The sequence below is a fragment of the Mesobacillus zeae genome (genome assembly GCF_003570705.1).
Taxonomy (GTDB): Bacteria; Bacillota; Bacilli; order Bacillales; family Cytobacillaceae; genus Mesobacillus_C; species Mesobacillus_C zeae.
In genome coordinates this window covers 229,826-287,496 of the sequence record NZ_QWVT01000008.1, presented here as the reverse complement: position 1 = coordinate 287,496, position 57,671 = coordinate 229,826, and the positions used below count along the sequence as shown (strand labels likewise).

Sequence of the window (57,671 nt, the reverse complement as noted above, 5' to 3'; positions counted from 1 at the left end):
GGGACTCTTAAATGACTCCTTTATTGCATCCTTTGTTATCTCGTTGAAAACAACACGGCAATCCGAGTTGATATCGACGCCCAGGCTATGTGCGAGATGCCAGGCAATGGCTTCCCCTTCGCGATCCGGGTCAGCTGCGAGGTAGACTTTCTTCGCTTTTTTCGCTGCTGTCTTTAGTTCCTTCAATACTGGGCCTTTACCACGGATAGTAATATATTTAGGTTCAAAGTGGTGTTCAACATCGACACCCATTTGGCTTTTCGGCAAGTCGCGGACATGCCCCATCGATGCCTTCACTTTATATTTTTTTCCAAGATAGCGTTCAATCGTCTTCGCCTTAGCTGGCGATTCGACGATGACTAAAAAATCTGACATCCAGTTTATCCTCCTTAGAGGGATTCAAATTATCATTATTATTCAGTAAGCACATCCCCATTGTCAATCGTTCAGGCAAAGTAAACGTTTTCACATACGGATTTTTATGCTTAAAAAATGGCAAGTGATTGGATTTCCCGGCTAATGGTGCGTTATCGGCCAAGAACAAAACCGATATTCCTTTTTTTTATTCCTGTTGCAAAATGTATAACAGTTTTAGAATAATTTCAACCATTTTGTAGGAATTTCTCAGAAATGGCTGTAAAAGTTCGGTAAAATGCCTTGGGATGAACAGGGTTTATTCATTATTATTTTCTCAATACCTTAACTCTTCAAGAATATCATTAGCTTCTATTACAAGCTTGGCTCCCTGCTTGATCAGCCAATGAGTTCCGTCACAGCCGGGATGCTCAAAACTTCCCGGGACGGCAAAAACCTCTCGCCCTTGCTCAAGGGCAAAATCAGCAGTGATCAGTGAGCCGCTTTTTTTCCCCGCCTCAACCACAATAACACCTTTCGATAATCCGCTAATAATCCTGTTTCGCTGTGGAAAATGCCATTTCTCCGGCTTAGCATCAGGTGGATATTCGGAAAGCAGTAAATGACGGTCCATCATGAATTCTGCCAGGCTGATATTTTCCTTTGGATAAATATGGCTGAATCCACCTGCTATTACACCTATCGTTTTTCCTCCATGGCTGATGGCAGAGGTGTGAGCACATGTGTCAATCCCTCTCGCAAGGCCGCTGACAATCACTGCACCCTCTGTAATGAGACTTGGAAGGAGGTGATTGATGGCTTTTTTGCCGTATGGAGATGCATTCCTGCTTCCGACCACACCGAAGAGGAAAGGGCTATCCATCAGGCTTGTATCTCCTTTGGCAAAAAGGACCCAGGGAGGCTGATAAATTGTTTTAAGCTGCTTGGGATATTGTTTATCGAAAATAGTGATGACGCTGATACGTTTTTCCCTGTATTGGGAGAGGAGTTCGTTTAGCGGGATATTGCTGAGGGTATTTGAGGTTACAGTATCTGCAGGTTTGAGGCTGCGATGCCCGGGTGTGCTGTTATGGCCGGTTTCTTCTTTCATTATCCGTAAAATGGTTTTCCAGCCAACTCCTTTGACATGGACAAGACTTATTAACTTTTTTTTCAATTCTTCCACTATGGAGCCTCCATTTAAGCTATTTTCTTGAATGAATCCACTTATCTATACCTTCAATGCCTTTTTATCCAAGCCAAACAGTCCCTCCATTAGAGGGACTGTTTGAATTGTAAAATTAATGTGTTTTGCATTTATCGTAAATTCCTTTTTCCATCAGGACTTTAATCAGTGTTTCTCCCATCACCGCTGGAGTATCAGCAACCTGGATTCCACACTCATTCATGACACGAATCTTTTCGTCAGCAGTCCCTTTACCGCCAGAAATGATGGCGCCAGCATGGCCCATACGCTTTCCTGGAGGTGCTGTACGGCCTCCGATGAATCCAACAACAGGCTTGGTCATATTTGCTTTAACCCACTCTGCCGCTTCTTCTTCGGCCGTTCCGCCGATTTCACCGATCATGATGACTGCATATGTCTCTGGGTCCTCATTAAAAGCTTTCAGTGTGTCGATGAAGTTTGTGCCATTCACTGGGTCTCCTCCAATGCCGACAGCCGTAGTCTGACCAATTCCAGCTTGTGTAAGCTGGTGAACAGCTTCATATGTTAGAGTTCCAGAGCGTGAAACTACGCCAACATGGCCTTTTGTATGAATATATCCGGGCATGATACCGATCTTGCACTCTTCCGGCGTGATGACACCAGGACAGTTAGGGCCGACAAGGCGTGTCTTTTTGCCTTCCATGTAGCGCTTAACCTTCACCATATCAAGAACAGGAATATGTTCTGTAATACAAATTGTCAAATCGAGCTCTGCATCAACCGCTTCGATGATTGCATCTGCAGCAAATGGAGCAGGTACGTAGATAACAGAAGCATTCGCGCCTGTCGCTTTAACTGCTTCCTGCACAGTATTAAAAACCGGCACACCTTCTACTTCCTGGCCGCCTTTTCCCGGGGTAGTCCCGCCGACAATCTTTGTTCCATACTCGAGCATTTGTTTTGTATGGAAAAGGGCAGTAGAGCCGGTAATTCCCTGGACAATAACTTTTGTATCTTTATTGATAAATACACTCACGTTCCATTCTCCTTCCTTGGCTGGGCGCGGCTCGAAATAAGCCTACGCTATAGTGTGACCTACTTCACCAGCGAGACGATTTTTTGGGCGCCGTCCGCCATGGACTCCGCTGCAATAATATTAAGACCTGATTCGTTCAGGATTTTCTTACCAATTTCAACATTTGTTCCTTCAAGACGGACAACAAGCGGTACCTCAAGGCCGATCTGTTTCGCTGCTTCAACAACGCCTGTTGCAATTACATCACACTTCATGATGCCGCCGAAAATGTTGACAAAAATGCCCTTTACATTCAGATCAGAAAGAATGATCTTGAATGCTTCGGTCACTTTTTCAGCAGTAGCGCCGCCCCCAACATCAAGGAAGTTTGCGGGATCTCCGCCGTAATGCTTGACAATGTCCATTGTCGCCATTGCAAGTCCTGCACCATTCACCATGCAGCCGATATTTCCGTCAAGCGAAATATAGCTAAGGTCATATTTAGATGCTTCGATTTCCTTAGGATCTTCCTCTTCCAGATCCCTGAATTCAAGAACATCCTTTTGGCGGTATAATGCATTGCTGTCGAAATTCATTTTCGCATCAAGCGCCATAACTTTACCATCGCCTGTGACGACAAGCGGATTGATTTCAGCGATAGAACAGTCTTTTTCCATATAGGCACGGTAAAGGCCCATCATGAATTTGACTGCCTGGTTGACAAGTTCTTTAGGAATATTGATATTAAAAGCAATCCTGCGGGCTTGGAAAGGAGAAAGCCCGATTACTGGGTCAATTTCTTCTTTGAAAATTTTCTCTGGCGTTTTTTCTGCCACTTCTTCAATTTCCGTTCCGCCTTCCTCAGATGCCATCAGCACAACACGGGAAGTAGCACGGTCAAGAACAAGGCCGACATAGTATTCTTTCTTGATGTCGCAGCCTTCCTCAATCAACAGGCGTTTGACTTCCTTGCCTTCTGGTCCTGTTTGGTGAGTAACCAGTGTTTTTCCAAGGATTTCGCTTGCATATGTACGTACTTCGTCAAGGTTTTTCGCAACCTTCACACCGCCAGCTTTTCCTCTTCCTCCGGCGTGGATTTGCGCTTTTACGACACAAACTTGGGTTCCAAGCTCTTTTGCCGCTTCAACCGCTTCTTCAACAGAAAAAGCGACTTTTCCATTTGGTACGGTTACCCCATATCTTCTGAGGATCTCTTTTCCCTGATACTCATGGATATTCATTTCCCATCCTCCTGTCCAGAAAAGCGCTGGCTCACAGCGGGGCTGCTATATGCAAAAATAAAGCTTTTCCACTTTTTTCAACAGCAGTATTTCCCGTCCGCAGCTGCAGACACTAATCTCGATTCAATAATAAAAAATAGACTGCGCTTTCATTGTATATAATGATATAATCATTGTCTACCAATAAGGTTTAAATATTATGTCATTTGCAATATTCTGACGGAAATCACCTTACTATAAATACTATCTTGATATATTTATTCCATCTTCCCTTTACCACGATCAAGCCTGTATATAAAAGCAAAAACCTCTGCTACTGCACCGTAAAGCTCGTCTGGAATACTCTCGTTTACCTCAAGCTGACTCAACAAGCCGACAAGAGACGGGTCCTCCTGTATGGGAATTCCGCTTTCCATGGCTTTTTCAATAATATTGCCGGCTACTAAGCCTTTGCCCGATGCCAAAACCTGCGGGGCGGTCTGGGTCTTCACCTTGTAGCCAAGTGCAACCGCAGCCTTCTGTGCCGGTGGCCGTTCACGCTTTTTCATATCTTTATATCCACCCCGCTGTAGCCAGCAGGTCCCATGCTAGCATGACCTGACGGCTCTTTATCTTTTTGTGCTGACGGCTTTGTGAACGTGACAGAGGAAAGATGATATTCTATTGCTGAAAGTTTTTTTTTCAGCTGACCTAAAAGCGGACTAGCCATTTCTTTGACAGCTTCATTTTCATTGATGATAACAAGGCCCATGATGCGGTTCTGCACTTGCATATCAACCATCATGTAGCCCAGATGCTCAAGATCAAGATAAAACAACACCCTGCAATAATCTGGGTCGATCTTTCCCTCATTTGTTTTCCGACCACTCCACTGCATAGTGACATCAGTGCTTTTTCCCGGAAACGGGAAGGGAATTTGGACAGCAAGCTGCTGCAGGGGGCCGGTTTCCTGCGAAAGAAGCTGGAAGCCTGTTATTTTGCCGAGCAGGGATTCAGCCGTCTCTCGGACAGCCTGAGGCAGGTTTCCCGAAAGCAGTTGGATCAGTTGGGGCTTCAGAGTCTCACGGAGCTCGTCCCCCACATTTCCATTCTGTTTAAGCCCGGCAGTCGTGTCATGCTCGTAGGAAAGACCCAGCCTTGTAATCGATTCCCTGATTGCCTTGGCAGCAGCCTGGGCTTCAGGGATGCCTTCCGATGCAGCCACTAGCCCAAAGAGGCTGTCAAAATCCTTATTATCTGAAAGGACTAGGTTCATTAATTTCTTCACTGCATGCATAGTCACCGGCTTATCAAACTGGGGAACATCACCAGCACCTGCGTTCTTTAATAGCGGTAAGAGGTCCCCCACTGTTATCTGTGCTGATGTTTGGGCAGCCTTTCCCATTCTGTCTGTCAATGCTAGGGCTCCAGGCAGATCTCCTGCCTGAAGAAGCCTCACAACTTCTTCGAATCTTCTGAACCCATCAAGCAGTGGCTGTGGTCCTACGGTGGAAAGTTCATTCCCAAAGCCTTTGAGCCAAATTCTTTCAAGAAATTTCGCTTCACTTTCTCCCTGCTTGATATTCCCTCTCTGCTGCATCACTTCGAATGCTTCATCAGAATCAAGATTCGTTCCGCTCAGCCATTTCGTTGTAAGTGCCTCATTCGATTCTCTGCCGGGTTCTGGAGCCGTCCACTGAATGAAACTCTTTGCTCCCTTAAGCGCAGGTTCGGCCTGCAGAGCTGTCTGTAGGCGCTCTGCCAGTATTGAAAAGGGCTCTCCCTTCAATGCTGCATACAAGGACGAATAAACCTGCCTTGTAAAAGGCAAGTTATTGCTGAAGATCAGTTTTAGAACATCATACATATCATTACCGGCTGCACTCTTTCCTTCTTTTGCAACTGTGAGGGCAAGCTGCATGGTTTCACTTGTCATCGGGAGTTTATTCCGTATGAAACCGCGAACCAATTCCTCGCTCTCTTTCCCCGGGGGCATGAGCAGCTCCATTAGTACTTTCGAAAGATTCCCGCTCATTTGCCCGCCCCCTTCATCAGGGAACATGATCCGCAGATGGATCTTCCCTTCACCGGGCTGCACCTGGAACCAGTAGCGCTGGCCAGCAGATAGGGGGGCTTCCAGTTGGGCTATCAATTTCTGTCCGCCAATTTGGATTTCGGCGGTATTGTCCGGAAACAGCCTTATTACTTTTGCGTTGATCACTTGCCCGGGCCGGAAAGAGTATTGATTTGCCGATTCAGGTATTAACTGCTTTAGGATAGTGCCAATTGCTCCATTAGTATCCATAGTCTCCCTCCTGCAGTTCTAGCTTTCCAAGCATGCTTTTACTGGCGCAAAGCTTTTCCGGTGGTATGGCGTTATGCCGTATATCCTAAGCGCCTCCAAATGCTCGGCCGTACCGTATCCCATATTGGCAGAAAAGCCATATTCAGGGTATTGCAGGCTGATTTCCTTCATCATCCTGTCTCTAGTCACTTTAGCTACAACAGAGGCCGCTGCAATGGATATGCTGCGTGCATCCCCCTTAATCAACGCTTCGGCGGGGTAGGGCGTCTCCAAGCTTACTGCATCGACGAGCAGAAAGTCAGGAGCCGACTTCATGTTGACAACGGCGGCAAGCATCGCTTTTTTTGCTGCCTGGAGAATATTGATTCTGTCTATTTCCTTCGCATCTATGATGCCAGTGCCCCACGCAATAGCATCCCGGGTAATGACTTCATAATATTCTTCCCTTTTTGCCGGGCTCAATTTTTTTGAATCATCCAGCCCGGGAAGATTAAAATCAGCAGGTAATATAACTGATCCAGCAACAACAGGGCCTGCCAGCGGACCCCTCCCTGCTTCATCAATTCCGGCAATATATTTATAGCCCTTGCTTCTTAAATCGCGCTCAAATGCGGACATCTCGAAGAATCTTTCCTCCTGGAACTTCCGCTGTTCCTGGAGTTTCAGCCATTTCTTTAATACACGCTGGACACCAGCGCGTTCATCACTGCTAATTTTCCTTACAAAATCGGATTCCGGATTTGAGATTCCGGCTAGACGGTTTCCTATTTCTTCAATGGTTAGCTTCATAATTATACAGTCTCCTAATTTTACGACTAATGTATGTATCGGCTTATTAGAAAAATAATAAAGACCCAGCGCGGGCCTTTATTATTAGAAAGACTTTAAGATCATCCCTCAGCAGGAACTGATGGCCGTTCAAACGAAAGCGGTCCGAGCTTTTCACCCCTGATATCCCTGATTACCAATTCAGCTACCTTATCATAGTCAGTTTCCCTGCCTGAAATTCTGGCACCTCTCGCGCTGCCGATCTTATCAAACAATTCCACAATATCTTCAGGTACTGGTGATAAATTATACCTTTCCTCGAGACGTACTGGATAATTTTCCTCCAGGAACCTCAGGGCATAGACAGCAACATCCTCGAGGTTCAGGATAGCATCTTTTATAGCGCCTGTAAGAGCAAGCTTTAAACCCACCTCTTGATCTTCAAATTTCGGCCACAGTATTCCCGGGGTATCTAGCAGTTCAAGTTCTTTTCCTACCTTGATCCACTGCTGGGCCTTGGTAACACCAGGCATGTTGCCAGTCTTAGCAAGATTTTTGCCGGCAAGGCGATTGATCAGAGTGGATTTCCCTGCGTTTGGAATGCCAACAATCATTGCCCTGATTGCCCTTGGCTTTACTCCTTTTGAACGAAGCCTGTCAAACTTTTCTGCAAGCAGCACTTTCGCTTCAGCCACAATTTGCTTTAATCCCGTGCCTGCCTGGGAGTTAATCGCGAGGGCGGTAATGCCCTTCTTTTTAAAATGCCGTATCCATTCAGCAGTCACTTCTTTATCAGCCATGTCTGCTTTATTCAGGAGAACAACCCGCGGCTTATGCTGGATGATCTCATCAATCATCGGGTTTCGGGAAGACTGCGGAATTCTTGCATCAACCAATTCAAAAATAATATCAACAAGCTTCAGCTTCTCCGTAACTTCCCTGCGCGCTTTGGCCATATGGCCTGGAAACCATTGAATCGTCATGTCTCCACCATCCTTTCCGAAAAATATCAAGCGCCCGCTGCAGCCCTTTCAGAGAAAAAGGCTTTAGCATGGCGCCTGGTGGGTTATTGGGCTACAGACCTTATATCGTTGACCGGCCAGTAAATGATACTCGTTTTTCCAAGAACTTTCTCAAGCGGTACGGTTCCGATATGACGGCTGTCTTTGCTGAAACGCCGGTTGTCACCCATAACAAAAAGATGCCCTTCCGGCACGGTTTTCCTGCCAATCTTTTCTTCAAGTGTAAAAGGGTCTGTCAACGGGCCGTCAATGACCTGTTTTTTATAGTTTTCCAAATACGGTTCTTCATATGCTTTGCCATTGACATAAAGAGTATCGTCCTTGTACTCCACTGTATCACCTGGCAAACCAATCACTCTTTTTATGTAATCCTTATTTTCTGGGGCGTGAAAGACAATGATATCGAACCTTTCTGGTTCACCGACCTTATAGCTGAGTTTATTCACAATCATTCTATCCTGGTCATGAAGCGTCGGCATCATGGATAGGCCGTCTACCACAATGGGTGCGAACAGGAAGTACCTGATAAAAGCTGCAAGCAAGACTGCAATAACAAGCGCTTTTGTCCATTCCCATAGTTCATTTTTATTTTTCGCCATTCTCTCCCCACCATTCTAGGAATTAAGTTCAGTACATAAATTACTTTTACATAACTTCCTTGCTGTAAACATGATGTCCTCTTTTTTTAAAATATCTCCTGCCTAAAATAGATGGTTTCCGTCTTTTTCCCTATGAAAAAGGAGCTTGCTTGACAAGCAGCTCCTTTTTTTGAACTTTAGATTAGCGAATTTCTTTGATACGCGCTTTTTTACCACGCAGGCTGCGTAGGTAGTAAAGCTTAGCACGGCGGACTTTACCGCGGCGAAGTACTTCAAGTTTCGCGATCTTTGGTGTGTGTACAGGGAATGCACGCTCAACACCCACGCCGTAAGAAATCTTACGGACAGTGAAAGTTTCGCTGATTCCACCACCACGACGCTTAATAACAACACCTTCAAAAAGCTGAATACGTTCGCGAGTACCCTCGATAACTTTTACGTGTACACGTACAGTATCACCAGGACGGAACGATGGCAGATCAGTGCGAAGCTGTTCTTTTGTGATTTCTTCAATCAATTGTTGCATCGTTTTCAACTCCTCCCACAGATGCTCATACATCTCTTCGTGCAGCGGAACATCGTTATAAAGGCTTCGGGCGAGGCCCAAGCCACAAAAAATATCTTACCATAAAGGACGCCCGGCTGCAACAGCTATTCTGATTGTTTTTTGATTTCTGCAAGCCATTTCCCATAGCCTTCAGGCAAATCAGTCGCTTCCAGTAAATCAGGGCGGCGGGTATGGGTTCTCCGGAGAGATTCTTTCATTCGCCATTCATCAATGAGACGATGATTTCCAGACAAGAGCACTTCCGGAACCTTCAGCCCTCGGAAATCAGCCGGCCTAGTATAGTGCGGATGCTCAAGAAGCCCTGTACTGAAAGAATCCTGAATATGAGACTCCTCACTGCCAAGGACTCCCGGCAGGAGCCGGACTACACTGTCAATAACCACCATGGCGCCAAGTTCCCCGCCTGTAAGCACATAGTCGCCGATCGATATTTCATCCGTAACAAGGTGTTCGCGGATACGTTCGTCATAGCCCTCATAATGACCGCAAATAAAAATCAAGTGATCTTCACCTGCCAGTTCTTCTGCCTTCCGCTGCGTATAGCGTTCGCCCTGAGGACACATGAGAATGACACGTGGCTTTCTGCATTCCGCTTTCTTGACTAGGTCTTCAACCGCATCAAAAATCGGCTGCGGCTTCAGCACCATTCCGGCTCCACCGCCATATGGGTAGTCATCAACTGTTTGGTGGCGGTTGTCGGCATAGCTGCGGAAATTGACAATATTATATTCGACAGCGCCTTTTTCAGCTGCCTTGTTCAATATTGAATGTCCCAGGACCCCTGCGAACATTTCCGGAAATATGGACAAGACATCGACTTTCATCACGGAAGGAGTCCCTCCATTGGATCAATGAGGATTACTTTTTCTTGAAGGTCGACTTTCTTCACCACATCTTCAATATAAGGGATGAGGATATCTTTCCCTCCCTTTCCTTTCACAACCCAGACATCATTTGCCCCAGGTGACAATATCTCCGTTATTTTCCCAACTTCCTCTCCCTCAATTGTAGAGACAAGGCAGCCGATAATATCCTGTAAATAATACTCTCCCTCTTCAAGAGTGCCGCGTTCACTTTCCGGTACCTTAAGGATGCCATCCCTGAACTTTTCGACTTCATTAACATTTCCAAAGCCTTCAAAGGTCAATAGGTCAAAGTTTTTATGGGTTCTGTGACTTGCCACCGTCAGTTCAATTGGTCCTTTTGCATTTGGCATAAATAAGTATAGCTTGTTTCCAATCCTATACCTCTCAGTTGGAAAGTCGGTCCTGGAAATAACCCGTACTTCCCCTCTAATTCCGTGTGTATTGACAATTTTTCCGACATTAAACCATTTTTCCATTCTGTTCACCTCACGCGTATTTCGGCCACGACGCCGTCCTTCACAACGATTGTCTTCCCGGTCAGAAATTCTTCCCAGTCGTCGCCCTCGCTGACTTCAACAACTGCCTGCAGCTCTGTTTCCCTTAGCTCGCTGCCAAGCGGGAGGATATGTAGCTGCTCAATTTGAAAGTCAAGCAGTTTTATCTTTTCCATATGGATGCGTATTTCATTATCAAAATGCCTTTTCAGGCTTTCAGGGGGAAATTTCTTTGATTTTTCAAGCCGTTTCATCTCAAACTTTAGCTGATCGCATTCTTTTTGCAGCTGCAGCTTGCGTTCCTGGTATTGATCGAGAAGCTTCTGCTTGCTGAAATCGGTCAGAACCTGTTTTACAACGATGGTTTGAAGCACTTTCATGTTCATCCCTCCGGAGCCCTGTTATATTGCACTAAATCTGTATCGTCAAATGCATTGCGAAAGCGCCTTGCGCAGGGACGACAAGCATAAGACAAGCCAACGAAAAGGTTGTTCTTTGATCTTCTTGAAGATTGGCTTATGACTCGGTCCCTTAAACACTGTAGCTAGGCACGTCCAACATCCATTATATATGAATCTTCCCCTAAATAGAAAAAAAGGAGGGTTTCCCCTCCATTTTTAGCATGTCCCAAGGGGCAAGAGGCCCGTGAAACGTTATTCAACTATCTCAAGGAATATTTTCTTTTGCATTGAAGATCCTGCTGCGTATACAACGGTTCTAATTGCCTTTGCCACGCGCCCCTGCTTCCCGATTACCTTGCCCATGTCACTCTTGCTGACAGAAAGACGGTAGATGATCCGATGATCCTCCTCGGAGGCATCCACTCGAACATCTTCAGGAAAATCGACAAGGGGTTTCACGATCGTCTCGATTAATTCCTTCATGTCATTCACAATTACTTGCTGTTTTTAGCAATATGGAATTTTTCCATGATGCCTTGGTTAGAGAGCAGATTACGCACTGTATCAGACGGCTTCGCACCGTTCTTAAGCCATTGAAGAACCAAATCTTCGTTGATGTCAACCACTGCAGGGTTGGCAACTGGATTGTAAGTTCCCACTATTTCAATGTAACGGCCGTCACGTGGTGAACGGGAATCAGCTACAACAATACGATAGAAAGGAGATTTTTTTGCTCCCATACGTTTTAAACGAATTTTTACTGCCATTTTAAATAAGCACCTCCGAATAGTTTCACACAAGATAGAATAATATCAAATGTCATTTAGCTTGTAAAGGTTTTTTTCTTTACAGGGTCAAAAAATATGTTTCCAGAGAAGTAAATCACACATTAAAAAGGATTGAACGGCAGCTTGAATCCGCCCTTTTTCTTCCCTTTTTGCTGGAGACCAGTCATTTGCTTCATCATTTTCTTCATGTCCTCGAACTGCTTCAGAAGGCGGTTAACTTCCTGGATGCTCGTTCCGCTTCCCTTGGCAATCCGTTTCTTCCTGTTCGCGCTGATGATTTCAGGATGGGTTTTTTCTTGGCTTGTCATCGACTGGATGATCGCTTCAACATGGGAAATCTGCTTCTCATCGATCTGAAGATTGTTCATTCCCTTAATCTTGTTTGCCCCAGGCATCATTTTCAGAAGCTCGTCAAGCGGGCCCATCTTCCTTACCTGGCCAAGCTGGTCTAGAAAATCGTCAAGCGTGAATGTTGCTGTCCGCATCTTCTTTTCAAGCTCTTTCGCTTTATCCTCATCTACATTGGCCTGCGCCTTTTCGATAAGCGTCATGACATCGCCCATACCCAGAATCCTTGACGCCATCCGTTCGGGATGGAAGGCTTCGAGGGCATCAAGTTTTTCTCCAAGGCCGACAAACTTGATTGGCGTATCCGTCACTGAACGGATTGAAAGCGCAGCTCCACCGCGTGTATCACCGTCAAGCTTGGTCAGGACAACACCAGTCAAGCCCAACTGCTCATTGAAACTCTGAGCCACATTAACGGCATCCTGCCCCGTCATCGCATCGACAACAAGGAAAATTTCATCCGGCTTGGCGAGTTCCTTGATGTCTTTCAGTTCATCCATCAGCTTCTCATCTACATGAAGACGACCGGCCGTATCGATCAGGACATAATCATGGTGATCTTCCTTCGCCTTGGCAATCGCCTGCTTGGTAATTTCCACAGGACTTACCTGGTCACCAAGGGAAAAGACAGGCATGCCCAGTTGTTTGCCGAGCGTTTCAAGCTGCTTGATCGCCGCAGGCCTGTAAATATCGCCAGCAACAAGCAATGGCTTCCTGTTGTGCTTTTTCCGAAGAAGGTTTGCAAGCTTCCCGGTAGTCGTCGTCTTCCCTGCCCCTTGCAGACCTACCATCATGATGACAGTCGGCGGCCTGTTAGCTACAGCAATCCGGCTTTGTTCGCCGCCCATCAGGTCTGTCAGCTCTTCCTTAACAACCTTGATGACCTGCTGTCCCGGTGTCAGGCTTTTCAGCACTTCCTGCCCGACAGCACGCTCGCTGACTTTCTTGACAAAGTCTTTCACCACTTTAAAATTAACGTCTGCTTCCAATAGGGCAAGACGGACCTCACGCATCATTTCTTTTACGTCCGCTTCAGTAACTTTTCCTTTGCCGCGGATCTTTTGCATTGTACTTTGCAGTCGGTCGGCTAATCCTTCAAATGCCATCTGTTTGCCGCCTCCTAATCTAGTTTCTCCAGCGCTTCCAGCATCCCCGGAAGGTCTGAAAGGCTGCTGCCAGCCTCAAGTATGTCCTTCATCCTTGCAACAAGCCTGCTCCGGTCCTGGAATTTTTGGAACAGACGCAGCTTTTCTTCATATTCCTCAAGCATTGCTTCTGTTCGTTTTATATTGTCGTAGACCGCTTGCCGGCTCACATCGTACTCATCGGCGATTTCTCCGAGTGAATAGTCGTCAAGATAATAAAGGGACATATAGCTTTGCTGTTTGGGAGTCAGCAGTGCCTGATAAAAATCGTACAGATAATTTATCCGGGTTGTTTTTTCAAGCATCTTGATCCCCCCGTGTTAAGTGGAATTCCTTTACAGTAATAGTGTACACACGAATACTCCGCGTGTCAAGACAGCTCCTTGCCTTTCAGGCAGACGCTGCTATTCCGCAGATTCTTCCTCAACAAGGTCTGCAAACAAGCCATATACATATTTATCAGGATCAAATTCCTGAAGGTCATCCATTCTTTCTCCAAGACCGACAAACTTAACCGGAATGTTCAATTCGTTCCGGATCGCAAGGACAATTCCTCCTTTTGCGGTTCCGTCTAGTTTGGTCAGGACAATCCCGGTGACATCGGTCGCTTCCTTGAACGTTTTTGCCTGAATCAGCGCATTTTGGCCAGTCGTTGCATCAAGAACAAGCAGGACTTCATGGGGAGCCCCTGGAATTTCCCTCTCAATCACGCGTTTGACTTTCTCCAGCTCTTTCATCAGGTTTACCTTGTTCTGCAGTCTGCCGGCAGTATCGCATAAAAGAATGTCTGCGCCTCTCGATTTGGCTGCCTGGATGGCGTCATACATTACAGCGGCAGGATCGGATCCTTCGGCCTGTTTGATGACGGAAACACCAACCCTGTCTCCCCACACTTCAAGCTGGTCAATTGCACCTGCGCGGAATGTATCCCCTGCTGCCATCATTACGCTTTTCCCTTCACTTTTCAGCTTGTAGGCCAGCTTGCCGATGGTGGTTGTTTTTCCGACCCCATTCACTCCGACAAAAAGAATGACAGTCAATCCATTTTCCTGGACGTTCAGACTCGATTTTTCTTCTCCCGAGCCTTCATATATCTCAACAAGCTTTTCAGATATCACAGACTGCATTTGTGAAGAATCCTTGATATTTTGGCGCTTCACCTCCATTTTAAGCTCATCAATCAACTCCATAACGGTCCCGAATCCGACATCTGCCTGGATGAGGATTTCCTCAAGTTCCTCGAAAAAATCTTCATCTACTTTGCGGTATCTGGCAACAAGATCATTTACACGACCTGAGAAGCTGTCCCGTGTTTTTGTCAAGCCATCTCTAAATTTATCTGTCACACTCTCTGTCTGGTTTGATATTTTCTCTTTTAACTTTTTAAAAAAGCTCACCGTCTCACAGCCCTTCTATCAAGATTTAACCAATTCCTTCGTTTCCTCAAGCCTCACGGAAACTACTTTAGAAACTCCGCTCTCCTGCATTGTAACTCCGTACAGGACGTCTGCTTCTTCCATCGTCCCTTTGCGGTGTGTAATCACGATAAATTGCGTTTCCCTGCTGTAGCCTTTTAAATACTGGCTGAAGCGAGAAACATTCGCCTCATCAAGCGCCGCTTCCACTTCATCAAGAATACAGAACGGAACAGGACGAACTTTCAGGATGGAAAAAAGCAGCGCGATAGCAGTCAGCGCACGCTCACCTCCAGAGAGAAGTCCAAGATTTTGCAGTTTCTTTCCGGGAGGCTGAGCCACTAGCTCAACTCCGGTGTTCAACAGATCATCCGGCTGAGTGAGCTTCAAATCAGCCCTTCCTCCACCGAAAAGGGACCTGAAAACAGGGTCAAAGTGAGTGCGGATTGCCTGGAATGTCTGTCCGAAGCGATTTTTCATCTCCTCGTCCATCTCTCCGATTACCTGAAACAGAGTATCCTTAGCTTCCTGCAAATCTGTCTTTTGCTCAAGCAGAAATTCATATCGTTCGGACACCCGTTCATATTCTTCGATTGCACCGATATTGACTGAGCCGAGCTCCTCGATTGCCAGCTTGATCAGTTTCACCCTCCTGCGTGCTTCTTCGGCGGGTACTTCAAGCGGATATTGTTCCCTTGCGGCTTCATAAGAAAGAAGGTACTCCTCCCTCAAGTGAGCAATCCGGTTATCCAGATCTACATCTAGCCTGTTCAGTTTAACCTCTTCATCTTTTAAAATTTCTGACATCCCTCTGTACTGACGCTTCAGTTCTTTAGCATCTTTTTCACAGTCTTCAAGCTCAAGCTGCAAGGCCACACGCTCTTTCCGCCTTGAAGCAATCAGCTCGAGGGTATTATTTTTGTCGCGCAGCTTCGCCTTTGCGGCTTCTTCAAGCTGGTTCTCCCCAGATGAACTGTTATCCATCTCCAGTGAGAGTAGACTTAAATCCTCGAGCGCCAATGCAAGCCTTTCCCTATGTTCACCAAGGTCACTGGAGGCTGTTCCCAGCTTCTCGCGTACATGGTTCACCTGTTCTTTCTTGGATGCTAAGCTTATTTTCAGCTCGCTGATTTCAGCTGCAAGCGTTTCTTTCGAAGCAACATTCGTGTTCTTTTTCTCAGTCAGGCTTGAAATCTCCCGATCAAGTCTTGCTAGTTCCGACTGAAATTCTTCAAGGTCCTCCGCAAGCTGATGCTTCCTGCCTGACAACCTTTCATTTTCTTCGCCTGTCTGCCTCTTTTCAGCATCATAAACGGAAAGCCTGTCATTGATGTTCCGTTCCTCTATTTCGACCTCACGAAGCCCGCTCTTCAGCTCCTGCTCTTTCATCCTAAGCTCTTCCCCGGTTTTCCTTAGGGTTTCCAGGGATTCCTCGGAATCATGGACATCTCTTTTCATTTCTTTGAGCCGGCTTTCAAGCAGTTTTGTTTTCTCTTCCATATCGGAAAGCTTCGCTGCCAAATCCTCAAGCTCACTTTTGCGGCTAAGGAGAGAAGACGACTTCTGTTTTACTGCTCCGCCTGACATTGAGCCCCCCGGATTCACGACATCGCCCTCAAGCGTCACAATCCTGCTGCGGTATTGAAGGATCCTAGCCATCTCGTTTGCACCCTTCAAATCCCTTGCAAGAATCACACTGCCAAGCAGGTTTTGTATGACCTCTTTATACTCTGGGGCAAAATCAATCAACTCCGCTGCACAGCCGATAAAAGCAGGGTGGGAAGCTGCTGCATGAAGAAGAGCCGGTGCAATCGATTTGCCGCGGATAACAGAAAGTGGAAGGAATGTAGCCCTTCCGAACGAACCCTGCTTCAAATACCTGATTGCAGCCCTGGCATTTTCTTCGCTTTTCACCACAATATGCTGCATCGCTCCACCAAGAGCGGTTTCAACAGCGAGTTCATATTGTTTTGGCACCTTTACAAGTTCAGCGATAGCGCCTTCGATACCTTCGAGCTTCTTGTTCCGGGCTTTCAGCACTTCTTTTACTCCCTGGAAAAATCCCGAGTAATCCTCCTGCATGTCCTCGAGCATTTCTTTTTTGGACTTCGTCTGCTGAAGGTATTGATAGGCCTGATATAATGTTTTCTCCTGATTTTCGCAGCTTTTTTTCAGCTTTTCAAGCTTGTCTTGTTCTTTAAAAAAGCGGCTGGCCTGCTGTTCAAGCTGATTTCCAATCTCTTCAAGTTTTCGGGCTGCAGCGTCCTTTTTTTGGCTGATTTCATCACGGCTTGCGATAAACCTTGCGTTCTCCCCGTCAAGCCTTGAATTTCTAGCGGCATGCTGGCTGAGCTGCTGTCCAATATAGCTCAATTCATTTTTGGCGCTGGCCTGGCGGTTGAGAAGGTCGATATAATCGCCCTTAAGCAAATCAATTTTTGCTTCAATATCTTCGCTGTAAAGTTTATTCTGTTCCAGCTTATACTCCAGCTCTGATTGAATTTTCGCTGCTTCGGCTGTAAGCTCTTCAAGCAATCGTTCCTGGTTTTGCTCTTCCTTCTCCAGCACCTTAACTTTGCCTGTTGTTTCCTCAATGCTTTTTTCAAGCTGTTCCCTGTTTTGGAAGGCATTCTTCTTTCGCTCTTTAAGAACCTCTTTTTTCCCTTCAAGCTTTTCGAGTTCTTCACTTGCTGCAAGCAGAACATTCTGAAGGTCGCTGACCGATTCGTCAAGCGCTGTAAGTTGATCGCGATACTTCTCTATAGCTGCTTCTTTTTTCTGCAGAACAGCAGACATGTCCATTTCCCGCTGTTTGTTGTGTTCCAGTTCGCCGGACAGGCGTTCCCAGCGGGCGTGGAGCTCTTCAATTTCATAGGCTGTTAGGGCGACTTCAATATGTTCAAGTTCTTCCTTTTGGGCCAGGTAATCCCGGGCAATCGACGCCTGTATTTTTAAAGGCTCCACCTGGGATTCAAGCTCATGGAGAATATCCGAGACCCTGTTCAGGTTCTCCTGCGTCTCGAACAGCTTTGCCTCAGCTTTTTTCTTCCGTGTCTTATATTTCAGGACACCCGCAGCTTCCTCAAAGATCGTCCGCCTGTCTTCCGGCTTGCTGTTCAGGATTTCTTCAACCTTGCCTTGGCTGATGATTGAAAAAGCTTCCCTGCCGAGCCCTGAATCCATGAAAAGGTCGATAATATCCTTCAGCCTGCATGTACGCTGGTTGATTAAATATTCACTGTCGCCTGAACGATAAACACGCCTTGTCACACTTACTTCATTATATTCCAGGGGCAAGCCCTGGTCTTCGTTATCAAGTGTCAATGTCACTTCCGCAAAATTCACTGGCTTGCGTGTCTCGCTTCCGGCAAAGATAATATCTTCCATTTTCGCTCCACGCAGGGACTTTGCCGACTGTTCACCGAGTACCCAGCGAATCGCGTCGGTAATATTGCTTTTTCCGCTACCGTTCGGACCCACAACTGCTGTTACCCCGGGAACAAACTCCACGGCAATCCTTTCAGCAAACGATTTAAAGCCAATTACATCTAATCGTTTTAAAAACACGGTGCGCTCTCCCCTTTGTCATTCTGCATCTAGTTGTTTTTTGGGCGACGCAATTGCTTCAATGTGTGCTTTTAGTTTTTCAAGCCCTAACTGGGCAGCGTGCTGTTCAGCTTCTTTTTTTGATCGGCCCTTCCCTGTTCCCAGTTCTTCACCGTCAAGCGAAACCCTTGATTCAAACACACGGTTGTGGGCAGGCCCTGTCTCTTCCATAATCCGGTACTCTAGTATTCCTGCACCGTCCCGCTGGACTAGCTCCTGCAGCTGGCTTTTGAAATCCATCACATGAGAAAAAGCACCTGCATCAATTTTCGGAAATACGACTTTTTCTAAAAATGCCGTTACCGTTTCTATTCCCTGGTCGAGATATAAGGCTCCAATGAATGCCTCGAATACATCTGCCAACAGAGCGGGCCTTGTACGCCCTCCTGTCATTTCCTCTCCTTTTCCCAACAGTACAAGCTTCCCAAAGGATAGCTCATGTGCAAACGAGACCAGCGACGGCTCGCATACAACCGCAGCACGGAGCTTTGTCAGCTCCCCTTCGCTCATCATTGGATACTTCTCGAATAAAAACCGGGATACTGTCAGTTCCAGTACAGCGTCCCCCAGGAATTCAAGCCTTTCATTATCTTCATACGGCTTGCGGCGATGCTCATTCACATAGGATGAATGGGTAAAGGCATGCTTCAGCAGCCTTTCATTTTTAAATTGGATTCCAATTGTTTCTTGAAACTCTCTAAATTTCTGCTCCACTGCGCGAACTGATTTTCGCTCTCTTTCTTTTCCTGTATTGCGCATCCTGACTCCACCTTGCTCAAAATTTACACACTACTGTAAGTTTACAAAAAAAAGCCTGCAAAACGCAAAAAAACCTTAACATTTTTACAACAAAAGCGTTTTTTCTCCCCTAAACAGAAGAAAGCTCCGTTTTAGGAACGGAGCTTCACATAAAGGTCAATTACATTTTGCTATTTATGTAATTTACAGCGTCGCCGACTGTACCGATTTTTTCTGCATCATCATCAGAGATTTCCATGCTGAATTCATCTTCCAGTTCCATTACCAATTCTACTACATCAAGGGAATCAGCGCCAAGGTCATCTTTGAAGGATGCCTCAAGATTAATCTGGGATTCTTCCACTCCCAGGCGGTCAACGATAATTTTTGTTACGCGTTCTAGAACATCTGCCATGTTTGTTCACCTCCCCTCAAGCCATTATAGTAGATTCGGCACAAATAATAAATGCCAAACCTGCTTGATGGCAAAAATGTTTTTACATGACCATCCCGCCATCCACATGGAGCGTCTGCCCTGTAATGTAACGACTGTCTTCTCCTGCGAGAAAAATAACGGTCCTGGCGATGTCTGCTGGTTCCCCAAGCTTTGCCAGCGGTATGCTCTTCAACATTTCCGCTTTGACTTCTTCTGGCAGTTTATCCGTCATATCTGTCGTGATGAATCCCGGTGCTACCGCATTGACGGTAATTCCCCGTGATGCAAGCTCCTTAGCAGAAGTCTTTGTGAGCCCGATTACTCCCGCTTTAGCAGCAACATAGTTTGCCTGGCCTGCATTGCCCATCACGCCTACTATCGAGGAAATGTTGATAATCCGGCCGCTGCGTTGTTTCATCATTTGCCTTGTGACTGCTTTTGTGCAAAGGAAAACGCCTTTCAGGTTGATATTAATAACGTCGTCCCAATCGCTTTCTTTCATTCTCATAATAAGATTATCTTTTGTAATTCCGGCATTATTGATTAGGATATCCAACTTCCCAAATGCGCCAATCGTTTCTTTCACCATTCTTTCAACAGATTCAGAACTTGATACATCCGCCTGGATAACGATAGCATTCCTGCCCAGTTTTTTTATTTCTTCTGCAGTTTCCAATGCCCTCGCTTCACTACCCGAGTAGTTCACCGCAACGTCCGCGCCTTCCCTCGCAAGCTCAAGCGCTATTTCACGGCCAATCCCTCTGGATGCTCCAGTCACAAGAGCGACTTTTCCTTCAAGCCTCATTCTATTCACCCCTTATTGCCGCAACGGCAGCCGCGCAGCTTTCTTCATCGAAGACTGGCAGCGTCTTTGCCGAGCGGTCCAATTTCTTTACAAGGCCGCATAAAACTTTTCCTGGCCCAAATTCTATAAAAGTATCTACTCCAAGCTCCAGCATCCTTGCAACAGAATCCTCCCACAGGACAGGGGAGTAAAGCTGCTTAACGAGCAAATCCCTGACTTCGGATGCTTGTCCCATTGTCATTGCTGTCACATTTGCCACAACAGGAATACCAGCATCATGGATAGCCATCCCTTCAAGCACTTCACTAAACCTCTCTGCCGCGGGCTTCATAAGAGAAGAGTGGAAAGGACCGCTGACGTCTAGCGGAATCACACGCTTGGCTCCAGCTTCTTTCGCTTTTGCTCCCGCTTCCTCGACACCCCGCCTTGATCCCGAAATAACGATTTGACCAGGGCAGTTCATATTAGCCAACTGAACCGGATGTCCGGACGCCTCGATGGTGCCAGTAACATCCGCCAGTTTCTCCCTGTCAAGGCCAAGAACAGCAGCCATAGTTCCTTCTCCCTGCGGAACGGCCTCCTCCATCAGTTCTCCCCTCTTGCGAACAGCAAGGATACCGTCTTCGAAGGAAAACGCCCCCGCAGCAACAAGTGCCGTATACTCACCAAGGCTGTGACCTGCCACATAATCAGGCTTAATTCCTGAACGGCTGAAATAATCATGGAGAGCGACTCCTGTAGCAAGGAGTGCCGGCTGGGCGTTGATTGTTCTTGTCAGCGCCTCCTGAGGTCCTTCAAAAATCAGTTTGCTCAGGTCTATATTCAGCACTTCATCTGCTGTGCTGAAAAAATTCATTACATGCTGGTCAGCTTGTGCCAGCGACTTCCCCATTCCAACGGTCTGTGACCCCTGGCCCGGAAAAAGAAATGCAATTTTACCCATTTTTATCCCCCTGTTCCTTACTGATTGGTCCGGTTTTCCTCGATTGCGCGTTTAATCGTTCCCGAAACGTCGTGCTCTACCATTTCCCGCGCCTGGCGAAGCGCATTGAAAATCGCATTGGCATCAGAGGAACCGTGCGCTTTGATAACAGGCGCTTTGAGACCGAATAAACCTGCGCCTCCATACTCTGTATAATCCATCTTGTTCTTCAGTACGACAAGATCAGGCTTCAGGACTGCAGCTGCAAGCTTGCTTTTCATACTTCCCGTAAGAGCAGACTTCAGCATACCGAAAACGGACAATGCCGTCCCCTCGATCGTCTTCAGAACCATATTGCCAGTGAATCCATCTGTAACAACAACATCCGCGACACCCTGCAGGAGATCACGCGCTTCGACGTTCCCGATAAAATTGATGTCCGCATCCTTCAAAAGTGTAAAGGCATGCTTTGTCAATTCATTTCCTTTTTTTTCTTCTGAACCGATATTGAGCAGTCCCACTCTTGGGCTGTCAATGCCTCTCGCTTTTTGGCTGTAGATTGAACCCATAAGCGCATATTGAAGAATGTGTTCAGGGCGGGCATCCGCATTCGCGCCAACATCCAGAAGGACGAAGCCTTCCCCACCGACCGTTGGCAGCGTAGGAGCAAGAGCCGGCCGTTCTATGCCGTCAATGCGGCCGACAATGAATAATCCAGCGGCCATCAATGCTCCAGTATTTCCTGCTGACAGGCAGGCATCTGCTCTCCCTTCGGCCACTTCCCTTGCAGCGAGAACCATCGAAGCATCCTTTTTCCTTCGTACTGCCCTTACCGGCTCATCTGTTCCAAGAATGGCTTCTTCAGTATGGAGAATCTCAATTCTTTCTTCATTCGTCAGGTATTCCCTTATTTTTTCTTCATCCCCGACAAGAACGATATGTATATCCTTATATTCCCTGACCGCTCTCATAGCGCCGAGGACAATTTCCTTCGGTGCATTGTCGCCGCCCATGCTGTCGATCGCTAGTCTCATAATGATGACATCCTCATTTTTATTTTTTTGACCGGTACATTTCAAAGCTGCCTTTGAAAACCAGTTCTTTATTTACGAAGCTGTTGACTTCGACAAAGGTTCTGCCGGTTTCAGTGTCAATTTTTGTTACCTTTGCTTTTGCAACAACCCGCTCGTCTTCCATAACTGATCTTGTAAACTGGATGCTAGCCTTCGCGGTGAGCGCGAGTTCGTCATTAATGACGGCCACTGCCAGCGAATTGGCCTGGGCAAAAAGATGATGTCCCCTTGCAATGCGGTTCCGCATGAAAACATGTTCTTTCTTGATATCCAGGATAGAAATCGCACTTTGGTCAAGCTCTATATCAATGATTTCCCCAATCACTTCCTCAATCGGAAGGGAACGGACTTCATCTTCAAAACGCTTCTCCGCAACATTCTTAATCCGTTCTCTCAGCTCTGGTATTGACAGTTCCAGCCTATCAAGCCTGATCGTCTGGATGCTGACAGAAAAAGTTTCTGCAAGTTCTTCATCTGTTACAAACGGGTTATCTTTAATTGTTTCGGCAAGCATCTGCTGCCGTACTTTTTTATTTCTCCTCATCGATCATCACACCGTTCGCAGTATTATGACTAGGTACTAATAGTAATATATATAAAATAAAAAGAGATTGCAAGAAGAAACCGAATCAAGATAGAAAGCAGTGCCTGTAAAGGCACTGCAGATTCAGAGTTTCACGATAAAAATATTTTTATGTTAATCAAGCTTTTCTGTTGCCAGCGCCCCTGATTCTTCAAGAAGACGCCTTAGCAGCAGGTACTTGTCAGATTCCCAAAATGCTTTTGATTGAACAAGAGCGGAAGCATCGCTCCGGGCAGTTTCAAGAGCACGGTAATCATGTACCATGTCAGCTACCTTAAATTCCGGGAGTCCGCTCTGCTTTCGGCCAAAGAAATCTCCTGGCCCCCGGAGTTCAAGATCCTTTTCGCTTACGACGAAGCCATCATTTGTCTCAGTCATGATTGTCATCCGTTCCTTGCCTACTTCACTTTTTGGGTCGGCAAGCAAAATACAGAAGGACTGTTCGCTGCCTCTGCCGACACGCCCCCTTAGCTGGTGCAACTGGGAAAGTCCGAACCGTTCAGCATCATATATGAGCATGAAGGTGGCGTTCGGAACATTCACCCCGACTTCCACCACCGTAGTAGATACAAGAACCTGCACTTCATTGGAGCTAAATTCCTTCATCACCGCATCTTTTTCTTCGGATCCCAGGCGGCCGTGCATCAGCCCTATTTTGTATCGATTTTGGAAATAGACAGTAAGGCTGTTATATACATCAATAGCATTCTGGACATCAAGCTTGTCAGATTCCTCGATGAGCGGACAAATAACATATGCCTGGCGTCCTTTTCTGAGTTCTTTCTCCATAAAGCTGAGAACCCTGTCAAGCATTTCCTGCTTGGCCCAATAGGTCTCGATGCTTTTCCTGCCTGCAGGCATCTCGTCAATCACAGATACATCCATTTCCCCGAATACTGTGATGGCGAGTGTTCTCGGGATAGGGGTGGCAGTCATGAACAAAACATCCGGATTCTCGCCTTTTTCCCGGAGGATGCGCCTTTGTTCAACACCAAAGCGATGCTGCTCATCCGTTATCACAAGCCCTAGATGATTAAAAATGACTTCATCCTGGATGAGTGCATGCGTGCCAATCAGGACATGAATTTCACCGTTTTGGAGCAGTTCAAGAATCTCCCGGCGTCTCTTCCCTTTTACGGAGCTTGTCAACAGAGCCGTTTTGACCCCAAATGGTTCAAGGAGCTGGTGTAAGGAATCTGCGTGCTGTTCTGCCAATATTTCTGTTGGAACCATTAACGCCCCTTGAAACCCTGCAGTAATGCCGGCATAAAGGGCAATCGCAGCCACAACGGTTTTTCCGGATCCTACATCGCCTTGGAGAAGCCTGTTCATCCGGTACGGCGATTTCATATCGGAAAGAATCTCGTTTACAACTCTTTTTTGGGCTCCTGTCAGCGGAAATGGGAGAGCATCAGTGAATCGTTTGATTTCCTTGACGTCATACTGCTGGGCAATCCCAGGGGACTGTTCCCGTTCAAGCTTTCGTAGAGATTGCATTTTAAGCTGAAAAAGGAGGAACTCTTCGTAAACAATCCGCCTCCGTGCCTGCTTTACCTCAGCGGGATCCCCCGGGAAATGCATCGCCATAAAAGCTGCCCTGCGGTTCATCAGTTTGTACCGGGAAAGGAGCTCTACAGGCAGTATTTCAGAAATGCTGTCACCGTACTGGTCAAAAGCTGCTTTAATATGCCTTCTGATCATCTTAACCGTTAGCTTTCCTTTTACTGCATATACGGGTTCAAATTCCTGGCTTCTTGAATGTGGCCCTGAAGCCATTTCATTGACCGAAATTGTCTGGCGGTGCTGGTCCCATTTTCCTGTTACTGTTATTGTGTCATTTAGGTGAATCTTTTGTTTCATGTAAGGCTGATTAAAGAAAACAGCTTTGACAAGATACCTGCCAACAAGCAGCCTGACCGTCAATCGGTTTTTCTTCCGCCCATGGTAAACAAGGGCAGGTTCGCCATGTACTGTACCTTCGACAGTAATTTTTTCATCGTGCTTAGCGTCCGCGAGGTCCCGGAGCCTATAATCCTCATACCGATAAGGAAAATGCCCAAGCATGTCTTTAATGGTGTGGATCCCCATTCCTGCGAGCGTTTCCCCCATTTCCGGCCCTATCCCTTTTAATTGGGTTACCGGCTGGTTTAATCTGTCACTCACTTTTATTTAGCGGCATACCGAATATCTTTGCTTCCAGCTCCCTGCCGGTCGGAGTGGCCGCCAGCCCTCCCTGTGCAGTTTCTCTTAAAGCAGAAGGCATGGACTGCCCTATTTTAAACATCGCATCTATGACCTCATCGCACGGAATCCTGCTTTTAATGCCCGCAAGCGCCATGTCTGCAGCAACCATGGCATTTGCCGCACCCATCGCATTTCGCTTCACACATGGAACTTCCACGAGTCCCGCAACCGGATCACAGACAAGGCCAAGCATATTCTTAAGCGTGATGGCCATTGCTTCAGCACATTGTTCCGGAGTTCCCCCAGCTAATTCAACAATTGCTGCGGCAGCCATCCCCGATGCAGAGCCTACTTCAGCCTGACAGCCTCCGGCAGCACCGGATATGGAAGCATTATTCGCTACAACAAAGCCAAATGCGCCAGCGGTGAATAGGAAGCTGATCATTTCTTCCCTTGTAGGATTCAATTTGTTTTTTACCGCAAACAGTGTTCCGGGAACAACCCCTGCAGAGCCTGCTGTCGGGGTAGCACATATTGTGCCCATGGCAGCGTTCACTTCATTTGTCGCAACCGCCTTACTGACAGCATCAAGAATCGTTTCTCCCGAGAGAAAACGGCCTTTTTCGATATATCGCTGCATCAGTACTGCATCCCCGCCTGTGAGACCTGAATGCGACCTTACACCTTTGATTCCTTTCTCAACAGCCTGCTCCATAACCGTCAGATTTGTGTCCATCAGTTGAAGGACTTGTTCTCTTGAACGGCCGGTGACTTCCATTTCCTGCTCAATCATAATATCCGCTATTTTCTTATTCGTGCTGTTCGCAAGTTCCACTAGCTCCGCTACGTTTCGGAACATGGAAATCCCTCCTGTTTATCGTTTTTTTATAGCTAGCCAGGCTGCGCCTCGTCTGTAAGCGCTACCAATACTTAAGACGATCAATCGACAATTTTGGTGACTTTAAGTATATTGGGTAATTCCCCTACTTTTTCTAGAATGCTGTCATCAATATTTTGGTCCACTTCGATCGTCATTAATGCCATCTTCCCTCTTTCTTTTCTGGAAACTTCCATATGGCCAATATTGATAGAATGTTCGGCAAGGATTTTTGATACCGCTGCAATGGCGCCAAATCTATCGTTATGGACAACAAGCAGTGCAGGATGATGTCCTGACAGCTTTAGTTCAAACCCATTCAATTCCGTAATCTCGATTTTCCCTCCGCCGATGGAAATTCCGACAAGTTCGAGGTCACCATGTTCATCACCAATTCTGACCCTCGCGGTATTTGGATGATCTGTAATGGCTTCTTCTTCTATAAAGCTGATTTTCATTCCGGAGTTCTTGGCAATCTTCACCGAGTCAATGATCCGTTCATCGAATGTATCAAAATCCAGGAGACCCCCAACAATCGCCACATCGGTTCCGTGTCCCCTGTACGTCTTCGCGAAAGATCCATAAAATGAAATTTCTGCCCATTTTGGCTCCCGTCCAAAAAGACTCCTTGCAACCCTGCCGATTCTGGCAGCACCAGCAGTATGTGAACTTGAAGGCCCAATCATGACAGGCCCGATGATGTCGAATACGCTTTTGTACTTCATGCTAACACTCCTTTTTGGCTGACCCGGCGAGAAAAATGGGTCATTAACGATCTTTATGTCTAAACAACGAAATAGAAGGGAAAAACCCTTCTATTTCTTAGTAACACACTATGTTTTTATTTGTCCAGCCAAAAGCCGGAATTTCGAACATAAAGAAATACTTTCCTACTCTATTGCGAAAATGAAAGCATATAGTGGCTGTCCGCCATCATGTACTTCCACTTCAACATCTTTAAACTGCTCTGAAATAAACGAAACTACTTCCTCAACACTCTCTTCGGATGCATCTTCACCCTTAAGAATGGTCAGAATTTCAGCATCACTATCGACCATACTAGTCAGCAGTTCTTTAGCTGCTTCAACCATATCTTTGTTCTTCAGGACAATCTTCCCATCGGCGATTCCCATGAAATCGCCTTTATCTATCTCAATGCCGTCGATGCTCGTGTCACGGACTGCATATGTAAGCTGTCCTGTTTTAACATGCTGCATGGCATCCGACATCGTATCCTTGTTGCTATCAAGCCCCGTTCCCGGGTTGAAGGCCAGCAAGGCAGACATTCCTTGCGGTACGGTTTTAGAAGGAATGACCAGCACTTCTTCTTCCGAAACTTCGGCTGCTTGCTCTGCTGCCATGATAATATTTTTATTATTTGGAAGGATAATGACCTTCCTTGCATTGACTTCTTTGATTGCCTTCACGATATCTTCCGTGCTTGGGTTCATCGTCTGGCCGCCTTCAATAACTGCGTTTGCTCCAATGCTGCGGAAAAGGTCTGCGATGCCTGCTCCCATTGAAACTGCAACAACGCCATACTCTTGTTTTTCTTTTTTGACAGAACTGGATTTAGGCATACTCGCAGTTTGCTCACCCACAATGTTGGTGTGCTGCTGGCGCATGTTCTCGATTTTCATGTTGATAAGGTTTCCATAGGATTGTCCATAAGTGAGAACTTCCCCCGGCTGTTCGGAGTGAATATGCACTTTAACGACGCTTTCATCAGAAATGACAAGCAAAGAGTCTCCGAATTCACTTAAATCATTGCGGAACTTATCTTCGGAAAATGCCTTCTTTCCTTCAAGCCTGACCATGAATTCTGTACAATAACCAAACTCGATATCTTCAGTATTGATGTGCCCCTGCACATTCTTATGATGTTCTGCACTCACAAGATCGTCCATTGCAGCAAGCATGGATGGTGTATCTGGAAGCTTCTCACCCTTCAATACAGCAACGAAACCTTCATAAACAAGGACAAGTCCCTGGCCGCCCGAGTCAACGACGCCGACTTCCTTAAGTACCGGCAGAAGATCAGGAGTCCGCTTCAAAGAAGCACGTGCTTCAGCAAGTACTTCTTCCATCAAAAGAGCAATATCATCCTGTTTTTTAGCTGCTTGGACAGCTTTTTTGGCTGCATCCTTTGCAACGGTCAGAATTGTCCCCTCTACGGGCTTCATTACTGCTTTGTAGGCAGTTGTAACACCGGCATCCATTGCATCAGCGAATTCTTTTGCATTGATTGATTGTTTTTGCTCAATTGCTTTTGAAAATCCACGGAAAAGCTGGGAAAGGATTACACCTGAATTGCCTCTTGCTCCCATTAAAAGCCCTCTAGAAAGAGCAGAGCCAACCTTACCGATATGTTCTTGAACATTGTTTTTAACTTCTTTCGCTCCAGAAGTCATGGACAAGTTCATATTTGTTCCGGTGTCGCCATCGGGAACCGGAAATACATTTAGGGCATCAACCATCTTGGCATTAGCCGAAAGATGGCTGGCACCCTGTATCACCATTTCCGCAAAACGCTGTCCGTCTAGATCTGTAATTGACACAAAACTTTCCTCCTCACTACGGGTTCGTCACACGAACTCCCTGAACGTAAATATTAACCGAGTCAACAGCCAGTCCAACTGTCTGATCAAGGGTATACTTAACCTTTGATTGGACATTGTGCGCTACCTCGGAAATTTTCGTTCCGTAACTGACTATAATATACATGTCGATATGTACCTCTTCGTTTTCCTGGCGGACGACGACCCCGCGCGTGAAATTTTCCTTGCGCAGAATTTCAGCAATTCCATCTTTCAGTTGCTGTTTGGAGGCCATCCCGACAATACCGTAGCAATCAACCGCGGCACCGCCGGCGACTGTAGCGATGACATCATTCGATATATCAATTTGTCCGTACTTTGTTTTAAGCTCGATGGACATAAATCGTTCCCCCTTTGGAAAATTACATTAGGCTACATTATTTTACTATAAACTAGCTAATTTTAAAAGTCATTCACCTACCATCTTATTATAGAGCAAGAAAGGAAACACAATGTCAAGGAATTTTTCTTGAAAGCTTTCATGAATATTGTTGCAATCACTATCTTTGTGTGATAAATTATTAAAGTATCTTTAGGCTGTCAGATTGAGGTCTGTGCATTCAGCTGTTTCTGACAGAAATGCTAAATCTGCATTGTAAAAATAGGATAGTTTTCGTAAGTAAGGAGGGAAACAACATGCCACGCAAATGTGTAGTGACCGGCAAAGGAAGTCATTCCGGCAACAAACGCTCCCATGCGATGAACGCCAACAAGCGTACTTGGGGTGCAAACCTTCAAAAAGTTAGGATTCTTGTAGACGGCAAACCTAAACGTGTTTGGGTTTCTGCAAGAGCTCTTAAATCAGGCAAAGTAGAACGCGTTTAATTGTGAAGACGGCGGTGTCCGTCTTTCTCTGAAAGACATCCAGACAGGATGTCTTTTTTCATTGTGGAAAAATAAATAAAGCACCCCTTTTCCAGGGTGCCCATCGCGTTTCTTTAAATTTTGTATATTTGCCTACAGTAATTTTTCGGCAGAAGCCTGATCTGCCTGCCATGTCTCAGCCTTTTTTTAAAGCTCCAAGCATTGCCCGGACGATGCCGCCCAGGAACTTGGGCAGTTTGATTGTATAAAATTTCATCATAGTCCCTCCTCATTCGCAAACCCGGCTTAAAGTTTTTAAATTCCCTTATCATCCTATTCAGGAATCATCAATATTTGACTAAGATTTTTCAATCCTTGCTTCTTACCACTAATAATATGCCTTCTGTAAAAGAAAAAGTACCAGATTTCCCTGTGAGTTCATTGCTGATGCATAAAGTGGAAGCAAAGGGAACAAACATATCCTTCAGGGGATACTTGAATCCATCGAGTGTCAGACCGGTTACGGAAGCGGATGCAGGAACGAATGAAATGTATTTCATATCATTCAGGAGGCTGATTTTTTTACCTACACCGGGGCCTGTAGCCCAGACGATATTTTTTGAATCGATTATTTCAACAATTGTCTCCAGATTTTCAAGCAAAGGCCTTACGAGGAGCTGGATATTGGCAAGCATATGGTCAATCCGTCCCCCAGTGGCTCCAAACAACCTTACCTTTTTGGGTTTCAAGGAGAGTGCCCAGTCCAGTGCGAGCTCCATATCAGTAGCATCCTTTTCTGGCTTGAACCTCTTCAAGTCCTTTACTCTCCCCTCGATTTCTGCCATTTGCCATGGTTTAACTGAATCGAAATCTCCAAATGCAAATCCCGGGGCGATACCTGCTTCTAGCAACGTAAAGACGCCCCTGTCCACCCCTGCCCAAATACATCTGTCATTATACTGGCCCAAATCAGGAAGTAGCTCATCAGGCCCTCCGGCAACAATATTTATAATCATTCCCATTATCCTTTCCGTTGAAAAAAGCCAGCCGCACGGCTGGCTTTCTTCTTATCTTATATTTTTAAGGCTGCAATCGCCTTTCCCCTATCTTTTTCATTGTATACAGCTGAACCGGCTACAAGCATAGTTGCCCCAGCTTCGATACAAAGCGGAGCAGTTTCAACGTTTACGCCGCCATCCACTTCAATTTCAAGCTCTGTGTTCAGCCCTGCAGCCATTTCGCGCACTTCCCGGATTTTGCCGAGCGCTGAAGGGATAAACTTTTGCCCTCCAAATCCGGGGTTTACCGACATGATCAGCACCATGTCAAGGTCCTCAATCACGTGCTGGATTGACGAAACAGGAGTAGCAGGATTAAGAACAGCGCCTGCCTTTACGCCGAAAGATTTGATGTATTGGATCGTCCTGTGCAGATGAGTACATGCTTCCACATGTACGGTTATATAATCTGCCCCTGCCTTTGCAAAAGCTTCAATATATCTGTCAGGATTTTCGATCATTAAATGAACATCAAGCGGAAGCTTTGTGACAGGCCGGATCGCTTCGACAATAAGCGGCCCAATGGTAATGTTAGGGACAAAATGTCCGTCCATCACATCGACATGGATTAGGTCTGCGCCTCCCTGTTCGACATCCTTTATTTCCTCTCCAAGCCTTGAAAAGTCGGCAGACAGGATTGATGGTGCAATTTTCACCATAGCTAATACCTCGGCTTTCTATCTTTAATTTCTTCAAGAAAATCTTTGTAATGCTCATATCGATATTCGGGCAATTCCCCGGATTCCACTGCTGTTTTAACGGCACACTTCGGCTCGGCAGTATGCTGGCAAGCCCGGAATTTGCAATTCTCGCTAAGTTTCTCGATGTCCGGAAAACAATAGTTGAGATCTGTCGCATCGATTTCGGTAAATTCCAGCGAGCTAAAGCCAGGAGTATCCGCAACCAGCCCGCTGTTCACATGAATCAGTTCCACATGGCGTGTTGTATGCTTACCCCGGCCAAGGTGCATGGAAATATCGTTTGTGCGGAGATCCAACTCAGGCCGCAAAGCGTTAAGCAAAGATGACTTTCCTACTCCCGACTGGCCTGCGAAAACAGAAATTTTCCCTTCGAGATACGGGAATAGTTCTTCGATTCCTTGGGAGGTTTCAGATGAGGTCATAACGACATCATATCCAGCGGCACGATAATCTTTGGCAAACTGCTCGAGTCGCTCCCTTGACTCTGACGCTAAGTCCATTTTCGTGATGCAAATCAATGGCTCAATGCGATTGAATTCAATGAGGACGAGAAACCGGTCAAGGAGTGCTGTACTGAAATCGGGCTCCACAGCAGAAAAAACGAGGATCGCCTGATCCACATTGGCAATTGGCGGACGAACGAGTTCGTTCTTGCGATCCTTCACTTCCATGATATACCCTTCCACATCATTCTCAGCCTGATACACTACCTCATCCCCTACTAGGGGGTTCACCTTATTCTTCCTAAAAACACCGCGGCCGCGGCATTGAACAATTCCTTCTTCTCCAAACACATAATAAAACCCGCTTAAAGCCTTGATGATTTTCCCAGTCGGCATAGCATCACCCCAGTCCTTTTAATCTTCCGGATATGGTTTTACATCTTCAAGAATAACCGTATTATCCCTGATGACTTTGTATCCCGCTTTTTGTCCTGGTTCAATCCTGAATTCCAGGCGCTTCTTTGTCGGTCCAGTGATCTTAAACGTTTCTGCCGGTTCCGTCATGCTCCTGTCAGCATCCTCGATAAATATCTGGACTTCCTGCGGGGCACCATCCATTTCCGGATCATATGGTATCGTAATTTCTTCATAAACCGTTTTAGGCGGCAGCGTTTCCTTGCCTTTAGAGATAACGACAGTAACCCTGCTGTTCTTTTGCAAGCTTGTTCCAGGTGCGGGATCTTGCCTGATGACAAGGCCTTCCTCAACGTTTTCGCTGTATTCTTCGTTCACATTAATCGCAAGGCCCTCAGTTTCTCCATAATCCTGAACACCTTTTTCATTGAAGCCTGTCAAATCCTTCAGTACGATTAAATCGGGCCCTTTACTGACAATGAACTCAAGTTCTGTTTCATCTGGTATTACTTCTTCCCCACCTGAGGGATATTGATCAAGTATCGTACCTGGTGCACTTTCATCATTCTCTTCCGTTTTCACAATGTCCTTAAAATCCTTTTTATTGAGAAGGCGTTCCACGTCTTCAATAGACCGTCCCCGATAATCACCCAGCTTAAACTTTTTCTTGCCTGAGCTGATATACAAGTCGATATTAGCCCCTTCCTTCGCGGTTGAACCCGCTTCAGGGCTTGTCTTTATAATTTTTCCTTCTTCAATGTCTTCATTGGGTACTTTTTTCTTTTCGTCAATGACGAATCCTGCAGACATCAGGTCTTCCATCGCTTCCTCGACTTCTTTACCGCTTACATCAGGTACCGTTTTGTCTTTTGGACCCATTAAGTCTGGAAGGAAAATGAATGCCAAAACCGCGAGAATCGCAATAGAGAACAATGACACCGCAAGAACAATCGGCCATTTTTTCTTTTTCTTATTCTTGTTTTTCTTTTTTGCTTTTTTCTTGACGTCCTTGCTGCCTGAAGCATCCTGTCCATCCGTTTCAGTGCCATGAACCAGTGTTTCATCCAGATTGCTTATCGGGCGGTCATCAGTAATGACAGGTATTGCTTTTGTCGCATCATTATCAATAGGTACAGAAAACTTCTTCTCGTTCAGCCTTGACGGGTCAAGTGCCGTTCGCAAATCCTCTTCCATTTCATACACATCGTCATACCGATGGAAAGGATCTTTAGCAGTGGCCCTCAGCACTATATTTTCAACACTTTGCGGAATAGATGGGTTCCATCTCCTCAGCGACGGTGTTTCCGATTGCAAATGCTTTAACGCAATCGAAACTGCGGACTCGCCGGAAAACGGCAGCCTGCCTGTCAGCAGTTCAAACATAACAATCCCAATCGAATAGATATCCGACTTTTTGTTGGCCATTCCCCCGCGTGCTTGTTCAGGCGACAGATAATGGACCGAGCCCAGCACCGAATTGGTCTGGGTAATACTTGTGGCACTAAGTGCCATAGCAATCCCAAAATCGGTGATTTTTACATTCCCTTCATCGTCTACCAGAATGTTATGAGGCTTGATGTCCCTATGGATAATATGATTCTGGTGGGCATGGGCGATGGCAGATGTGAGCTGTTTCATGATGTCGATGGCTTTCTCGATAGGCACAGGCGCATTTTGCTGTATGTATTGTTTCAATGTCTGTCCGTCCACATATTCCATGACAATATAGTATAATCCGTCTTCTTCCCCGACATCATAAATACTCACAATATTGGGGTGAACCAGGCTTGTTGCCGACTGCGCTTCCCTGTGGAACCTTCGGATAAATTCTTCATCATTTGCAAAATCAAGACGGAGCATCTTAACGGCAACATCCCGGTCCAAGATCATATCGTGGGCAAGATAGACATTGGCCATGCCTCCGCCGCCAACCATATCAAGAATTTTATATCTCCCGCTAATCCTCTTTCCAATGATCATGTCTGTCACCTGCCCTCGCTGCTCTCTGAATACAGGACAATAGCAAGAGTAATGTTATCCTCGCCTCCATAATGGTTTGCGCGCGTAACAAACTCGGACGCCTTTTCATCGAGACTTTTTTCCTGTATTAAAATCTCTTCCATCTCAGCCAATGAAATTTTGTTTGACAGGCCATCGGAACAAAGGAGCAATGCATCGCCTTCCTCAAACATAATCGTCCGGATATCCATTTCGACTGAATCTTCCGTGCCAAGCGCTCGAAGGAGCACATTTTTTCGGGGATGGTGTTCAGCGTCTTCCTTTGATATCTGGCCGGACCTGACAAGTTCATTTACAAGTGAATGGTCCTCGGTAAGCTGTTTGAAACCCAACTCATTCATCAAGTAGCAACGGCTGTCTCCAATATTGGCAATCGACGAAAACAAGTCTGTACAGATGGCAGCTACGATTGTTGTCCCCATTCCTTCACATTCTGCATTTGTCTTGGAATGTTCAAAAAGAAGTTTGTTTATTTCGGAAATTGACTTTTTCAGCCACTCCTCCGCTTCCTCCGCTGACTTAATGGAAACTTCGGATTCCCATGCTGATTTCAGGCTCTTGACTGTCATTTCGCTGGCCACATCCCCGGCCCGGTGGCCGCCCATGCCATCTGCAACGATGGCAAGGTTCTGGCCGGCCTGATTGGTAAAAATCCCTCCATTGTCTTCATTGTGAATCCGGATTTTACCCCTGTCCGTCACGAAAACAGCGTTCATCCTTTCACCTCGTCTCTTCTTTTCTTTCCTTTGCCCTTAGCTGTCCGCATGCAGCATCGATGTCATGCCCCTGCTCGCGCCTGATGGTGACATTTACGCCACGGTCCTTAAGCGTTTTCTCAAACTTAAAAATTTGTGCCTTTGGCGTCCTTACATAATCCCGCTCAGGTACATAGTTGACCGGAATCAGATTAATATGGCATTTGATGCCCTTTACAAGCTTTGCCAATTCCTCTGCATGCTCAACCTGATCATTCACTCCGCCAAAAAGTCCGTATTCAAAACTGATCCTCCGTCCGGTTTTTTCGGTATAATATTTTACTGCTTCCATCAGGTCTGGCAGTTTATAGGCACGATTGATAGGCATCAGCCTGCTCCTAATCTCGGTGTTAGGTGCGTGCAGTGAAATAGCGAAGTTGATTTGCATGTTTTCATCAGCAAACTGGTATATCTTCGGAATGATACCGCTCGTTGACACTGTAATATGACGTGCGCCAATATTCATTCCTTTTTCATGATTGATAATTTTCAGGAATGACATCATATTGTCGTAATTGTCGAACGGTTCACCAATCCCCATTATGACGACCGAGCTGACACGCTCTTCCGTTTCATCAAGCGCCTGTTGTACTTTTACGACTTGCGCTACGATTTCTCCTGCTTCCAGATTTCTTTTTAGGCCGCCAAGGGTTGAAGCGCAGAAAGTACAGCCAATCCGGCAGCCAACCTGCGTCGTTACACAGACGGAATTGCCATACTCATGGCGCATCAGCACCGTTTCAATGGTTACACCGTCATTCAGTTCGAACAAAAACTTAATCGTGCCGTCTGACGAGGTCTGCTGGATAACCGTTTTAAGTGTAGTAAGAACAAAGTGCTCCTCGAGTAAATTCCTTAGCGTCTTGGAAAGATTGGACATGTCCTCAAAGGATACAGCCCTTTTTTTATAAAGCCAGTCAAAAACCTGCTCTGCCCGGAACGCTTTTTCTCCTCTTTCTTCAAGCCAGACCTTCAGCTCATTAAGCTGTAATGAATAAATAGAAGGCTTTTGCTGCTCATCTGTTGTCTTATTACCTGGTGTTTTCTGTAATTCCAAGTTCATCATCCGCCTTCCTTTTCATGCTGGCAATATAAAAACCATCTGATCCAAAGTACTGGGGCAATATTTGGGTGCTGAAGCCCTTCATGAATGGCTTGACACCTTCAGGCATTCTATCGGGCAGGGAGGCATCCTCTTCAAATTCCCTGTGGCTGTCAAGGAAACTGGAAACAGTTTCTTCATTTTCCTGGCTGTCAAGCGTACATGTACTGTAAACGAGCGTCCCGCCTTTCTTTAGTAGGGGGGCTACTGCATCAAGTAGGTTTAGCTGGATTTCCTGGAGTCTGTCAAGGTCACTTTCGCGTTTCGTATATTTCATATCAGGCTTCCGCCTGATCACGCCAAGACCGGAGCAAGGAGCATCAAGCAGGATCCGGTCAAAAGATTCTTTTTCGAAATGGTCTGGCGCCTTGCGGCTGTCCATTTCAATCGCTTCAATATTTGACAATCCCAAACGGGTGGCATTGTCAACAATCAATTTAACCTTGTGGGCATGAAGGTCTAGCGAGACCACCTTTCCGGTTTCGAAAAGCTTTTCGGCGATATGCGTTGATTTCCCGCCAGGGGCAGCACATGCATCAAGTATAGTATCACCTTTTTCCACCCCAAGTGCATGGGCGGCAAGCATAGAACTTTCATCCTGAATGCTAAGCAATCCTTCTTTGTAAGCATTTGATGCTGCAAGATTTCCTCTAAGGCACCTAATTGCTTCGGGAGTAATCGGGCTTGCTTCTACCGCGAAACCTTCTTGCTCAAGAAGCTCGATGCAAGCCTCGCGAGTGGTCTTTCCAAGGTTAACCCTTGCCGTCTGAAGGGGTGCGAGAACATTCATTGCACAAATTTCCCCTGCTTTTTCCTTCCCAAACTGACTGATCCATCGTTGGACAAGCCACAGCGGATGGCTTGTCTCAATCGCCATTCTCTCTGCTGGATCCTTAATGGAATCCAAAGAAGGGAGCCCTTCGCGTTGGATGGTTCTCAATACTCCGTTGACCACGCCCGCAATTCCTTTGTGCCCCCTGCGCTTCGCTATTTCGACCGCTTCATAGATGGCTGCCCGGTCCGGCACCCGATCAAGGTATACCATCTGGTAAACCGTAACCCGCAACAGCTGGAGGACCCATTTTTCAAGCTTTTTGGCATTCTTGATAAATGGAGCAAGGTAAAAATCGAGTGTCATCCTCCGCTGCAGGGTACCGTAGACAAGCTCAGTGAGCAAGCCTGTATCTTTTGGGCTGATCTTGTTTTTATTGATGGTGCTGTTAAGCAAAAGATTACTGTAAGCCTGGTTCTTCTCAATAGATTCAAGCAATTCCAATGCAGTTTCCCTTACGTTTTTTCTGTTGCTATTCATCGTTGTCTCCTAATTTCATTCCTGCTTTAATATAGCTTCCGGCTCCGCGCAAGAATTGTCCGGCTGACATCCGTTTTTTTCCTGACGGCTGCAGCTCTGTTATTTTTATTATAGTTGCGTCACCGCTTGCAACATGGATTGCGTCTTCTTCCACTGACAAAATAATGCCTGGCTCAGAACCCGCTTCCCCAGCTGCTTTGCTTGCTCCCCATACTTTCAGTATTGAACCTGAAATCGTCGTGTAGGCAACAGGCCATGGATTCAAGCCGCGAATGTGGTTGTATATTTCCTCCCCTGGTTTTGACCAGTCAATCTTTTCCTCTTCGCGTTTGATGTTCCATGCAAAACTAGCTTCTTCATCCTTTTGAGGAACCGGGACAATTTCGTTTCTGAGAAGCTTTGGAATAGTATCTGACAGGAGATTTGCTCCTATTCTGCTAAGCTTGTCATGGAGCGTTCCGACATTGTCGTCCTCCGTGATAGCAACTTCCGATTGCGTGAGGATGTCGCCTGCATCCAATTTTTCTGCCATATACATGATTGTGATTCCCGTTTTCTCCATTCCCCTGATGATGGCGTAGTGGATAGGAGCGCCCCCGCGGAGTTCAGGCAAAAGCGATGCATGCACATTAATGCACCCGAGCCTTGGGGCTTCAAGCAAAGCCTTTGGGAGGATTTGCCCGAAAGCGGCTGTAACGATAAGCTCCGGCTCAATCCCAAGGATTTTCTCCAGCTCTTTCGGCTGGCGGATTTTTTCCGGCTGAAAAACAGGGATTCCGTGTAAGAGTGCTTCCACTTTTACCGGGGGCGGAGTCATTTCTTTTTTCCTGCCCACAGGGCGGTCAGGTTGTGTGACGACAGCTGCAACGTCATAGCCGTCCTCTATCAGTCTCCTTAAAACAGGCACCGAAAACTCAGGTGTTCCCATGAATACAATCCTGGTCATTCTTTGCTCAGCTCCTCTAACTCTTTTTCATCGATATATTTGCTGACTTTGGATGTGAAAAGAATGCCGTGCAGATGGTCAATTTCATGCTGGATGGCCCGTGCGAGGAAATCCTCCGCCTTCAGCTCGAATTCTTTCCCTTTTCGGTTGTACGCCTTGACTGTAATAAAACGGGGACGGCTGACTTCCCCATAAAGGCCAGGAAAACTTAAACAGCCTTCAGGGTCGGTCTGCTCCCCCGATGAGCTGATTACTACTGGATTGATCAATTCAATCGTTCCGTGCCGGTCTTCTATATCAACGACGGCAATCTGGCTCTTGACCCCGACTTGGGGAGCAGCAAGGCCGACACCGTCAAATTCAATCATCGTTTCATACATATCATCCAGCAGCCTTGCGAGCTTTTTGTCAAACACCGTTACCGGGTCACACTTTTGCTCGAGTATATCTGCAGGATATTCAACAATTTTACGTATAGACAAGTTTGTTCCTCCATTTTTCACGTTTACCGCAGCTATTCTGATTTTCTACAAAATAAGGTACTCCCATACTCCTACATTAAAAGATAAGGATTTAAATCCACTGAAATCTGCAGCTGGCCTGAAGCTGTTTCCTGCTGGTAATGTTCAAGTATTGACTTAAGCGCTTTTTCCAGCCCAGGCTCCCTTTTGTATTTTATCAAACATTGGTACCGATATCTATCATTGATCCTGGGGATTGGCGAAGCAACAGGCCCCAGCACAACCGCTTCTTCCGAAAGCTTCAATGAAATATGCCTTGTGATTTTTTCTGCGACGGAAACAGCCTTCATCAATTCCGCATGGCTGACAGTAACAAGAGAAATATAATAAAAAGGCGGATACTTATGAATCTTTCGCACCATCATTTCCTGATTGTAAAACTGGTCAAAATCCTGGGTGCCTGCAAGCTCCACACTGTAATGCTCAGGCGTGTATGTCTGGATGACTACTTCACCGGGTAAATCATGGCGTCCTGCCCTTCCACTCACCTGTGTGAGCAGCTGGAATGTCTTCTCGGATGAACGGAAATCAGGAAGATTCAGCATTGTATCCGCACTCAGGACGCCCACTAATGTAATATTGGGAAAGTCCAGTCCTTTTGCAATCATTTGTGTTCCCAGCAGGATATCGGCATTCCCTTCCTGAAAAGAATTCAATAGTTTCTCATGGGAGCCTTTCCTGCCAGTCGTGTCTACATCCATCCGAATTACCCTGGCATGAGGCAGCAGCTTAGCCAGTTCTTCTTCGACTTTTTGAGTCCCAGTGCCGAAGTAACGTATATGTTCACTTCCGCATTCCGGACAAACCGAGGGAACACCCTCATCGAATCCACAATAGTGGCATTTCATCCGATCATTAAACCGGTGGTAGGTTAACGTAATATCACAATGCGGACAATTGGCAACATACCCGCAGTCCCGGCACATTACAAAGGAAGAATGTCCCCGCTTATTCAGGAAAAGCACGGTTTGTTCTCTTTTTTCAAGCCTGTCCTCCAGTTTCTCAAACAGCTTTCTTGAAAACATAGAGCGGTTGCCGTCCCTTAACTCTTCCCTCATATCGACTATTTCGACAGGAGGCAGCGGCTTATTGTTCAGGCGCTTCGGGAGGTTTAAAAGCGTATAAACTCCTTTTTGGGCCCGGGCAAACGACTCTAGCGAAGGGGTAGCGCTTCCCAATACGACCGGACAACGGTGAAAAGCAGCCCGCTGGATTGCCGCATCCCTTGCATGGTAACGAGGATTTTCTTCCTGCTTATAGCTCGTTTCATGCTCTTCGTCGATGATGATGATTCCAAGGTTTTCAAAGGGAGCAAAAATGGCGGAACGGGCCCCAACGACTACTTTTACTTCCTGGCGCTGAATTTTCCTCCACTCATCGTACTTTTCACCTGCCGACAGTCCACTGTGCATCACTGCAACAAGGTCACCAAATCTTTCCTTGAAACGGGTCACCATTTGAGGTGTAAGCGCGATTTCCGGTACAAGCACAATCGCTTCTTCTCCCTTATCAAGTACCTGCTGGATCGATTGGAGATAGATTTCCGTTTTACCGCTGCCTGTTACCCCGTACAGCAAAAACACTTCATGGCGGTCTTCGCCAATAGATGAGAGGATGGGACCTATCACTTTTTCTTGCGAAGGCGTGAGGTTAAGCGGCTTCTTCTTGACGAATTCCCGTGTTTCATAGGGATCCCGGTAAACCTCTATTGCTTCTTCCTGAAGAATTCCCTTTTTCACAAGCCCTTTAATAGAAGCGGCAGAAATGTCCAGCTTGCCAATTAGCTCACGCAACTCAATAGGCTTCGGATCGTCGATGAAAAAACAAAGCAGTTTCTCCTGTCCCTTCGCCCTTTGTCCCAGCAAAGCTTTCTGCTTTTCCAGCTCGTCCTTCTCAACTGCCGGGTAAACATGCTTCAGTTTTTTTTTCCTGACTTTGTCCCTTACTTCATGAATGACTTCGATTCTTCCCTCGGCCGCTTCCTTCTGCAGGCTGGGCAGCAAATTCTTCAGTGAGGATTCATCCCATTTTATTTCCCGTGAATCCTTGAATAGCCGGCCGACTGAATCAGACAGGTCCTTAGGGAATACTCCTTGTGCCAGGGCCAGTTTTTTTTCATACTTCGCTTTCAGGGCTGCAGGTAGCATCGCTTGGAAAGCGGAGATTTTGTAGCAAAGCGTCTTTTCCGTCAGCCAGTCCCCAAGTTTAAGAAGTTCTTCATTCAGTACTGGTGTCAGATCAAGTGTTTCAGCAATTTCTTTTAACTTTGCAAATTCCGATTCACCCTTTAATCCTGTTACAAAACCCTGGACGTTTCGGGGACCAAACGGGACTTTGACCCTCATTCCCGGTTGGATATAACCCAGAAGCCTGTCCGGAATCAAATAGTCGAAGGTCCGGTCTGTCTGCCTTGCCGGAACATCAACAATGACACTTGCTATATTCATTTTCCGTCATCCTTTTTAAGCTCAGAAATTATTTCCGAAAGCAGGTGCCTAGCTACCTCTTGTTTTGACATCAACGGCAGGCTTAACATATCCCCGTTCCGTTTAAAGATTGTTACAATATTTGTCTCCGTGCCAAATCCGGCACCTTCCTGTTTTACATCATTTGCTACAATCATATCAGCATTTTTTTTGTCGAGCTTCTTTCGGGCGTACTTCTCGACATTGTCTGTTTCCGCGGCAAATCCGATCAGAAGCTGATGCGTTTTCCTTTTGCCAAGCTCGAGCAGAATATCTTTCGTTCTTTCAAGTTCGAGCACCTGGCCGCCTTCCTGCTTCTTTATTTTATGGTCAAAAACATGTTTTGGCCGGTAGTCGGCTACTGCCGCAGTTTTGATGACGACATCGGCTTCTTCGAACAAACCCGATACTGCCTGAAACATATCTTCCGCACTCTCAACAAGAACGGTTTCCAAACCTTCCGGAGGGCATAGGCTAACCGGGCCCGAAACAAGGGTTACATCTGCTCCAAGCTTTGCTGCTTCCCCAGCGATTGCATAGCCCATTTTACCGGATGAATGGTTGGTCAGAAAACGGACAGGATCGACTTTTTCCCTAGTAGGGCCAGCCGTAACAATAATTTTCGTGCCGGAAAGAGGTTTATTTTCCGCAGCAGCAAAGAATTCCGTGATCGCATTCAGAATTGCTTCTGGTTCCTCAAGCCTTCCTTTGCCGACATATCCACAGGCTAAATATCCTTCTCCAGGTTCAATAAACCTGTATCCAAATTCCAGTAATGTCTGCATATTCTTCATGACAGCAGGATGCTCATACATATGGACATTCATTGCCGGGGCCACCCACACCGGTGCAGTTGCAGCCAGCAATGTCGTTGAAATCATGTTGTCTGCAATCCCGTTCGCCATTTTCCCTATGATATTGGCCGTCGCCGGAGCGACAAGGATTAAATCGGCCCAATCAGCCAGGCCGATATGGGCAATGCTTGCCGGATCTTTTTCATCGAATGTATCCGTATAAACTTCATTCCTTGAAAGTGCCTGAAAGGTCAGGGGTGTAACGAACTTAGCTGCTGACTCGCTCATGATCACTTTTACTGCCGCCTCGCTTTGTACAAGCTTGCTCGTAAGTGCTGCTGCTTTATAAACTGCGATTCCACCGGTAACACACAATAAAATCTTTTTTCCTTTCACCATGACAGAACCCCCATAAAAATCGTTCATTTTATTCTTCCATTATGCTCGAAACATGACATTTTTTCACCTATTTCAAGTTCGGGATTTCCTGAAACCAGCATAACAGAAACATGTGTTCCTATCCAGAAACAGAAACTGTCCTTACCAGGAGTGCCCACATAAAAAATAACAACCCGTCACGGGTTGTTATCGTTTTTTTAAGTTCTCTGATTCTATGTCAATAGGGCCTTCATTCTTAAAATGAAGCTTGTCGGCATAGATTTCTTCAAGGGACTTGCCAACAAACTTGTGAGAAACATATTTATTCATCTGCGGATCATACTTAACCTGCATGCTGCGGGCTCTTTTGGCAGCCACTGATACAAGCGAATATTTGCTGTCGATTTTGTCCAGCAAAGAATCAATAGAAGGATAAAGCAAATCAATCAACCTCCAACATTTTTTTATAACGGTACTGAACTCTTTCCCTGCGGCAGTGTTCGGCTACAACAATCGAATTGATACGCTCACAGGCAAGTTCCACCTGGTCATTTTCCACGACATAATCATAAAGCTTCATCATTTCGATTTCTTCGCGTGCAGCTTTCATCCGGCTTTTTACAATCTCTTCGGTTTCTGTTCCCCTTGTGACAATCCGGTTTTCCAGTTCAGAAAGGCTTGGTGGAGCCAGGAAGATGAATAGGCCTTCCGGAAATTTCTTCCGTACCTGGCTGGCTCCCTGTACTTCGATTTCCAAAAAAACATCTTTTCCAGCATCTAGTGTTTCCCGGACATAATCAACAGGGGTGCCGTAATAATTACCAACATATTCGGCAAACTCGAGCAGACGGTCTTCCTGGATCATCTTTTCGAATTCTTCCCTTGTTTTGAAAAAGTAATCTACGCCATTGACCTCCCCCTCCCGCGGGAGGCGGGTGGTAGCGGAAACCGAATATTCAAACATAGTATCCGGCTGTGAAAATATTTCTTTCCGCACAGTTCCTTTTCCAACTCCCGAAGGACCGGAAAGGACAATCAACAATCCTTTTTCCTGCATATAAACAATCCTACCCTTCCTCTATTATATCATCACGGTCATTCAGTCTGTGCGCGACAGTCTCAGGCTGGACTGCTGATAAAATCACATGATCGCTATCCATCACAATGACCGCTCTCGTTCTCCTACCGTATGTGGCATCAATCAGCGAACCACGGTCGCGCGCGTCCTGAATGATCCTCTTGATCGGCGCTGATTCAGGGCTGACAATCGATATAATTCGGTTGGCAGAAACAATATTGCCGAATCCGATATTAATAAGCTTAATGGACATGCTGGTCCCCCACTCAACATTTATTTATTTTTGCCTTGCACAAGGCTTTCTAAACGCTACTCAATGTTTTGGACCTGCTCCTTCACTTTTTCAAGGAGACTTTTCATTTCCACAACTTCCATCGCAATTCCCGCATCGTTTGCCTTGGAACCAATCGTGTTGGCCTCCCTGTTCATTTCCTGGACAAGGAAATCCAGCTTCCTTCCGATGGGCTCATCCAGACAAAGCGTTTTGAAAAATTGCCCGGCATGACTTTCCAGCCTGGAAAGTTCTTCGCTTATATCGGACTTGTCAGCAAAAAAGGCGACTTCTGTAAGAATTTTCGATTCCTCCGCCTGGCTGGCAATTAATTCTGACATCCTTTTCTCAAGCCGTTCCCTGTATCTTTCCAACACCACGGATGCAAGACCCCTGATATGGACTATTCGTTCCTCGAGTATACCGATGTGTCCGGCCATATCCTTTTCCAGCGATGCTCCCTCCTGCAGCCTCATTTGCCGCAGCTGAGCACCAGCTTCAGAGCAGGCCTTCAGAACAAGGATTTCCAGTTCTTCGTTACCGTCATCCGTTTCTTCAAACCGGATCAGTTCTTCTCTTCCGGCCAAATCACTAATGGAGAGTTCTCCGGAAAACCCGTATTTATTCTTAATTTCAGTTATGTATTGGAAGTATTCATCAAGCAGCTTCCAGTCAATGGAGACACTTCTGCTTACCGTTCCTTCCCCTTCAAGGGTTACATAAACTTCGACTCTTCCCCTTTTGATATGCCTGTTAAGTTCTTTCTTTATTTTCTCTTCTATTTTCAGGAGCTGGCGAGGCATGCGGATATGAAACTCACAAAATCGGTGATTGACGGTTTTCACCTCGACCGTCACACTGTAGCGGCCCGATTCTGCCTTGCTTCGTCCAAAGCCAGTCATGCTGACAACCATAGGTGACACATCCAATCTGTTAAAAGTCGAAAATCCCTTAAATGGGGCAAAAAAAAAGAAGGCAATAGGGCAACCCTATTACCTTACGGATTATACCATACTTTTATTTGTTTTTCTTGCAAAAAATGTCCCCGCCAGTAAAAATGTAGGAATTGCTGAAAGGCCGACAATCAAAAGCCAATCGCCAGGAATGATTGGTACTGTGTGAAAAATCGGCTGCAGCGCAGGAATATAGATGACCCCCAGCACCAGGACAAGTGAGGAAATGACTGACCATACGAGATATTTATTCTCAAACGGGTTCCTCGAGAAGACTGATTTTTCACTCCTGCAGTCAAAAACGTGGATTAGCTGCGCCAAAACAAGGGTTGCAAATGCGACTGTCTGTGCATAAGCGAGATCATTAGGATCTCGCTTGTAAATGATAATGAAAGCAATCAGCGTTATAACTCCAATCAGGAATCCTCTTGAAACAACCTTCCAGCCAAGTCCCCGGGAAAAGACTCCTTCCTTTGGGTGGCGCGGTCCTTTTTTCATAACATTGTCTTCAGGCTGGTCAAGGCCAAGCGCCATGGCAGGAAGCCCATCAGTCACCAGATTCACCCAAAGGATTTGGATAGGGACAAGCGGCAATGGCAAAGCCAGAATCATCGCAAATAGCATAACGAGGATTTCTCCGACATTTGATGCAAGCAGGTACCGGATGAATTTTCTTATATTTTCATATATATTGCGGCCTTCCTTGATTGCAGCCTTAATCGTCGCGAAATTGTCATCGAGAAGAATGAGGGAGGATGCTTCTTTTGAGACGTCGGTCCCGGCTATCCCCATCGCAATCCCTATATCCGCTGCCTTGATAGCAGGGGCATCATTCACTCCGTCCCCAGTCATCGCTACAACATGGCCTCTGTTCTGGAGGGCTTTTACAATTTTCAGCTTATGTTCGGGAGAAACACGGGCAAATACAGAGACATCATCGACTACTTCCTCAAGTTCCCCGACTTCCATTGTTGAGAGTGCGTGACCGTCCATTACCTGGCTGCCTTCCTTTAGGATACCGAGTTGGTTCGCAATTGCCTTTGCGGTAATGACATGGTCTCCTGTAATCATCACTGTCTTGATCCCTGCATCCCGGCATTCTTTGACCGCAGATTTAACTTCGGGCCTAGGTGGGTCTATCATGCCTTGCAGGCCAATAAAGGTTAAATTCGTCTCTGCCTCTTCTTCACTGCAATTTACTCTGTTTCCCGGAATCAGTTTGTACGCGACTGCAATGGTCCTCAATGCATTCCCGGCAAGGCCGTCGATTGCATTCTGTACTTTTCCTGACAGTTCTTTTGTCATTAACTCGGGCCTGTTATTCCAAAGGATTGTCTTGCTCAGGCCAATCAGTACATCAGGGGCGCCTTTCGTTACAACGAATGTTCGTCCTGCCTGGTCTTTAACAATCACGCTCATTCTCTTCCGTTTTGAGTCAAATGGAAACTCGTTGATGATCTCAAACTGTTTTCTTAAATCCCCCTGCCTCCAGCCTGCTTTCATGGCAGCCACGAGGAGCGCGCCTTCAGTCGGGTCTCCGTCAATCACATACTCGCCATCTTTCTCGGCAATTTCCGCATGATTGCAGAGCATGCCGAATGTCAGCAGCTGCTGCAACGCTTTTTCAGCTTCCACCTCAACTGTTTTCCCTTCAAAACGAAAACTTCCTTCCGGCACATAACCTGCACCATCGACAGTCCATGTCCGTCCCCCGCTCCAAGCATGGGTAACCGTCATTTTGTTTTGCGTCAAGGTTCCGGTTTTATCTGAACAAATGACTGAAGCGCAGCCAAGCGTTTCCACCGCCGGCAATTTCCTGACGATGGCTTTTTTGCGGATCATCCGCTGGACGCCAAGCGACAGCGCAACCGTTACAATAGCGGGCAGACCTTCTGGAATTGCTGCTACTGCGAGTGAAACTCCGGCAAGGAACATTGTATAAAGGTCGTGTCCCTGAAGAACACCGATGGCTACAACGAGCATTGTCAACAGAAGAGCGGCAGTAATCAATATTTTCCCCAGCTGTTCGAGCCTGTGCTGTAGTGGCGTTTCCATTGTTTCAGCATTTTGGAGAAGGTCCGCAATCCGACCCATTGCTGTTTTCATGCCCGTAGCCACGACAATTCCGGTACCGCTCCCCCTTGTGACCATCGTACCCATGAATGCCATGTTTTCCAAATCCCCGATACCCGGGTCGCCCAGCTTGAGCGGGTGGATATCCTTTGCGACTGGTACCGACTCTCCAGTCAAAGCCGACTCTTCAATCTCAAGGCTGACTGATTCGATCATTCTTACATCAGCCCCAATTCGGTCTCCAGCTGTAAACTTAAGGATGTCGCCGGGAACCACGCTCTTTGAGGCTGTCTTCAGCCATTTCCCATCACGCAGAACGTTAACCTGCGGAGCGGAAAGTTCCTTTAATGCATCTAATGATTTTTCCGCTTTTCTTTCCTGGAAAAAACCGAGGAATCCATTTACTATCACAATGGCGATAATTGCCACGGCATCAACCACTTCTCCGAGCAATCCGGAAACCAGTGTAGCTGCCAAAAGAACCAGCACCATAAAGTCTTTAAACTGGCTGAAAAAAAGCAGAAGCGCTGATTGTTTTTCCCCTTCTTCAAGCATATTGGCACCATGCTTCTGAAGTCTTGTTTTTACTTCCTTTTCCGTCAATCCTTTGTTACAATCTGTACCCAGAGCCCTGGAAATTTCCGTTTTGTCCATCTCATGGTATTTCATCCAGCCATCACGCATCCTCCCCCGCATTGGAACAATCATTTGCTGCTCTAAAGAAAGCTTATTCAGACCTGTCCAATAAAATGCTAATATAAAAGGTAACATAAACAGTAAAGGATGTTTTGCTATGTCATTTGACGGATTATTTACAAGAGCAGTCACGAATCAACTTTCTAGCCTGCTGAAAGGCGGGCGGATCAATAAGATACATCAGCCTTATAAAAACGAAATCATCATGACAGTAAGGGCAGGAGGAGTGAATCATAAGCTTCTGCTTTCTGCGCACCCCAGCTATGCGCGTGTACAACTGGCCAACGGGCAATATGACAACCCTGACACACCGCCAATGTTCTGCATGCTTCTTAGAAAGCATCTAGAAGGAAACATTATTGAAAACATCCGCCAATACGGTCTTGACCGCATCATTATTTTTGAGATAAAAGGAAGAAATGAACTCGGTGACCTTTCCTACAAACAGCTGATCGTCGAGATTATGGGCCGCCACAGCAATATTGTCCTTGTCGATAAAGAGAGGAACATGATACTCGACAGTATCAAGCATGTTTCATTTGCTGTAAATACCCACAGAGCCATCCAGCCTGGACAAGAATATATACTTCCTCCGGCACAGGATAAAATAAACCCCTTTGAAGCAAGCCAGGAGGATGTTCTCCGGAAAGTGGATTTCAATGCTGGAAAAATCGATCAGCAGCTTGTTGCAAACTTTGCCGGTCTGTCTCCGCTGGTATCCAGGGAAATTGTTTATCGAGCAGGACTCGCCAACCGGGGCACAATTCCTAACGCTTTCACTGAAATGATGCGAAAATTGGAAAGCCATGAATATGAACCTGCCTTTACTTCTTCACAGGGTAAAGAGAGCTTTTACTTGGTCCCTCTCACACATATGGAAGGCGAAACGCGCACGTTCAGCTCCCTTGGCGCTCTGCTTGATCGTTTTTACTTTGGCAAGGCAGAACGCGACCGGGTCAAGCAGCAGGGCAACGACCTTGAAAAATTCATTGTCAATGAAAGGGCCAAAAACGAAAACAAAATCAAAAAGCTGGAGCAAACACTTAGTGAAGCGCGAAACGCCGGTCAGCTCCAATTGTTCGGAGAACTTTTAACTGCAAACCTGCATTTGGCGAAGAAAGGAATGAAGGCGCTTGAGGTCATCAATTATTATGATGAAAATGGTGCTTCTATTACCATCCCGCTTGATCCTCTGAAAACTCCTTCAGAAAATGCGCAAAAATATTTCACCAAATACCAGAAGGCAAAAAATGCGGTGAAAATCGTGGAAGAACAAATCGAAAAAGCAAAGGAAGAAGCAGCTTATTTCGAAATGCTCTACCAACAAGTCGAATCTGCTTCTCCAAAGGATATTGCTGAAATTCGCGAGGAGCTGGCAGAAGGAGGCTATATCAGGCAGCGGCAAAAAAGAGGAAACAAGCGCGGGCAGCCATCAAAAATTACACTTGAAAAGTACATCTCTAGTGATGGCACAGAAATCCTTGTGGGTAAAAATAATAAACAAAACGACTATCTTACCAACAAGGCTGCGGCAAGGGATGACATTTGGCTTCATACAAAGGATATCCCAGGTTCACATGTTGTCATCCGGAATAGCGAACCGAGTGAGAAGACGATCCTGGAAGCATCCTGCCTTGCAGCCTATTACAGCAAAGCCCGACAATCCAGTTCGGTTCCGGTGGATTATACACGCATCCGATATGTGAAAAAACCGGCAGGCAGCAAACCCGGATTCGTGATTTATGACAATCAGCAGACAGTCTATATCACACCGGATGAAGAAAAGGTCCTTACAATGAAGACGGACCGATAAATTTCGAATATACAAAAAACCCGGGCCTTGATGGCTCGGGTTTTTCTCTGTCAGTCATTCAGCCTAATCGTTCATGACTGTTTGATATTCCTTTAGTTCCTTTAACAGTAAAGCGCGCCCCAGCTTTTAGGGTCTTTTTTCCATTCATCAAGCTTAATGAGGTCACCTTCCGATATATAGCCGCGCTCAAGGGCAAGCGAAGACAATGTTGAAAAATCAGTCAGGCTGTAGGATTTTATCTCCGCTTCCTTGAGGAGCTCTTCTGCTTTTGCCAGCTCGTAAGTGAATATTGAGATAATTCCCAGGACTTCGCAGCCTGCTTCCCGAAGGGCATTTACAGCATTGATCGCACTTCCGCCAGTTGAAATCAAATCCTCGATCACAACTGCTTTCATGCCTTTCTTCACGCTTCCTTCGATCTGATTGCCCTGCCCGTGCGACTTCGCCTTTGATCGGACATAACACATCGGCAGTGACATCAAGTCGCTTACCCACGCTGCATGCGGGATTCCCGCAGTTGCGGTTCCGGCAATCAGTTCGGCCTCCGGAAATTGTTCCTCTATCAGCCCTTTCATCCCTGAAGCTATCCGCTGGCGGACATCGGGAAATGAAAGTGTCAGCCGATTGTCGCAATAAATGGGAGAGCGCAGTCCGGATGACCATGTAAAAGGAGCTTCCGGGCTTAACGCTACTGCTTTAATGTCGAGCAAACTACCAGCAATTTCTTTTTTCATGCTTGTCCACCTTCCCATTCCTGTTTAATCAATCTATAACTTTCAAAAGGAGTAGCAGATGTAGTTATTGGCCTTCCCACGACAATGGAAGAAACGCCAGATTCGCGGGCCTGTTGTGGAGTTGCCACCCTTTTTTGGTCTCCTGCCGCAGCACCCGCAGGACGGATACCAGGACAAACTGTCAAAAATCCTGTTCCTATTTGCGAAGCGATCATCGCTGCCTCCTGCACAGAGCAGACAACCCCATCAAGTCCTGCCTGTTGCGAAATCCTCGCATAATGGATAACCGATTCTCCAAGCGAGGCAGAAATAAGCTGCTCACTTTGCATTTGTTCCTCAGAGGTACTCGTCAGCTGCGTAACAGAGATGCAGAGCGGTCTCGTTTGCCCTGCTGGAGTCCCGGCTTCAAGGCCTTCAAGCGCAGCCTCCATCATCACGCTTCCGCCTGCAGCCTGGACATTGACAAGGTCACAGCCCATCTGTGCAAGGTTCTTCATGGCTCTCTTGACTGTATTTGGGATGTCGTGGAGCTTCAAATCCAGGAAGACATCATGCCCCCGATCCTTTAGCTCACTAATGACTGACGGTCCCTCTTTATAAAAGAGTTCCATGCCAATCTTCACGAATAGTTCTTCATTCCCGAATAAATCGAGAAATTCCATTGTTTCCTTTTTCCCTGAAAAATCAAGGGCAATGATGGGCGATTGGTTCATTCGACTTCCAGCTCCTTCCGATGCATTCCTTTACAGTGCTGAGACCAAGGCGGTCTAATAGCCTTGGCAGTTCCTCGATGATGGATGGACAGGCAAACGGATCGACAAAGTTCTGAGTTCCGACTGCAACTGCACTTGCCCCAGCATATAAGAATTCAAGGGCATCCTCAGCTGATGCCACACCTCCCATCCCAATAATCGGGATCGAAACGTTTCTGCTCACTTCATATACCATACGGATGGCCACAGGTTTGATGGCAGGGCCGGACAATCCTCCGGTCCGGTTGGCCAACAAAGGCTCTCCGCTTTGAAGGTCAATTCTCATTCCTAGCAATGTATTGATCATCGTAATTCCGTCGGCACCGCCCATTTCAACCGCCTTGGCAATTTCAACGATATCAGTGACATTTGGCGAAAGCTTGACGTAAACTGGAACAGCTGATGCAGCCTTTACCTTCCGGGTCAGTTCCATTGCTGTTGTAGCATCCGTTCCAAATGCAATTCCCCCTGTCTTTACATTCGGGCAGGAGATATTCAATTCTAGCGCATGGACATTTGGGGCAGCCGATATTTTTTCTGCCACAGATACATAGTCTTCAACAGTCGAGCCCGCAATGTTGGCGATGATCGGGACATCGAACTGCTGCAGCCATGGCAGTTCTTCCGCCATGATTTTTTCCACACCGGGATTTTGAAGGCCAATGGCATTCAGCATCCCGCCAGGCGTTTCTGCAACCCTTGGCGTTGGATTTCCAAAACGGGGTTCCAGCGTAGCGGCTTTAATCATGATTGCCCCAAGCTGACCGATATCATAAAGCTTGCTGAATTCACGCCCAAACCCAAAGCAGCCTGATGCTGGCATAATTGGATTTTTAAGCGTCAATCCTGGCAGTTCCACTTGAAGCCTGTTCATATCAGTACCTCCCCGGCCTTGAAAACAGGGCCGTCACTGCAAACTTTTTTGTACGAATGGCCATTGGGATCGTCTTTTTTACGGCAGACACAAGCAAAGCATGCACCTATTCCGCAGCCCATCCTTTCCTCCATTGAGAGATAGGTTTCCCTGGCATAATCGCCAGCCTCCAACGCCCTCAGCATCGGTAACGGGCCGCATGTATACAGGATATCCGCCTCAAATCCTCTCTCATTCAAAACATCCGTGACAAAACCTTTTGTTCCGGACGTTCCATCGACTGTGGCAATATATGTTTCTCCTAAACTTGCAAACTCGTCCTGATAGAAAACAGATTCTGCTGTTTGAAAGCCAAGCACGCTGATCACCTTTACTCCCTGTTCCCTGAGCTTCAGGCCAAGGCCATATAGCGGAGGCACACCAATCCCGCCTCCTGCCAAAATAGCTGTTCCGCCTGAGTCTACCTTGTCAACAGGAAAGCCATTTCCCAGCGGTCCGAGTATATCAAGCGTCTCACCCGGCACTTTCCGGGAAAGGAGCAGCGTCCCTTGGCCCCCGCTCCGGAAAATGATGGTTAATCTATGATTTTTCTTGTCGACGGCTGCGATGCTTACAGGCCTCCGCAGGAGTGGAGCGTTTCCTTCTGTTACCCTGATATGGATAAACTGTCCAGGGTTTTCCACTTCATCCGCAATCCTGCCTTCCAGCACCATTTCAAAAATGGAATCAGCAATCTTCTTTACACGAATGACAGTACAGATATCTTTGATTATTGCCAAATTGCCATCTCCTTTTTATGCTCAGTAGAATGGTCCATCGCTTCTGCAGAAAATGTCATCGATTCTATCACTTTTAAAATCGCTGCAGCTGTATCTAGTGATGTCAGGCATGGAATCCCGTTTTCAACACTTTCCCTCCTTATCCTAAACCCATCGCGTTCTGGCTGTTTCCCTCTTGTAAAAGTATTGATGACGACCTGTGCCTCGCCGCTCCTGATCACATCGACCAAATCAAGCCCTTCAGAGCCGATCTTCCCGACCGTTTTTACTTTGATTCCCGCAGACTGCAGGAATCGAGCCGTCCCGCCAGTGGCAACGAGATTATAGCCAATATTCGCGAACCTCTTTGCCAGCGAAAGGGCTTCTTCTTTATCTTTATCTGCTATTGTGAGCAGCACGGTTCCATAGTCCCTAATTTTCATTCCTGCGGCAATCATGCCTTTATACAGGGCTTTCTCCAGTGTCTGATCCTTCCCCATCACTTCCCCGGTAGACTTCATCTCCGGTCCGAGCGTGATATCCACTTCATGCAGTTTTGCAAAAGAGAACACAGGTACTTTTACGAAGACGCCTTCTTTTTCCGGAACAAGCCCTGTTTCATAGCCCTGGTCTCTGAGCGGTTTCCCAAGGATTACCTTAGCAGCAATCCCCGCCATTGGTATATTAGTAATCTTGCTCAGGAAAGGCACAGTTCTGCTTGAACGCGGGTTTACTTCCAGGACGTACACTTCCCCTCCTGCGACAACAAATTGAATATTCAGGAGGCCTATAATTTTTAATCCTTTGGCAAGCTTTTCAGTGTAGCTGACCAGCTGTGCCATCACTTCGTCTGAAAGGCTTTGCGGCGGATAAACTGCAATTGAATCCCCGGAGTGAACCCCCGCCCGTTCGATATGTTCCATGATACCAGGAATTAGCACTGTTTCACCATCAGAGATGGCATCCACTTCAATTTCCTTTCCTGTCAGGTAGCGATCGATCAATACCGGGTGCTCAGGATTGATTTTCACCGCATTATTCATGTAATGGATCAATTCATCTTCTTTTTCCACAATTTCCATCGCCCTGCCGCCGAGTACATAGGAAGGCCTTACAAGGACCGGATACCCTATCCTTTTTGCAATCACGGCTGCTTCTTCCCCGGACATTGCAGTGCTGCCTTCTGGCTGGGGTATGCCTAGGTCTTTCATGCAGTATTCAAACTTGTCACGGTCTTCTGCCATGTCCATCGCTTCCAGAGAGGTACCCAATATCCTGACTCCGTTCTGCTCCAGCTCTTCAGCAAGATTGATCGCGGTCTGGCCCCCAAACTGGACAATCACACCGGCCGGCTGCTCCAGATTGATGATATTCATGACATCTTCGATGGTGAGCGGCTCAAAGTACAACTTATCCGAAATGCTGAAATCAGTTGAAACTGTCTCAGGATTATTGTTGATGATAATGGCTTCATAGCCCGCTTCCTTAATCGCTTTTACACAATGGACCGTTGCATAGTCAAATTCGATTCCCTGTCCGATTCTGATTGGACCGGAGCCTAGGACAACCACGCTTTCACGGCCTGTCCTGGCCGATTCGTTTTCCTCTTCATAAGTGCTGTAGAAGTATGGTGTGCCTGACTCAAATTCTGCGGCACAAGTGTCCACCATTTTGTAAACCGGTTCGATGCCGCATCCCACGCGCCATTTTCGAACGTCAGCCTCAGGTGTATTCCAAAGCTCTGCAAACCTTCTGTCGGAAAAGCCATGGCGTTTTGCTTCCAGCGCGGTTTCAGGATCGAACGGTTTCCTTTCAAGCTTCTTTTCAAAGAAAACCACTTTTTCAAGCTTGTGAAGGAAAAAGAGATCGATTTTGCTCCAGTCATGGAGGGTTTCAATGCTAATCCCCCTCCTGATTGCTTCTGCAAGGTAAAACAGCCTTTCATCGCCAGCTTTCCTGATTCTCTTTTCGAGAAGCACGTTCTCTATTTCATCTGCATTCGGCAGGGTTAAGCCATAGAATCCTGCTTCCAGCGAGCGGACTGCCTTTTGAAGAGATTCTTCAAAAGTTCTGCCGATCGCCATGACTTCACCGGTTGCTTTCATTTGTGTCCCAAGCGTTCGGTTGGCAGACTCGAATTTATCGAATGGCCAGCGGGGAATTTTCGTTACTACATAATCAAGTGCCGGCTCAAAACATGCGTATGTTTTGCCTGTCACAGGGTTCATCATTTCATCAAGGGTCAGCCCTACCGCTATTTTTGCTGCCAGCTTTGCAATGGGGTAGCCTGTTGCTTTCGATGCAAGCGCGGAGGACCTGCTTACCCTTGGATTCACTTCGATGACATAGTAACGGAAACTGTCAGGATCGAGGGCAAGCTGAACATTGCAGCCCCCTTCAATTTTAAGGGCACGAATGATTTTCAGTGAAGCGTTCCGCAGGAGCTGATATTCCCTGTCGCTTAAAGTCTGGCTTGGGGCCACAACAATGGAATCTCCTGTGTGGACGCCGACCGGATCAAAGTTTTCCATATTGCAGACAACGATGCTGTTGTCATTCGCATCCCGCATCACTTCATATTCTATTTCTTTGTATCCCGCAATGCTTTCCTCAAGAAGGCACTGGCTGACAGGGCTGCTTTTCAATCCCCCAGCCACAATTTCATCAAGTTCTTTTTTACTGTTGCATATTCCGCCGCCAGTTCCTCCCATAGTATAGGCAGGGCGTACGATAACCGGGTATCCGACCCGGTCGACAAAACAGATTGCTTCTTCGAGATTATGGATAATTTCACTGTCAGGGACAGGTTCTCCCAAATCATTCATCAGGCTTCTGAAAAGTTCCCTGTCCTCAGCCTGCTCAATCGCCTCAAGCTTTGTGCCAAGAATGGTGACTCCGCATTCATCCAGGATTCCTGAATTTGCGAGTTCCACCGCAAGATTGAGACCAGTCTGTCCCCCAAGGGTCGGAAGGATTGCATCAGGCCTTTCCTTTCGGATAATCCTGCTGACAAAATCCAGTGTTAATGGCTCTATGTATACAACATCGGCAATCTCAGTATCTGTCATGATTGTGGCAGGGTTTGAGTTAACAAGGATTACTCTGTATCCTTCTTCCTTAAGTGCAATACATGCCTGCGTTCCCGCATAGTCGAACTCTGCTGCCTGTCCAATGACAATCGGTCCTGAACCGATAACAAGAATGCTTTTTACATCATTACGCTTTGGCATATTCTGCTTCCTCCCTTTGCAATTCCACCATTTCAAGAAATTGGTCAAACAATCCTCCTGCATCTTCCGGCCCTGGGGAAGCTTCCGGGTGATACTGGACGGTGAAGGCTGCAGCCTTTTGGTGAGCGAGCCCCTCGATGCTGCCGTCATTCAAAGCGATATGTGTGATTTCCAGATCTGTTCCTGAGATCGAAGTACTGTCCACTGTATAGCCGTGGTTCTGCGACGTTATCGCAACTTTTCCTGTTTTCAGGTCCTTGACAGGGTGATTAGATCCTCGGTGGCCAAACTTCATCTTTGTCGTGTCTGCACCGCAGGCCAGCGCAAACAGCTGGTGCCCGAGACAGATTCCGAACAGCGGAACCTTTCCCAGCACTCCCCTGATCATTTCGATGGCTTCCGGTACATCCTTTGGATCTCCAGGGCCATTTGAAAGCATGATTCCATCAGGGTCAAGACGGAGGATTTCTTCAGCTGTCGCATTGTATGGCATGACAATACAGTCGCAATTCCGGTCATTCAGTTCCCGAAGGATGCCATGTTTCATTCCAAAATCAACAATGACAACCCTTCTGCCCCTGCCTGGGCTTGGATACGGACTCTTTGTCGATACTTGTTTTACCTGGTCATTCCTCAGTTTAGTGGCTGCAAGCTTTTCAACGATTTCAGCCGGGTTCACATCCACCCCGCATATAGCGGCTTTCAATGTGCCGTGAGTACGGATGATTTTTGTCAGTTTTCTTGTATCGATACCGGAAATCCCGGGAATCCCTTTCATTTTCAAGTAGGAGTCGATCGTCTGTCCGCTGCGCCAGTTCGAGGGGAACTCTGCCGCTTCCCTGACAACCAGCGCGGAGACAGCCGGGCTGATGGATTCAAAATCATCTGGATTGATTCCGTAATTTCCGATTAAAGGATAGGTGAGGGTGACGATTTGGCCGCAGTAGGAAGGATCCGAAAGGATTTCCTGGTAGCCTGTCATGCCTGTATTAAACACGATCTCCCCGAATTTCTGTGTGTCGCTTCCAAAGCCTTCGCCGATAAAAACAGTACCGTCTTCAAGAACTAACTGCTTTTTCAAGCTGTCACCATTCCCTTCTTCCACGCAATCTTTCCGGCAGCAATCGTTAAGGCTGGCCAGCCGGTGCAATTCCATCCACCAAACGGCGTATTCTTCCCTTTTGATAAAAATGTATCCGGATTGATTTCCTCTTTATGCTCCAAATCGATGAGCACAAGATCAGCTGTCCTGCCTTCTTCGATGATTCCATACGGCAGTCCAAAAACATGGGCCGGTTTCACTGTCATGAAGTCGATGAGCTGCTTCAGCGATAAAATGCCTTTTTCAACCAGGTTTGTATAAAGAAGCGGGAAGGCTGTTTCAAAACCGACGATCCCGAACGGCGATAGCTCCAAGCCTTCTGCTTTTTCTTCGGATGTATGAGGTGCATGGTCTGTTGCGATAAAATCAATCGTCCCATCCAGGAGACCTTCGATTAATGCTGCACGGTCTTCTGCACTGCGGAGAGGAGGATTCATTTTATAATTGGCATCCAGCCCCGGAATGTCGTCTTCACAAAGCAGTAAATGGTGCGGAGTTACCTCTGCTGTAACGCGAATGCCATGTCGTTTAGCATCCCTGACAGCCCTTACTGATTCTTTCGTACTGATATGGCACACATGATAGTGGCAGCCTGCGGCTTCAGCCAAAAGGATATCCCTTGCAATATGGACCGATTCGCAAACAGATGGTATTCCATTCAGGCCAAGTTCTTTTGCTTTCCGCCCTTCGTGTAGAGAACCTTTACTGATCAAGGTGTTGTCTTCGCAATGTGCTACTACCGCCATATTAAGTGCTGCCGCCTTCTTCATAGCTTGCAGCATCATCCCAGCCGACTGGACGCCAACACCGTCATCTGTGAAGGCAAAAGCCCCAGCTTCCTTTAGTGCCGTAAAGTCGGTCAGTTCAGCTCCGAGCTGTCTAGTCGTGATTGCAGCGTAAGGGAGTACCCTTACAGCAGCCGTTTCAGAGATTCTTTCATTCAGCCATTTCAGCTGTTCAGGGCAGTCTGGTACAGGCCGGGTATTTGGCATAGCGGCAATGGTAGTAAATCCACCTTTTGCCGCTGCCATTGTCCCTGTGGCAATCGTTTCTTTCCGTTCTCCTCCTGGTTCGCGCAGATGGACATGAAGGTCGATGAATCCGGGAGCAATCCATTTCCCTCCTGCATCAATCACTTCTTCTCCGTTTTGCTCAAGGTTTTTCCCTACTTTAGCTATAATTCCTTCCTTTATAAGGATGTCAGTCTCGATCCAACTATTTTCCTCAGTAAGCAACAGGCCATTTTTGATCAGCAGCGACATACCCGATTCCCCCTTCCTGATTTTCCAGTGCACGTTTCAATACTGCCATTCGGACATATACTCCAT

At 46.6% G+C, this 57,671-nt stretch carries 57 protein-coding genes (2 of these 57 running past the window's edge); 2 read left to right on the top strand and 55 right to left on the bottom strand.

The window, feature by feature from the left end:
* The 30 genes from topA to D1970_RS03735 all read right to left on the bottom strand — a co-directional run.
* Positions 1-375, bottom strand: partial view of a type I DNA topoisomerase gene (gene topA / locus D1970_RS03880; protein ID WP_119111552.1) — the 5' portion only. It extends 1,701 nt beyond the left edge of the window; only the first 375 of its 2,076 coding nucleotides appear in the window; its start codon is at positions 373-375; its stop codon lies off the left edge, out of view.
* Positions 376-691: 316 nt separating this feature from the next.
* On the bottom strand, positions 692-1,540 hold the full coding sequence (dprA, locus tag D1970_RS03875) for a DNA-processing protein DprA (protein WP_181213279.1): 849 nt from the start codon (positions 1,538-1,540) through the stop codon (positions 692-694).
* A gap of 115 nt (positions 1,541-1,655) precedes the next feature.
* Positions 1,656-2,558 (bottom strand): succinate--CoA ligase subunit alpha, encoded by a 903-nt coding sequence (sucD, locus tag D1970_RS03870; protein ID WP_119111551.1) that lies wholly within the window; start codon positions 2,556-2,558, stop codon positions 1,656-1,658.
* Positions 2,559-2,617: 59 nt separating this feature from the next.
* Positions 2,618-3,778, bottom strand: coding sequence for an ADP-forming succinate--CoA ligase subunit beta (gene sucC / locus D1970_RS03865; RefSeq protein ID WP_119111550.1), 1,161 nt, complete (start codon positions 3,776-3,778; stop codon positions 2,618-2,620).
* Between the two features lie 257 nt (positions 3,779-4,035).
* Positions 4,036-4,326, bottom strand: coding sequence for an EscU/YscU/HrcU family type III secretion system export apparatus switch protein (locus tag D1970_RS03860; protein ID WP_119111549.1), 291 nt, complete (start codon positions 4,324-4,326; stop codon positions 4,036-4,038).
* Positions 4,323-6,062: a TP0910 N-terminal domain-containing protein gene (locus tag D1970_RS03855; RefSeq protein ID WP_119111548.1), complete on the bottom strand. Its 1,740-nt coding sequence runs from the start codon at positions 6,060-6,062 to the stop codon at positions 4,323-4,325. Before D1970_RS03855 ends, D1970_RS03860 begins: the two co-directional genes overlap by 4 nt.
* A gap of 18 nt (positions 6,063-6,080) precedes the next feature.
* Complete coding sequence (gene rnhB / locus D1970_RS03850) at positions 6,081-6,854, bottom strand: ribonuclease HII (RefSeq protein ID WP_119111547.1); 774 nt, start codon at positions 6,852-6,854, stop codon at positions 6,081-6,083.
* A 98-nt stretch (positions 6,855-6,952) separates the two neighbouring features.
* Positions 6,953-7,813 (bottom strand): ribosome biogenesis GTPase YlqF, encoded by an 861-nt coding sequence (gene ylqF, locus D1970_RS03845; protein ID WP_119111546.1) that lies wholly within the window; start codon positions 7,811-7,813, stop codon positions 6,953-6,955.
* 83 nt (positions 7,814-7,896) lie between these two features.
* A complete protein-coding gene (gene lepB / locus D1970_RS03840; protein WP_119111545.1) occupies positions 7,897-8,451 on the bottom strand; it encodes a signal peptidase I in 555 nt (184 codons plus the stop codon).
* 181 nt (positions 8,452-8,632) lie between these two features.
* Positions 8,633-8,977, bottom strand: a complete 345-nt coding sequence (rplS, locus tag D1970_RS03835; RefSeq protein WP_119111544.1) for a 50S ribosomal protein L19 — start codon at positions 8,975-8,977, stop codon at positions 8,633-8,635.
* Positions 8,978-9,102: 125 nt separating this feature from the next.
* Entirely contained in the window at positions 9,103-9,843 is a 741-nt protein-coding gene (trmD, locus tag D1970_RS03830; protein WP_119111543.1) for a tRNA (guanosine(37)-N1)-methyltransferase TrmD, read from the bottom strand.
* The gene (rimM, locus tag D1970_RS03825; protein WP_119111542.1) at positions 9,843-10,361 is read right to left on the bottom strand and encodes a ribosome maturation factor RimM; all 519 of its coding nucleotides are present in this window, start codon (positions 10,359-10,361) and stop codon (positions 9,843-9,845) included. Before rimM ends, trmD begins: the two co-directional genes overlap by 1 nt.
* Positions 10,362-10,366: 5 nt before the next feature.
* Positions 10,367-10,759 carry a YlqD family protein gene (locus D1970_RS03820; protein ID WP_119111541.1) on the bottom strand — a complete coding sequence of 131 codons (393 nt, stop codon included), beginning with the start codon at positions 10,757-10,759 and terminating at the stop codon, positions 10,367-10,369.
* Positions 10,760-11,032: 273 nt separating this feature from the next.
* On the bottom strand, positions 11,033-11,263 hold the full coding sequence (locus D1970_RS03815) for a KH domain-containing protein (RefSeq protein WP_119111715.1): 231 nt from the start codon (positions 11,261-11,263) through the stop codon (positions 11,033-11,035).
* A gap of 11 nt (positions 11,264-11,274) precedes the next feature.
* The gene (gene rpsP / locus D1970_RS03810) at positions 11,275-11,547 is read right to left on the bottom strand and encodes a 30S ribosomal protein S16 (RefSeq protein WP_119111540.1); all 273 of its coding nucleotides are present in this window, start codon (positions 11,545-11,547) and stop codon (positions 11,275-11,277) included.
* 122 nt (positions 11,548-11,669) lie between these two features.
* On the bottom strand, positions 11,670-13,022 hold the full coding sequence (gene ffh, locus D1970_RS03805; RefSeq protein WP_119111539.1) for a signal recognition particle protein: 1,353 nt from the start codon (positions 13,020-13,022) through the stop codon (positions 11,670-11,672).
* A 14-nt stretch (positions 13,023-13,036) separates the two neighbouring features.
* Positions 13,037-13,366, bottom strand: coding sequence for a putative DNA-binding protein (locus D1970_RS03800; protein ID WP_119111538.1), 330 nt, complete (start codon positions 13,364-13,366; stop codon positions 13,037-13,039).
* Between the two features lie 99 nt (positions 13,367-13,465).
* Positions 13,466-14,458, bottom strand: a complete 993-nt coding sequence (gene ftsY, locus D1970_RS03795) for a signal recognition particle-docking protein FtsY (protein ID WP_119111537.1) — start codon at positions 14,456-14,458, stop codon at positions 13,466-13,468.
* Positions 14,459-14,476: 18 nt separating this feature from the next.
* Positions 14,477-18,043 (bottom strand): chromosome segregation protein SMC, encoded by a 3,567-nt coding sequence (gene smc, locus D1970_RS03790; protein ID WP_119111536.1) that lies wholly within the window; start codon positions 18,041-18,043, stop codon positions 14,477-14,479.
* Positions 18,044-18,061: 18 nt separating this feature from the next.
* A complete protein-coding gene (gene rnc / locus D1970_RS03785; RefSeq protein ID WP_119111535.1) occupies positions 18,062-18,841 on the bottom strand; it encodes a ribonuclease III in 780 nt (259 codons plus the stop codon).
* Positions 18,842-19,001: 160 nt separating this feature from the next.
* Positions 19,002-19,235, bottom strand: a complete 234-nt coding sequence (locus D1970_RS03780) for an acyl carrier protein (RefSeq protein WP_119111534.1) — start codon at positions 19,233-19,235, stop codon at positions 19,002-19,004.
* An 82-nt stretch (positions 19,236-19,317) separates the two neighbouring features.
* Positions 19,318-20,061 (bottom strand): 3-oxoacyl-[acyl-carrier-protein] reductase, encoded by a 744-nt coding sequence (gene fabG, locus D1970_RS03775; RefSeq protein WP_119111533.1) that lies wholly within the window; start codon positions 20,059-20,061, stop codon positions 19,318-19,320.
* 1 nt (position 20,062) lies between these two features.
* Complete coding sequence (fabD, locus tag D1970_RS03770; protein ID WP_119111532.1) at positions 20,063-21,004, bottom strand: ACP S-malonyltransferase; 942 nt, start codon at positions 21,002-21,004, stop codon at positions 20,063-20,065.
* Between the two features lie 17 nt (positions 21,005-21,021).
* Positions 21,022-22,017, bottom strand: coding sequence for a phosphate acyltransferase PlsX (plsX, locus tag D1970_RS03765; protein WP_119111531.1), 996 nt, complete (start codon positions 22,015-22,017; stop codon positions 21,022-21,024).
* 19 nt (positions 22,018-22,036) lie between these two features.
* Positions 22,037-22,600, bottom strand: coding sequence for a transcription factor FapR (fapR, locus tag D1970_RS03760; protein ID WP_119111530.1), 564 nt, complete (start codon positions 22,598-22,600; stop codon positions 22,037-22,039).
* Between the two features lie 153 nt (positions 22,601-22,753).
* Positions 22,754-24,802: an ATP-dependent DNA helicase RecG gene (gene recG / locus D1970_RS03755; RefSeq protein ID WP_119111529.1), complete on the bottom strand. Its 2,049-nt coding sequence runs from the start codon at positions 24,800-24,802 to the stop codon at positions 22,754-22,756.
* Positions 24,795-25,682, bottom strand: coding sequence for an L-serine ammonia-lyase, iron-sulfur-dependent, subunit alpha (sdaAA, locus tag D1970_RS03750; RefSeq protein WP_119111528.1), 888 nt, complete (start codon positions 25,680-25,682; stop codon positions 24,795-24,797). The genes recG and sdaAA overlap by 8 nt, the downstream gene beginning before the upstream one ends.
* A gap of 80 nt (positions 25,683-25,762) precedes the next feature.
* Positions 25,763-26,425 (bottom strand): L-serine ammonia-lyase, iron-sulfur-dependent subunit beta, encoded by a 663-nt coding sequence (sdaAB, locus tag D1970_RS03745; protein ID WP_119111527.1) that lies wholly within the window; start codon positions 26,423-26,425, stop codon positions 25,763-25,765.
* A gap of 165 nt (positions 26,426-26,590) precedes the next feature.
* On the bottom strand, positions 26,591-28,258 hold the full coding sequence (gene fakA / locus D1970_RS03740) for a fatty acid kinase ATP-binding subunit FakA (protein WP_119111526.1): 1,668 nt from the start codon (positions 28,256-28,258) through the stop codon (positions 26,591-26,593).
* 16 nt (positions 28,259-28,274) lie between these two features.
* Positions 28,275-28,637 (bottom strand): Asp23/Gls24 family envelope stress response protein, encoded by a 363-nt coding sequence (locus D1970_RS03735; RefSeq protein WP_119111525.1) that lies wholly within the window; start codon positions 28,635-28,637, stop codon positions 28,275-28,277.
* A gap of 296 nt (positions 28,638-28,933) precedes the next feature.
* Between D1970_RS03735 and rpmB the strand changes: the two genes are divergently transcribed.
* The gene (gene rpmB, locus D1970_RS03730; RefSeq protein ID WP_071459405.1) at positions 28,934-29,122 is read left to right on the top strand and encodes a 50S ribosomal protein L28; all 189 of its coding nucleotides are present in this window, start codon (positions 28,934-28,936) and stop codon (positions 29,120-29,122) included.
* Between the two features lie 175 nt (positions 29,123-29,297).
* Here the strand turns inward: rpmB and spoVM are convergent, their stop codons facing one another.
* The 17 genes from spoVM to D1970_RS03645 form a co-directional block, all read right to left on the bottom strand.
* The gene (spoVM, locus tag D1970_RS03725; protein ID WP_071459404.1) at positions 29,298-29,378 is read right to left on the bottom strand and encodes a stage V sporulation protein SpoVM; all 81 of its coding nucleotides are present in this window, start codon (positions 29,376-29,378) and stop codon (positions 29,298-29,300) included.
* A gap of 91 nt (positions 29,379-29,469) precedes the next feature.
* Entirely contained in the window at positions 29,470-30,117 is a 648-nt protein-coding gene (locus D1970_RS03720) for a thiamine diphosphokinase (protein WP_119111524.1), read from the bottom strand.
* Positions 30,118-30,173: 56 nt separating this feature from the next.
* Positions 30,174-30,818 (bottom strand): ribulose-phosphate 3-epimerase, encoded by a 645-nt coding sequence (rpe, locus tag D1970_RS03715; RefSeq protein ID WP_119111523.1) that lies wholly within the window; start codon positions 30,816-30,818, stop codon positions 30,174-30,176.
* A gap of 2 nt (positions 30,819-30,820) precedes the next feature.
* Positions 30,821-31,699 carry a ribosome small subunit-dependent GTPase A gene (gene rsgA, locus D1970_RS03710; RefSeq protein ID WP_119111522.1) on the bottom strand — a complete coding sequence of 293 codons (879 nt, stop codon included), beginning with the start codon at positions 31,697-31,699 and terminating at the stop codon, positions 30,821-30,823.
* An 18-nt stretch (positions 31,700-31,717) separates the two neighbouring features.
* Positions 31,718-33,697, bottom strand: coding sequence for a Stk1 family PASTA domain-containing Ser/Thr kinase (gene pknB, locus D1970_RS03705; protein WP_119111521.1), 1,980 nt, complete (start codon positions 33,695-33,697; stop codon positions 31,718-31,720).
* 5 nt (positions 33,698-33,702) lie between these two features.
* A complete protein-coding gene (locus D1970_RS03700) occupies positions 33,703-34,452 on the bottom strand; it encodes a Stp1/IreP family PP2C-type Ser/Thr phosphatase (protein ID WP_119111520.1) in 750 nt (249 codons plus the stop codon).
* 4 nt (positions 34,453-34,456) lie between these two features.
* Positions 34,457-35,548, bottom strand: a complete 1,092-nt coding sequence (gene rlmN / locus D1970_RS03695; protein WP_246370094.1) for a dual-specificity RNA methyltransferase RlmN — start codon at positions 35,546-35,548, stop codon at positions 34,457-34,459.
* Complete coding sequence (gene rsmB / locus D1970_RS03690; protein ID WP_119111518.1) at positions 35,523-36,905, bottom strand: 16S rRNA (cytosine(967)-C(5))-methyltransferase RsmB; 1,383 nt, start codon at positions 36,903-36,905, stop codon at positions 35,523-35,525. Before rsmB ends, rlmN begins: the two co-directional genes overlap by 26 nt.
* Positions 36,898-37,851, bottom strand: a complete 954-nt coding sequence (gene fmt / locus D1970_RS03685; RefSeq protein WP_119111517.1) for a methionyl-tRNA formyltransferase — start codon at positions 37,849-37,851, stop codon at positions 36,898-36,900. Before fmt ends, rsmB begins: the two co-directional genes overlap by 8 nt.
* Entirely contained in the window at positions 37,848-38,333 is a 486-nt protein-coding gene (gene def / locus D1970_RS03680; protein ID WP_119111516.1) for a peptide deformylase, read from the bottom strand. Before def ends, fmt begins: the two co-directional genes overlap by 4 nt.
* Positions 38,334-38,404: 71 nt before the next feature.
* On the bottom strand, positions 38,405-40,819 hold the full coding sequence (priA, locus tag D1970_RS03675) for a primosomal protein N' (protein ID WP_119111515.1): 2,415 nt from the start codon (positions 40,817-40,819) through the stop codon (positions 38,405-38,407).
* Complete coding sequence (gene coaBC, locus D1970_RS03670) at positions 40,816-42,030, bottom strand: bifunctional phosphopantothenoylcysteine decarboxylase/phosphopantothenate--cysteine ligase CoaBC (protein ID WP_119111514.1); 1,215 nt, start codon at positions 42,028-42,030, stop codon at positions 40,816-40,818. Before coaBC ends, priA begins: the two co-directional genes overlap by 4 nt.
* A 186-nt stretch (positions 42,031-42,216) precedes the next feature.
* Positions 42,217-42,450, bottom strand: a complete 234-nt coding sequence (gene rpoZ, locus D1970_RS03665; protein WP_119111513.1) for a DNA-directed RNA polymerase subunit omega — start codon at positions 42,448-42,450, stop codon at positions 42,217-42,219.
* A gap of 1 nt (position 42,451) precedes the next feature.
* Positions 42,452-43,066 (bottom strand): guanylate kinase, encoded by a 615-nt coding sequence (gmk, locus tag D1970_RS03660; protein WP_119111512.1) that lies wholly within the window; start codon positions 43,064-43,066, stop codon positions 42,452-42,454.
* Positions 43,067-43,076: 10 nt separating this feature from the next.
* Positions 43,077-43,340, bottom strand: coding sequence for an extracellular matrix/biofilm regulator RemA (gene remA / locus D1970_RS03655; protein WP_119111511.1), 264 nt, complete (start codon positions 43,338-43,340; stop codon positions 43,077-43,079).
* A gap of 56 nt (positions 43,341-43,396) precedes the next feature.
* Complete coding sequence (locus D1970_RS03650; RefSeq protein ID WP_119111510.1) at positions 43,397-44,272, bottom strand: YicC/YloC family endoribonuclease; 876 nt, start codon at positions 44,270-44,272, stop codon at positions 43,397-43,399.
* 90 nt (positions 44,273-44,362) lie between these two features.
* Positions 44,363-47,053, bottom strand: a complete 2,691-nt coding sequence (locus D1970_RS03645) for a cation-translocating P-type ATPase (RefSeq protein ID WP_119111714.1) — start codon at positions 47,051-47,053, stop codon at positions 44,363-44,365.
* Positions 47,054-47,177: 124 nt separating this feature from the next.
* Here D1970_RS03645 and D1970_RS03640 point away from each other — a divergent pair, with 124 nt between their 5' ends.
* A complete protein-coding gene (locus D1970_RS03640; protein WP_119111509.1) occupies positions 47,178-48,893 on the top strand; it encodes an Rqc2 family fibronectin-binding protein in 1,716 nt (571 codons plus the stop codon).
* A 101-nt stretch (positions 48,894-48,994) separates the two neighbouring features.
* Here D1970_RS03640 and pyrE read toward each other — a convergent pair whose 3' ends face one another.
* The 8 genes in view from pyrE to D1970_RS03600 are tightly spaced (each overlapping or abutting the next) and all read right to left on the bottom strand, a layout consistent with a single transcriptional unit that may run on beyond the window.
* Positions 48,995-49,627, bottom strand: coding sequence for an orotate phosphoribosyltransferase (pyrE, locus tag D1970_RS03635; protein ID WP_119111508.1), 633 nt, complete (start codon positions 49,625-49,627; stop codon positions 48,995-48,997).
* A complete protein-coding gene (pyrF, locus tag D1970_RS03630) occupies positions 49,624-50,340 on the bottom strand; it encodes an orotidine-5'-phosphate decarboxylase (RefSeq protein WP_119111507.1) in 717 nt (238 codons plus the stop codon). Before pyrF ends, pyrE begins: the two co-directional genes overlap by 4 nt.
* Positions 50,312-51,253 (bottom strand): dihydroorotate dehydrogenase, encoded by a 942-nt coding sequence (locus tag D1970_RS03625; RefSeq protein WP_119111506.1) that lies wholly within the window; start codon positions 51,251-51,253, stop codon positions 50,312-50,314. The genes pyrF and D1970_RS03625 overlap by 29 nt, the downstream gene beginning before the upstream one ends.
* Positions 51,250-52,026, bottom strand: a complete 777-nt coding sequence (locus D1970_RS03620; RefSeq protein WP_119111713.1) for a dihydroorotate dehydrogenase electron transfer subunit — start codon at positions 52,024-52,026, stop codon at positions 51,250-51,252. Before D1970_RS03620 ends, D1970_RS03625 begins: the two co-directional genes overlap by 4 nt.
* Positions 52,023-55,241 (bottom strand): carbamoyl-phosphate synthase large subunit, encoded by a 3,219-nt coding sequence (gene carB, locus D1970_RS03615; protein ID WP_119111505.1) that lies wholly within the window; start codon positions 55,239-55,241, stop codon positions 52,023-52,025. The genes D1970_RS03620 and carB overlap by 4 nt, the downstream gene beginning before the upstream one ends.
* Positions 55,228-56,322: a carbamoyl phosphate synthase small subunit gene (locus D1970_RS03610; RefSeq protein WP_119111712.1), complete on the bottom strand. Its 1,095-nt coding sequence runs from the start codon at positions 56,320-56,322 to the stop codon at positions 55,228-55,230. The genes carB and D1970_RS03610 overlap by 14 nt, the downstream gene beginning before the upstream one ends.
* A complete protein-coding gene (gene pyrC / locus D1970_RS03605) occupies positions 56,319-57,605 on the bottom strand; it encodes a dihydroorotase (RefSeq protein ID WP_119111504.1) in 1,287 nt (428 codons plus the stop codon). Before pyrC ends, D1970_RS03610 begins: the two co-directional genes overlap by 4 nt.
* Positions 57,568-57,671, bottom strand: partial view of an aspartate carbamoyltransferase catalytic subunit gene (locus D1970_RS03600; protein WP_119111503.1) — the end only. Its footprint extends 841 nt past the window's final position; the window shows 104 of its 945 coding nt (coding positions 842-945); its start codon lies off the right edge, out of view; the stop codon is at positions 57,568-57,570. The genes pyrC and D1970_RS03600 overlap by 38 nt, the downstream gene beginning before the upstream one ends.

Excerpts from the sequence above, each read along its gene's own strand:
- D1970_RS03855 (WP_119111548.1), bottom strand. The coding sequence starts at position 6,062 with ATGGATACTAATGGAGCAATTGGCACTATCCTAAAGCAGTTAATACCT.
- ffh (WP_119111539.1), bottom strand. The coding sequence starts at position 13,022 with ATGGCATTTGAAGGATTAGCCGACCGACTGCAAAGTACAATGCAAAAG.
- priA (WP_119111515.1), bottom strand. The coding sequence starts at position 40,819 with ATGAATATAGCAAGTGTCATTGTTGATGTTCCGGCAAGGCAGACAGAC.
- spoVM (WP_071459404.1), bottom strand. The coding sequence starts at position 29,378 with ATGAAATTTTATACAATCAAACTGCCCAAGTTCCTGGGCGGCATCGTC.
- lepB (WP_119111545.1), bottom strand. The coding sequence starts at position 8,451 with ATGGCGAAAAATAAAAATGAACTATGGGAATGGACAAAAGCGCTTGTT.
- fapR (WP_119111530.1), bottom strand. The coding sequence starts at position 22,600 with ATGAGGAGAAATAAAAAAGTACGGCAGCAGATGCTTGCCGAAACAATT.
- D1970_RS03815 (WP_119111715.1), bottom strand. The coding sequence starts at position 11,263 with ATGAAGGAATTAATCGAGACGATCGTGAAACCCCTTGTCGATTTTCCT.
- D1970_RS03860 (WP_119111549.1), bottom strand. The coding sequence starts at position 4,326 with ATGAAAAAGCGTGAACGGCCACCGGCACAGAAGGCTGCGGTTGCACTT.
- fmt (WP_119111517.1), bottom strand. The coding sequence starts at position 37,851 with ATGACCAGGATTGTATTCATGGGAACACCTGAGTTTTCGGTGCCTGTT.
- rnc (WP_119111535.1), bottom strand. The coding sequence starts at position 18,841 with ATGCGCAATACAGGAAAAGAAAGAGAGCGAAAATCAGTTCGCGCAGTG.
- ylqF (WP_119111546.1), bottom strand. The coding sequence starts at position 7,813 with ATGACGATTCAATGGTTTCCAGGCCATATGGCCAAAGCGCGCAGGGAA.
- D1970_RS03625 (WP_119111506.1), bottom strand. The coding sequence starts at position 51,253 with ATGAACAGGCTTCAAGTGGAACTGCCAGGATTGACGCTTAAAAATCCA.
- trmD (WP_119111543.1), bottom strand. The coding sequence starts at position 9,843 with ATGAAAGTCGATGTCTTGTCCATATTTCCGGAAATGTTCGCAGGGGTC.
- sucC (WP_119111550.1), bottom strand. The coding sequence starts at position 3,778 with ATGAATATCCATGAGTATCAGGGAAAAGAGATCCTCAGAAGATATGGG.
- rsgA (WP_119111522.1), bottom strand. The coding sequence starts at position 31,699 with ATGCCGACTGGGAAAATCATCAAGGCTTTAAGCGGGTTTTATTATGTG.
- fabG (WP_119111533.1), bottom strand. The coding sequence starts at position 20,061 with ATGAGGCTTGAAGGAAAAGTCGCTCTTGTGACTGGAGCATCCAGAGGG.
- pyrC (WP_119111504.1), bottom strand. The coding sequence starts at position 57,605 with ATGTCGCTGCTGATCAAAAATGGCCTGTTGCTTACTGAGGAAAATAGT.
- coaBC (WP_119111514.1), bottom strand. The coding sequence starts at position 42,030 with ATGGTGAAAGGAAAAAAGATTTTATTGTGTGTTACCGGTGGAATCGCA.
- pknB (WP_119111521.1), bottom strand. The coding sequence starts at position 33,697 with ATGATCATTGGAAAGAGGATTAGCGGGAGATATAAAATTCTTGATATG.
- D1970_RS03735 (WP_119111525.1), bottom strand. The coding sequence starts at position 28,637 with ATGTCCATCGAGCTTAAAACAAAGTACGGACAAATTGATATATCGAAT.
- D1970_RS03650 (WP_119111510.1), bottom strand. The coding sequence starts at position 44,272 with ATGGTTGTCAGCATGACTGGCTTTGGACGAAGCAAGGCAGAATCGGGC.
- D1970_RS03820 (WP_119111541.1), bottom strand. The coding sequence starts at position 10,759 with ATGAAAGTGCTTCAAACCATCGTTGTAAAACAGGTTCTGACCGATTTC.
- plsX (WP_119111531.1), bottom strand. The coding sequence starts at position 22,017 with ATGAGACTAGCGATCGACAGCATGGGCGGCGACAATGCACCGAAGGAA.
- D1970_RS03800 (WP_119111538.1), bottom strand. The coding sequence starts at position 13,366 with ATGCTTGAAAAAACAACCCGGATAAATTATCTGTACGATTTTTATCAG.
- rpmB (WP_071459405.1), top strand. The coding sequence starts at position 28,934 with ATGCCACGCAAATGTGTAGTGACCGGCAAAGGAAGTCATTCCGGCAAC.
- carB (WP_119111505.1), bottom strand. The coding sequence starts at position 55,241 with ATGCCAAAGCGTAATGATGTAAAAAGCATTCTTGTTATCGGTTCAGGA.
- sdaAB (WP_119111527.1), bottom strand. The coding sequence starts at position 26,425 with ATGAAGTACAAAAGCGTATTCGACATCATCGGGCCTGTCATGATTGGG.
- remA (WP_119111511.1), bottom strand. The coding sequence starts at position 43,340 with ATGTCCATTAAGCTTATTAATATCGGATTCGGCAATATTGTTTCTGCC.
- rsmB (WP_119111518.1), bottom strand. The coding sequence starts at position 36,905 with ATGAATAGCAACAGAAAAAACGTAAGGGAAACTGCATTGGAATTGCTT.
- D1970_RS03640 (WP_119111509.1), top strand. The coding sequence starts at position 47,178 with ATGTCATTTGACGGATTATTTACAAGAGCAGTCACGAATCAACTTTCT.
- rimM (WP_119111542.1), bottom strand. The coding sequence starts at position 10,361 with ATGGAAAAATGGTTTAATGTCGGAAAAATTGTCAATACACACGGAATT.
- pyrE (WP_119111508.1), bottom strand. The coding sequence starts at position 49,627 with ATGAAAAAAGAAATTGCTGGTAGTTTGCTCGACATTAAAGCAGTAGCG.
- pyrF (WP_119111507.1), bottom strand. The coding sequence starts at position 50,340 with ATGAACCAATCGCCCATCATTGCCCTTGATTTTTCAGGGAAAAAGGAA.
- D1970_RS03720 (WP_119111524.1), bottom strand. The coding sequence starts at position 30,117 with ATGATTATAAATATTGTTGCCGGAGGGCCTGATGAGCTACTTCCTGAT.
- sdaAA (WP_119111528.1), bottom strand. The coding sequence starts at position 25,682 with ATGTTCCGAAACGTAGCGGAGCTAGTGGAACTTGCGAACAGCACGAAT.
- D1970_RS03780 (WP_119111534.1), bottom strand. The coding sequence starts at position 19,235 with ATGGCAGATGTTCTAGAACGCGTAACAAAAATTATCGTTGACCGCCTG.
- gmk (WP_119111512.1), bottom strand. The coding sequence starts at position 43,066 with ATGCAGGAAAAAGGATTGTTGATTGTCCTTTCCGGTCCTTCGGGAGTT.
- rpe (WP_119111523.1), bottom strand. The coding sequence starts at position 30,818 with ATGGTGAAAATTGCACCATCAATCCTGTCTGCCGACTTTTCAAGGCTT.
- D1970_RS03700 (WP_119111520.1), bottom strand. The coding sequence starts at position 34,452 with ATGAACGCTGTTTTCGTGACGGACAGGGGTAAAATCCGGATTCACAAT.
- rplS (WP_119111544.1), bottom strand. The coding sequence starts at position 8,977 with ATGCAACAATTGATTGAAGAAATCACAAAAGAACAGCTTCGCACTGAT.
- D1970_RS03645 (WP_119111714.1), bottom strand. The coding sequence starts at position 47,053 with ATGAAATACCATGAGATGGACAAAACGGAAATTTCCAGGGCTCTGGGT.
- fabD (WP_119111532.1), bottom strand. The coding sequence starts at position 21,004 with ATGGGTAAAATTGCATTTCTTTTTCCGGGCCAGGGGTCACAGACCGTT.
- rpsP (WP_119111540.1), bottom strand. The coding sequence starts at position 11,547 with ATGGCAGTAAAAATTCGTTTAAAACGTATGGGAGCAAAAAAATCTCCT.